49 protein-coding genes and 3 pseudogenes (1 of these 52 cut by a window edge) are annotated in these 54,973 nt (G+C 70.1%); 25 read left to right on the top strand and 27 right to left on the bottom strand.

Annotated features, from left to right (window positions below):
* A protein-coding gene (locus tag ACH4EW_RS25220; RefSeq protein WP_398260511.1) for a heavy metal translocating P-type ATPase crosses the window boundary here: on the bottom strand, window positions 1-1,953 show its 5' portion. It extends 27 nt beyond the left edge of the window; the window shows 1,953 of its 1,980 coding nt (coding positions 1-1,953); its start codon is at window positions 1,951-1,953; its stop codon lies off the left edge, out of view.
* A gap of 125 nt (window positions 1,954-2,078) precedes the next feature.
* Here ACH4EW_RS25220 and ACH4EW_RS25215 point away from each other — a divergent pair, with 125 nt between their 5' ends.
* The gene (locus ACH4EW_RS25215; RefSeq protein ID WP_398260509.1) at window positions 2,079-2,450 is read left to right on the top strand and encodes an ArsR/SmtB family transcription factor; all 372 of its coding nucleotides are present in this window, start codon (window positions 2,079-2,081) and stop codon (window positions 2,448-2,450) included.
* Between the two features lie 43 nt (window positions 2,451-2,493).
* On the opposite strand, the gene ACH4EW_RS25210 is transcribed toward ACH4EW_RS25215, so the two are convergent.
* A complete protein-coding gene (locus ACH4EW_RS25210; protein WP_398260507.1) occupies window positions 2,494-3,747 on the bottom strand; it encodes an MDR family MFS transporter in 1,254 nt (417 codons plus the stop codon).
* Complete coding sequence (locus ACH4EW_RS25205) at window positions 3,744-4,859, bottom strand: PLP-dependent cysteine synthase family protein (RefSeq protein WP_398260505.1); 1,116 nt, start codon at window positions 4,857-4,859, stop codon at window positions 3,744-3,746. The genes ACH4EW_RS25210 and ACH4EW_RS25205 overlap by 4 nt, the downstream gene beginning before the upstream one ends.
* A gap of 755 nt (window positions 4,860-5,614) precedes the next feature.
* Here ACH4EW_RS25205 and ACH4EW_RS25200 point away from each other — a divergent pair.
* Both ACH4EW_RS25200 and ACH4EW_RS25195 read left to right on the top strand, forming a co-directional pair.
* Window positions 5,615-6,070 carry a hypothetical protein gene (locus tag ACH4EW_RS25200; protein WP_398260503.1) on the top strand — a complete coding sequence of 152 codons (456 nt, stop codon included), beginning with the start codon at window positions 5,615-5,617 and terminating at the stop codon, window positions 6,068-6,070.
* Between the two features lie 96 nt (window positions 6,071-6,166).
* A complete protein-coding gene (locus ACH4EW_RS25195; RefSeq protein WP_398260501.1) occupies window positions 6,167-7,096 on the top strand; it encodes a hypothetical protein in 930 nt (309 codons plus the stop codon).
* A 134-nt stretch (window positions 7,097-7,230) separates the two neighbouring features.
* On the opposite strand, the gene ACH4EW_RS25190 is transcribed toward ACH4EW_RS25195, so the two are convergent.
* Together ACH4EW_RS25190 and asnB are read right to left on the bottom strand one after the other, a co-directional pair.
* Window positions 7,231-7,539, bottom strand: coding sequence for an SHOCT domain-containing protein (locus ACH4EW_RS25190; RefSeq protein ID WP_398260499.1), 309 nt, complete (start codon window positions 7,537-7,539; stop codon window positions 7,231-7,233).
* Window positions 7,540-7,776: 237 nt separating this feature from the next.
* Entirely contained in the window at window positions 7,777-9,624 is a 1,848-nt protein-coding gene (asnB, locus tag ACH4EW_RS25185) for an asparagine synthase (glutamine-hydrolyzing) (RefSeq protein WP_398260497.1), read from the bottom strand.
* 565 nt (window positions 9,625-10,189) lie between these two features.
* Between asnB and ACH4EW_RS25180 the strand changes: the two genes are divergently transcribed.
* Window positions 10,190-10,756, top strand: coding sequence for a hypothetical protein (locus ACH4EW_RS25180; RefSeq protein ID WP_398260495.1), 567 nt, complete (start codon window positions 10,190-10,192; stop codon window positions 10,754-10,756).
* Between the two features lie 407 nt (window positions 10,757-11,163).
* Window positions 11,164-12,471 carry a hypothetical protein gene (locus tag ACH4EW_RS25175; RefSeq protein ID WP_398260493.1) on the top strand — a complete coding sequence of 436 codons (1,308 nt, stop codon included), beginning with the start codon at window positions 11,164-11,166 and terminating at the stop codon, window positions 12,469-12,471.
* A gap of 24 nt (window positions 12,472-12,495) precedes the next feature.
* Here the strand turns inward: ACH4EW_RS25175 and ACH4EW_RS25170 are convergent, their stop codons facing one another.
* The 5 genes from ACH4EW_RS25170 to ACH4EW_RS25150 all read right to left on the bottom strand — a co-directional run bounded on the left by ACH4EW_RS25170 (window position 12,496) and on the right by ACH4EW_RS25150 (window position 18,480).
* A complete protein-coding gene (locus ACH4EW_RS25170) occupies window positions 12,496-13,077 on the bottom strand; it encodes a GNAT family N-acetyltransferase (RefSeq protein WP_398260491.1) in 582 nt (193 codons plus the stop codon).
* Between the two features lie 105 nt (window positions 13,078-13,182).
* Window positions 13,183-14,121, bottom strand: a complete 939-nt coding sequence (locus ACH4EW_RS25165) for an LD-carboxypeptidase (RefSeq protein WP_398260591.1) — start codon at window positions 14,119-14,121, stop codon at window positions 13,183-13,185.
* Window positions 14,122-14,300: 179 nt separating this feature from the next.
* Entirely contained in the window at window positions 14,301-16,289 is a 1,989-nt protein-coding gene (locus ACH4EW_RS25160; RefSeq protein WP_398260489.1) for a prolyl oligopeptidase family serine peptidase, read from the bottom strand.
* Window positions 16,290-16,310: 21 nt separating this feature from the next.
* The gene (locus ACH4EW_RS25155) at window positions 16,311-17,654 is read right to left on the bottom strand and encodes a M20/M25/M40 family metallo-hydrolase (protein WP_398260487.1); all 1,344 of its coding nucleotides are present in this window, start codon (window positions 17,652-17,654) and stop codon (window positions 16,311-16,313) included.
* Entirely contained in the window at window positions 17,647-18,480 is an 834-nt protein-coding gene (locus ACH4EW_RS25150; protein WP_398260485.1) for a M55 family metallopeptidase, read from the bottom strand. Before ACH4EW_RS25150 ends, ACH4EW_RS25155 begins: the two co-directional genes overlap by 8 nt.
* A 55-nt stretch (window positions 18,481-18,535) precedes the next feature.
* Between ACH4EW_RS25150 and ACH4EW_RS25145 the strand changes: the two genes are divergently transcribed.
* On the top strand, window positions 18,536-18,694 hold the full coding sequence (locus ACH4EW_RS25145; RefSeq protein WP_398260483.1) for a hypothetical protein: 159 nt from the start codon (window positions 18,536-18,538) through the stop codon (window positions 18,692-18,694).
* A gap of 44 nt (window positions 18,695-18,738) precedes the next feature.
* Here the strand turns inward: ACH4EW_RS25145 and ACH4EW_RS25140 are convergent.
* The 5 genes and pseudogenes from ACH4EW_RS25140 to ACH4EW_RS25120 all read right to left on the bottom strand — a co-directional run.
* Window positions 18,739-18,831 (bottom strand): annotated as a pseudogene (locus tag ACH4EW_RS25140) (DUF664 domain-containing protein); the annotation flags it as partial.
* 12 nt (window positions 18,832-18,843) lie between these two features.
* On the bottom strand, window positions 18,844-20,037 hold the full coding sequence (locus tag ACH4EW_RS25135; protein WP_398260481.1) for an ABC transporter permease: 1,194 nt from the start codon (window positions 20,035-20,037) through the stop codon (window positions 18,844-18,846).
* Window positions 20,034-20,753: an ABC transporter ATP-binding protein gene (locus ACH4EW_RS25130; RefSeq protein ID WP_398260479.1), complete on the bottom strand. Its 720-nt coding sequence runs from the start codon at window positions 20,751-20,753 to the stop codon at window positions 20,034-20,036. Before ACH4EW_RS25130 ends, ACH4EW_RS25135 begins: the two co-directional genes overlap by 4 nt.
* The gene (locus ACH4EW_RS25125; protein WP_398260477.1) at window positions 20,750-21,826 is read right to left on the bottom strand and encodes a peptidoglycan-binding protein; all 1,077 of its coding nucleotides are present in this window, start codon (window positions 21,824-21,826) and stop codon (window positions 20,750-20,752) included. Before ACH4EW_RS25125 ends, ACH4EW_RS25130 begins: the two co-directional genes overlap by 4 nt.
* Window positions 21,823-22,476, bottom strand: a complete 654-nt coding sequence (locus ACH4EW_RS25120; RefSeq protein WP_398260475.1) for a hypothetical protein — start codon at window positions 22,474-22,476, stop codon at window positions 21,823-21,825. Before ACH4EW_RS25120 ends, ACH4EW_RS25125 begins: the two co-directional genes overlap by 4 nt.
* Window positions 22,477-22,612: 136 nt before the next feature.
* Between ACH4EW_RS25120 and ACH4EW_RS25115 the strand changes: the two genes are divergently transcribed.
* Genes ACH4EW_RS25115 through ACH4EW_RS25105 form a run of 3 tightly spaced genes read left to right on the top strand, consistent with a single transcriptional unit; the run spans window position 22,613 to window position 25,328 of the window.
* Complete coding sequence (locus tag ACH4EW_RS25115) at window positions 22,613-23,323, top strand: response regulator (RefSeq protein ID WP_398260473.1); 711 nt, start codon at window positions 22,613-22,615, stop codon at window positions 23,321-23,323.
* A complete protein-coding gene (locus ACH4EW_RS25110; RefSeq protein ID WP_398260471.1) occupies window positions 23,320-24,831 on the top strand; it encodes an ATP-binding protein in 1,512 nt (503 codons plus the stop codon). The genes ACH4EW_RS25115 and ACH4EW_RS25110 overlap by 4 nt, the downstream gene beginning before the upstream one ends.
* A 44-nt stretch (window positions 24,832-24,875) precedes the next feature.
* Window positions 24,876-25,328, top strand: coding sequence for a hypothetical protein (locus ACH4EW_RS25105; protein WP_398260589.1), 453 nt, complete (start codon window positions 24,876-24,878; stop codon window positions 25,326-25,328).
* A gap of 79 nt (window positions 25,329-25,407) precedes the next feature.
* On the opposite strand, the gene ACH4EW_RS25100 is transcribed toward ACH4EW_RS25105, so the two are convergent.
* On the bottom strand, window positions 25,408-27,870 hold the full coding sequence (locus ACH4EW_RS25100; RefSeq protein WP_398260469.1) for an MFS transporter: 2,463 nt from the start codon (window positions 27,868-27,870) through the stop codon (window positions 25,408-25,410).
* A 187-nt stretch (window positions 27,871-28,057) separates the two neighbouring features.
* Window positions 28,058-28,501, bottom strand: a complete 444-nt coding sequence (locus tag ACH4EW_RS25095; RefSeq protein WP_398260467.1) for an SRPBCC family protein — start codon at window positions 28,499-28,501, stop codon at window positions 28,058-28,060.
* A 304-nt stretch (window positions 28,502-28,805) separates the two neighbouring features.
* Here ACH4EW_RS25095 and ACH4EW_RS25090 point away from each other — a divergent pair, with 304 nt between their 5' ends.
* A complete protein-coding gene (locus tag ACH4EW_RS25090; RefSeq protein ID WP_398260465.1) occupies window positions 28,806-30,410 on the top strand; it encodes an alpha/beta hydrolase in 1,605 nt (534 codons plus the stop codon).
* Window positions 30,411-30,571: 161 nt separating this feature from the next.
* On the opposite strand, the gene ACH4EW_RS25085 is transcribed toward ACH4EW_RS25090, so the two are convergent.
* Window positions 30,572-31,144, bottom strand: a complete 573-nt coding sequence (locus tag ACH4EW_RS25085; RefSeq protein WP_398260463.1) for an adenylosuccinate lyase — start codon at window positions 31,142-31,144, stop codon at window positions 30,572-30,574.
* A 340-nt stretch (window positions 31,145-31,484) separates the two neighbouring features.
* On the opposite strand from ACH4EW_RS25085, the gene ACH4EW_RS25080 reads away from it, so the two are divergent.
* The 10 genes from ACH4EW_RS25080 to pssA all read left to right on the top strand — a co-directional run bounded on the left by ACH4EW_RS25080 (window position 31,485) and on the right by pssA (window position 43,369).
* Window positions 31,485-33,266, top strand: a complete 1,782-nt coding sequence (locus ACH4EW_RS25080) for a 3-hydroxyacyl-CoA dehydrogenase family protein (protein WP_398260461.1) — start codon at window positions 31,485-31,487, stop codon at window positions 33,264-33,266.
* Window positions 33,267-33,357: 91 nt separating this feature from the next.
* Window positions 33,358-34,173 carry a TetR family transcriptional regulator gene (locus tag ACH4EW_RS25075; RefSeq protein ID WP_398260459.1) on the top strand — a complete coding sequence of 272 codons (816 nt, stop codon included), beginning with the start codon at window positions 33,358-33,360 and terminating at the stop codon, window positions 34,171-34,173.
* A gap of 125 nt (window positions 34,174-34,298) precedes the next feature.
* On the top strand, window positions 34,299-35,096 hold the full coding sequence (locus ACH4EW_RS25070) for a GNAT family N-acetyltransferase (protein ID WP_398260457.1): 798 nt from the start codon (window positions 34,299-34,301) through the stop codon (window positions 35,094-35,096).
* Between the two features lie 341 nt (window positions 35,097-35,437).
* Window positions 35,438-36,943, top strand: coding sequence for a crotonyl-CoA carboxylase/reductase (gene ccrA / locus ACH4EW_RS25065; RefSeq protein ID WP_398260455.1), 1,506 nt, complete (start codon window positions 35,438-35,440; stop codon window positions 36,941-36,943).
* Window position 36,944: 1 nt separating this feature from the next.
* A complete protein-coding gene (locus ACH4EW_RS25060; RefSeq protein WP_398260453.1) occupies window positions 36,945-38,957 on the top strand; it encodes a protein meaA in 2,013 nt (670 codons plus the stop codon).
* The gene (locus ACH4EW_RS25055; RefSeq protein WP_398260451.1) at window positions 38,954-39,958 is read left to right on the top strand and encodes an HpcH/HpaI aldolase/citrate lyase family protein; all 1,005 of its coding nucleotides are present in this window, start codon (window positions 38,954-38,956) and stop codon (window positions 39,956-39,958) included. Before ACH4EW_RS25060 ends, ACH4EW_RS25055 begins: the two co-directional genes overlap by 4 nt.
* Before the next feature lie 2 nt (window positions 39,959-39,960).
* A complete protein-coding gene (locus ACH4EW_RS25050) occupies window positions 39,961-40,488 on the top strand; it encodes a MaoC family dehydratase (protein ID WP_398260449.1) in 528 nt (175 codons plus the stop codon).
* Between the two features lie 2 nt (window positions 40,489-40,490).
* Complete coding sequence (locus ACH4EW_RS25045; protein ID WP_398260447.1) at window positions 40,491-41,696, top strand: acyl-CoA dehydrogenase family protein; 1,206 nt, start codon at window positions 40,491-40,493, stop codon at window positions 41,694-41,696.
* Between the two features lie 181 nt (window positions 41,697-41,877).
* On the top strand, window positions 41,878-42,525 hold the full coding sequence (locus ACH4EW_RS25040) for a phosphatidylserine decarboxylase (RefSeq protein ID WP_398260445.1): 648 nt from the start codon (window positions 41,878-41,880) through the stop codon (window positions 42,523-42,525).
* Window positions 42,512-43,369 carry a CDP-diacylglycerol--serine O-phosphatidyltransferase gene (gene pssA / locus ACH4EW_RS25035; RefSeq protein WP_398260443.1) on the top strand — a complete coding sequence of 286 codons (858 nt, stop codon included), beginning with the start codon at window positions 42,512-42,514 and terminating at the stop codon, window positions 43,367-43,369. Before ACH4EW_RS25040 ends, pssA begins: the two co-directional genes overlap by 14 nt.
* Window positions 43,370-43,467: 98 nt before the next feature.
* On the opposite strand, the gene ACH4EW_RS25030 is transcribed toward pssA, so the two are convergent.
* Complete coding sequence (locus ACH4EW_RS25030) at window positions 43,468-44,499, bottom strand: zinc-binding alcohol dehydrogenase family protein (RefSeq protein WP_398260441.1); 1,032 nt, start codon at window positions 44,497-44,499, stop codon at window positions 43,468-43,470.
* 300 nt (window positions 44,500-44,799) lie between these two features.
* Between ACH4EW_RS25030 and ACH4EW_RS25025 the strand changes: the two genes are divergently transcribed.
* Window positions 44,800-45,294 carry an SRPBCC family protein gene (locus tag ACH4EW_RS25025; RefSeq protein WP_398260439.1) on the top strand — a complete coding sequence of 165 codons (495 nt, stop codon included), beginning with the start codon at window positions 44,800-44,802 and terminating at the stop codon, window positions 45,292-45,294.
* Between the two features lie 55 nt (window positions 45,295-45,349).
* Here ACH4EW_RS25025 and ACH4EW_RS25020 read toward each other — a convergent pair whose 3' ends face one another.
* On the bottom strand, window positions 45,350-46,483 hold the full coding sequence (locus ACH4EW_RS25020) for a glycerate kinase (RefSeq protein ID WP_398260437.1): 1,134 nt from the start codon (window positions 46,481-46,483) through the stop codon (window positions 45,350-45,352).
* Between the two features lie 112 nt (window positions 46,484-46,595).
* On the opposite strand from ACH4EW_RS25020, the gene ACH4EW_RS25015 reads away from it, so the two are divergent.
* Both ACH4EW_RS25015 and ACH4EW_RS25010 read left to right on the top strand, forming a co-directional pair.
* Window positions 46,596-47,090 (top strand): NUDIX domain-containing protein, encoded by a 495-nt coding sequence (locus tag ACH4EW_RS25015; protein WP_398260435.1) that lies wholly within the window; start codon window positions 46,596-46,598, stop codon window positions 47,088-47,090.
* A gap of 341 nt (window positions 47,091-47,431) precedes the next feature.
* Complete coding sequence (locus ACH4EW_RS25010; RefSeq protein WP_398260433.1) at window positions 47,432-48,016, top strand: TMEM165/GDT1 family protein; 585 nt, start codon at window positions 47,432-47,434, stop codon at window positions 48,014-48,016.
* A 104-nt stretch (window positions 48,017-48,120) separates the two neighbouring features.
* Here ACH4EW_RS25010 and ACH4EW_RS25005 read toward each other — a convergent pair whose 3' ends face one another.
* The 4 genes from ACH4EW_RS25005 to ACH4EW_RS24990 all read right to left on the bottom strand — a co-directional run bounded on the left by ACH4EW_RS25005 (window position 48,121) and on the right by ACH4EW_RS24990 (window position 52,287).
* Window positions 48,121-48,645 (bottom strand): methylated-DNA--[protein]-cysteine S-methyltransferase, encoded by a 525-nt coding sequence (locus ACH4EW_RS25005; RefSeq protein WP_398260431.1) that lies wholly within the window; start codon window positions 48,643-48,645, stop codon window positions 48,121-48,123.
* 20 nt (window positions 48,646-48,665) lie between these two features.
* Complete coding sequence (locus tag ACH4EW_RS25000) at window positions 48,666-50,138, bottom strand: AlkA N-terminal domain-containing protein (protein WP_398260429.1); 1,473 nt, start codon at window positions 50,136-50,138, stop codon at window positions 48,666-48,668.
* Between the two features lie 94 nt (window positions 50,139-50,232).
* Window positions 50,233-50,769, bottom strand: a complete 537-nt coding sequence (locus ACH4EW_RS24995) for an O-acetyl-ADP-ribose deacetylase (protein WP_398260427.1) — start codon at window positions 50,767-50,769, stop codon at window positions 50,233-50,235.
* 102 nt (window positions 50,770-50,871) lie between these two features.
* Window positions 50,872-52,287, bottom strand: coding sequence for a phytoene desaturase family protein (locus ACH4EW_RS24990; protein ID WP_398260425.1), 1,416 nt, complete (start codon window positions 52,285-52,287; stop codon window positions 50,872-50,874).
* A gap of 172 nt (window positions 52,288-52,459) precedes the next feature.
* Between ACH4EW_RS24990 and ACH4EW_RS24985 the strand changes: the two are divergent.
* Window positions 52,460-52,615, top strand: a pseudogene (locus ACH4EW_RS24985) (DNA polymerase subunit beta); the annotation flags it as partial.
* Between the two features lie 46 nt (window positions 52,616-52,661).
* Here the strand turns inward: ACH4EW_RS24985 and ACH4EW_RS24980 are convergent.
* From ACH4EW_RS24980 to ACH4EW_RS24970, 3 genes are all read right to left on the bottom strand, one after another.
* Entirely contained in the window at window positions 52,662-53,489 is an 828-nt protein-coding gene (locus ACH4EW_RS24980; RefSeq protein WP_398260423.1) for an inositol monophosphatase family protein, read from the bottom strand.
* An 80-nt stretch (window positions 53,490-53,569) separates the two neighbouring features.
* The gene (locus tag ACH4EW_RS24975; protein ID WP_398260421.1) at window positions 53,570-53,929 is read right to left on the bottom strand and encodes a Zn-ribbon domain-containing OB-fold protein; all 360 of its coding nucleotides are present in this window, start codon (window positions 53,927-53,929) and stop codon (window positions 53,570-53,572) included.
* 145 nt (window positions 53,930-54,074) lie between these two features.
* Complete coding sequence (locus ACH4EW_RS24970; protein ID WP_398260587.1) at window positions 54,075-54,746, bottom strand: TetR family transcriptional regulator; 672 nt, start codon at window positions 54,744-54,746, stop codon at window positions 54,075-54,077.
* 146 nt (window positions 54,747-54,892) lie between these two features.
* Here ACH4EW_RS24970 and ACH4EW_RS24965 point away from each other — a divergent pair.
* Window positions 54,893-54,973, top strand: a pseudogene (locus tag ACH4EW_RS24965) (electron transfer flavoprotein subunit beta); the annotation flags it as partial.

The following is a 54,973-nucleotide window of genomic DNA, read 5'->3' as shown; positions in this document are numbered from 1 at the left end:
CTCACGCAGGAGCCGCAGCCCGTTGAGGCCGACGATGACCGTGGAGCCCTCGTGTCCGGCGACGCCGAGCGGCAGCGGCAGGGTGCCGATGAGGTCCCAGGCGACCAGGCCGGCGATGAAGGCGCCCGCGATGACCAGGTTCTGCACGACGAGCTTGCGGGCCCGCCGGGACAACGCGATCACGGCGGGGACCGTGCGGAGTTCGTCGCGGACGATCACCGCGTCTGCGGTCTCCAGGGCGAGGTCGGAGCCTGCCCCGCCCATGGCGATGCCGGTGTGGGCGGCGGCCAGGGCGGGGGCGTCGTTGACCCCGTCGCCGACGACCATCACCTTGCGGCCCGTGTGCTCCAGTTCCCTGACCGCGTCCACCTTGTGCTGCGGCAGCAGCCCGGCCCGGACCTCGTCGATGCCGGCCTCGGCGGCCAGGCGGGCCGCAGCGCGGGGGTTGTCGCCGGTCAGCAGCATGGGCGCGGTCCCGGTGAGGGAGGTGAGCGAGGCCACGGTCGCGGTGGCGTCGGTGCGCAGGCGGTCGGCGATGCCGAGCAGTCCGGCGGGGGCGCCGTCCACGGTGACCAGAACGGCGGTCCGGCCGCCGTCTTCCAGTTCACCCGCGACGGCCGCCGCCCGCGCCGGGCCGGCGTCCGAGGTCCCGTCCAGCAGTCGCGCCGGTGCTCCGACCGCCACCTCGCGCCCGCCGACGGATGCGGTCACCCCGACCCCGGGTGTGGAGTCGAAGTCCTCCGCCACCGGCAGCGACAGACCACGCTCGCGTGCCGCGTCCACGACGGCGCGGGCCAGCGGATGTTCGCTCGGGTGCTCGGCCGCCGCCGCGAGGGTGAGCAGTTCGGCCTCGTCCAGGCCGGATCCGGCGAGCGGCCGGACGTCCGTGACCCGCGGGGTGCCTTCTGTGAGCGTGCCGGTCTTGTCGAGTGCGACCGCGTCGACCTGCCCCAGCCGCTCCATGACCACCGCGGACTTCACCAGCACACCGTGTCGTCCGGCGTTGGCCATCGCGGACAGCAGGGGCGGCATGGTGGCCAGGACGACCGCGCAGGGCGACGCCACGATCATGAAGGTCATGGCGCGCAGCAGCGAGTCGGCGAGCCCCGTACCGAAGGCGAGCGGCACGAGGAAGACGGCGAGGGTCGCCGCCACCATGCCCAGCGAGTAGCGCTGTTCCACCTTCTCGATGAACAGCTGGGTGGGCGCCTTGGTCTCGGACGCTTCCTCCACCATCCGTACGATCCGGGCGATCACCGTGTCGGAGGCGTCCCGCTCGACCCGCACGCGCAGGGCGCCGGTGCCGTTGAGGGTGCCGGCGAAGACCTCGTCGCCTGCTTCCTTGGCCACCGGAAGTGGCTCGCCCGTGATGGTCGCCTGGTCGATGTCGCTGGCCCCGTCCAGGACGCGGCCGTCGGCGCCGACGCGCTCGCCGGGTCGTACGAGGATGGTGTCCCCGACGGCGAGTTCCTCGACGGGGACGATCGTTTCGCTTCCGTCGGCGTCGAGGCGGGTGGCCTTGGCGGGTGCCAGGTCCAGCAGTCCTCGTACGGAGTCGGCCGTACGGGCGGTGGCCAGTGCCTCCAAGGCGCCTGAGGTGGCGAAGATGACGATGAGCAGAGCGCCGTCCATGACCTGGCCGATCGCCGCCGCCCCGAGCGCGGCGACGATCATCAGCAAGTCGACATCGAGCGTCTTCTCTTTCAGCGCCTGCAGGCCGGCCCAGCCCGGTTCCCAGCCGCCGGACACGTAGGCGAGCGCGTACAGCGTCCCCCACGCCCAGGCGGGAGCACCGGTCAGCTGCAGCGGGAGGGCGATGAGGAAGAGGACGGTAGCCGCGGCGGCCCAGCGCACCTCAGGAAGAGCGAAGACCCGGGTACGGCGCCCGGGTGCGACGCCATCGCGCGAGGGCGTGGCCCGGTCCGCGGCGGATGGGGCAAGGGTGGAGGTCATCGGAGACGGGATCCTTCGCGACGGCATGGCGAGGTGGCGGCAACCCGAGCAAGCCGGTGCCCCCCCTCCACCATACCGGAATACATGAAGAGTCATTCATGTCTTCATGTCCGTAGGATGAAGGCATGGGCCACGGAGCTGACACCACGACCACCGCCACCGCGCGCGAGCGCCTGGAGACCGTGGGCGCCGCTGACGTGGCCGCCACGCTTCAGGCGCTGGCCACGCCTTCCCGGCTGCGTATTCTGGCCCGTCTCCAGGAGGGGCCGTGCGCGGCAACCGAGCTGGCAGACGCCGTCGGCATGGAACAGTCCGCCTGCTCCCACCAGCTGCGTCTGCTGCGCAACCTGGGCCTGGTCACCGGTGAGCGCCGGGGCCGCTCGGTCATCTACGCGCTCTACGACAACCACGTCGCCGAACTGATGGAACAGGCTCTCTATCACGTCGAGCACCTGCGACTGGGCCTGCGCGACGCTCCGGCCCCCGCCGTCGGCTGAGCGCCCGGGGCCGAGCGCGGCGACCCGGCCCCGGCACGGCGCCTCACCCCGGCACGGCAACCGGCCTCGGTACCAGGTGTCCGCCGCGGTGCAGTCGCGCCACCAGTCCCGCGCACACCAGCCCCGTAGTGGCCAGCGCCGCCCACGGCAGCCATCGGATCCCTGTGTCGAACAGCGCTCCGACGGCCAGGTTGCCCAGGGAGACGGCGATGCCGGAAGCGGTGTTGTAGGCGCCGTAGTACGTCGCGACGAGCCGGTCGCCGGAGAGCCGGACGACGGTGTCCATCTCGAAGGGATAGAGCAGGGCCCCGCCCCAGGCCAGCAGGGCGGCACACAGGACGATCGCGAGGACGCTCGCCGCAAGGCCGAGGGTTCCCGGGTAGGGGCCGGTCAGCAGCGGCACGAACGCGACCCCCATCACCATGAGGCCGTAGGCGATGGCCTGCGGCCCGGCAAGGGACCGCTTCGCCCAAGTGGTCAGCTTCAACTGGCCCGACAGCGCGGCCAGCGCGGAGATCGCGAAGACCGCGCCGGTGACCACCCCCGTCCGGTCGCCGAAGAGGTCACGGGCTCTCAGTGGCAGGGCGAGGTAGACCTGGAAGGCCAGGACGTACGAGCCGGTCATCGCGGCGGTGAAGAGCAGGAAGGGCCGGTTGGCGACGACGGTGCGCCAGTCGGCGGCCACCGCGCGCCAGGCCGGCTCGGTGCCCCGGTCGGCCGGGGAGCGTGCGGGCAGGGCACGGGCCTGGAGTGCGGCCAGGACGCCGAAGACTGTCGCCGCGACCGTACACACGGCGCCGAAGTCCCAGGCCAGCAGGGCGAGTCCGGCGAGCGGGCCGACGAGGATGCCTGCCTGGTAGAAGACATTGAAGGCGGCGAAGGCTTCCACACGCCGCTCTTCGCCCGCGTCCGCGGCGAGGTAGGCGCGGACGGCGGGGTTGAACAGCGCCCCGGCCAAGCCCGTGAGCGCTGAGGCACCGATCAGGGCGGGCAGGGAATTGGCCACCGCCAGCAGGCCGAAGGCGACCGTACGCAGCACGCAACCGGTCAGGATCATGGTTTTGTAGCCGTAGCGGTCGGCGAGGGTGCCGCCGATCAGGAACATGCCCTGCTGGGAGAAGTTCCGGACGCCGAGCACCAGGCCCACCGCCCAGGCCGCGAGCCCGAGCCCGTGGGCGAGATGGTCGGCCAGGTAGGGCATGAGCATGTAGAAGCCGAGGTTGATGGCGAACTGGTTGACCATCAGCAGCCGTGCCGGCCGGTCGAAGGAGGCCACCTGGGCCCGCAGGCCCCTCATCGCAAGCCCGCCTTCGCCAGGTCACGCCCCAGCGGGTCACGGACCTGGCTGCACCGGGTCCAGCGGGTGACCACGCACGCGTCCGGCTCGGCAATCTCGTCGGGTTCCTTCGGCGGTTGCTGGCCGAGGAGTTGATGCTCGCGGCACCAGGCGTCGTTGTAGACGGTCTCCAGGTAGCGGTGCGGGCCGTCGGGGAAGACGGCGGCGATCCGGGTGCCGGCCGGGAACGTACGCGCGGCCCATCCGGCGACGAGCGCGACCGCGCCGACGCTCCAGCCGCCGGACGCGTAGTGACACCGGGCGAGCCGGCGGCAGGCCCACACCGCCTCGGCCGGGGCCACCCAGTGGACCTCGGCGAAGGCGCCGTAGTCGACGTTCTCGGGGTGGATGCTGGAGCCGAGGCCTCGCATGAGCCGGGGAGCGGCGGGCTGCCCGAAGATCGTCGAGCCGACCGCGTCCACCCCGATCAGCCTCAGTCCGGGAAGGGGCTCGCGCAGTGCGGCCGTGACACCGGCCGAGTGGCCGCCCGTACCCACGGCCGCCACCAGGACGTCGATACGACCGAGTTGAGCGAGAAGCTCGGCGGCCAGCACACGGTAGGCGGCCACGTTGTCGGGGTTGCGGTACTGGTCCGGGCAGTACGCACCCGGGGTACGCGTCAGCCATTCGGCCACGCGCTCACGGCGGGCCTCCTGCCAGCCACCCTCCGGATGCGGGGCGGTGACCTGGTCGACGCGTGCGCCCAGAGCGGTGAGGAGACGAACCACGGAGGGCTCCATACCGGGGTCGGTGACGACGGTGACCGGGTGACCGTAGGTCAGCGCGGCCAGGGCCAGCCCCAGGCCGAGGGTGCCGCTGGAGGACTCGACGATCGGCGCGCCCGGCGCGAGGTCACCGCGCCTGCGCGCTTCAGAGACCATGTGCAGGCCGGGACGGTCCTTGATGCCGCCGGGGTTGGCGCCTTCCAGCTTGGCGTAGAAGCCCCGGCCCGGTGGGGCGAAGGGTTCGTCGATCCACAGGACGGGGGTGTTGCCCACGAGTTGGGCGGGCCGGCGGGCGATCACAGGCAGCGGGGCGTGCGCCCCGAGGGGTTCGAGCAGGGAGAGGTGCATATGCGTACGGCTCCTTCGCACCGCGCCCGGTGCGGGCGGGTGCGGTCGTCGCGGATCATGGGCGCGCGGGCACGCCTCGGCCACGGAGTTCGTGCGAGGTCGGGGCGTGCGGGCGGCGCCTACTGACGCAGGACGCAGTGGAGCGCGAGGGTGGCGCGGCCGTCCGGTGCCGGGAAGACGTCAGGCGGACGGGCCCAGGCAGCGTGTGCCGCCTCGGTCCTTGCCGTGGCCGGTGGTGCTGCGTCCGGCCCGTCATGCCCCGGCCCGATGACCGTGCCGTCGATGGCATCCCGGGGCCGGTCCACCGCGTGGTCGAGGTGACCGTCCGCCTTGTGGTCGTGCCCGGGAGGCGGGTTGATCCCGTGATCGGCATCGTCTGTCTCGAGCTGATCGCAGTCGACGCTCGCGGCGGTCAGGTGGAGCCCGCCGAAGGAGGCGGTGTGGACCGAGCCCGCGAGATGGGCGGTGACCAGCAGGACGAGTCCCAGGAGCAGGCCGATGCGGCCCGCCCGTCCTGGAAGCCATGTCTGCTACCGCACACCGATCACATACATAGAGTATTCGATCGGTCGCAATGCGCTACCTCATGGCCGTTCGGTCGTCAGCGCCCCGCAGGACCGGTGGCGGCGCGGCGGAACAGCACGGCCGCGACGCCGGTGAGGCCGATCAGTCAAAGGGGTACCGGGTGGGGGTATTGTCGGGGATGATTATCGGCCCGGGAGTGCCGTAGCCGGCCAGTGACGGATGAGGCGGACATGGACCACGTGCACGCGCGCGGGCGGGCTCTCGCCCGGCTGATGGCGGTGGGCGCGTTGCTGTTCGGGCTGTTCCTCATGCACGGTGCTCCGGCCACTGCCGCTTCCGGCTGCCACGGTGCCGTGTCGGCTCCTGCCCCCGCGCACGACGAGCAGGCCGGTCACCGCGGTCACTCCGAGCGCGCGATGGGCTCAATGGCCCCGATGGCCATCCCGGGCTCGGCGCATCCCTCCACGCAGGCTGTGACGGGTGGGCACGGAGCCCAGTGCGTGGCGACTCCCGCCCGCGACCGGCTCCCGCTGCTGACCGTGTGGCTCCTGGCCGTCACGGTCTTCGCGGTCTTGTCCGGATGGGCGCTGATCGGGCGGCGCGTTGCTGCCGGGGAAGCGGGGCTGCGCGGGCCGCCGGGCGGCGGGCGTGATCTGCTTCTGCGGGTGTGCGTCGCGCGGACGTGACAGGCACCTCGCCCGGGCCCGTGATGAGGGCTGCGGGCCACGTGTCCTGATCAGCCGCGCGCCGGTGCGGTGCGCACATCCCGAAGGTTTTCCCTCATGTCGTTCACGTCTCGTTTCACCCTGCGTCGTCATGGTCTGGCGGCGGCCGGTACAACCGTCGTTCTCGCGCTGACGCTGGCCGCCTGTGGTTCGTCGAAGGACTCGTCCGACTCGTCGATGCCGGGCATGGACCACGGTTCGATGCCGTCGGCGTCCGCCTCGTCCCACTCGATGGACTCGATGCCCGGCATGGACCACGGCTCCATGGACGCCGACGATGGTCTGTCCGATGCCAAGGACGGCTACGAGCTGATGTCGTCCGCCGGTGAGCTTCCGGCGGGCAGGGCCACCGGCTACACGTTCCAGGTCATGGGCCCGGACGGGAAGCCGGTCACGGGCTTCGCCGTGGATCAGGCGAAGCGGATGCACTTCTACGCCATCCGCTCCGACCTGACCGGCTTCCAGCACCTGCACCCCACCATGGCCGGCGACGGCACCTGGACCGCTGATCTCTCGGCGCTGGAGCCCGGATCCTGGCGGATGTACGCCTCCTTCGCCCCCGACAGCGGTACGGGCAAGGGCAAGGACTTCGTCCTCAGCCGCACCGCCACCGTCCCCGGTGACGCCAAGCCGACCCCGCTCCCGGCTGCCACCACGAACGCCGAGGTCGACGGCTACACGGTCACGGTCAAGGGCGAGTTGACGGCCGGTACGGCCCATCCCATGACGGTGAGCATCAGCAAGGACGGCAAGCCCGTCACGGACCTCCAGCCCTACCTCGACACCTACGCCCACCTGACAGCCTTCCACGAAGGCGACCAGGCGCTCGCCCACCTCCACCCGGAGACCGCGGTGAACGGTGACCACGGCGGGCCGGACCTGTCCTTCCACGCCATGCTGCCCAAGCCCGGCAACTGGCGGATGTTCCTGCAGTTCCGGACGGGCGGAAAGCTGCACACCGCCGCGGTGACCCTGCGCGTCAGCTGACGGACACCCACGGCCGGGGCGGCGGCCCGGCCGTGGGTCATAACCGGCTGCCCAGCCGGCTACCGAACAGGTGGATGGTCAGCGGGACGATGACCAACCAGTGCTGGGCGAAGCCGCGGCCGGCTCGTTCCGGGTCAGGGGTTGGGCGGGCCTGGTGGTGAGCCTCGGAGGGTGGCCAGGCGTCGGCGGTATTCCTCTTCGTCGATCTCGCCGCGTGCGTACCGCTCGGCGAGGATCTGCTCAGGCCCAGGGCCAGGGCCCGGGGCGCCGGGGCCGGGCGGAGTCCCCCAGCCGGGTTGTCCGCCGCCGCGCGAGCCGGGACGCTGCGCGAAGGCTCGGACGAGAAGGACCACGACGACGATGATCAATGCCCAGAAAAAGAGGTGGCCGATCGTCATCCACAGCCACATCCAGCCGTTGCCGTGGCCGTACCAGTACATCATCGCGGTTCACTTCCCCAGGACGGCGCGCCCGGGCAAACACCACGGGCACCACAGCTGACCTCCCTTCCATGCTCCCTCAGCGTCGGCGACCGCACGACAGGGCCTCGGCTGCCCCTGCCGTGGGCCGGTGGGCCCGGCTTCCCGGCTCGGTGCACGCTGGAAGAGGTGAAGAAGATCAACACAAGGGCCGGCGCGGCGACGGGCCGGCCGCCGCGCCCCCCGGCGACGGCAGTCCGCTCAGCTGAGGTCCACCTCCGGCTCGTACATGTCCAGCCACACTGCAAGGTCCAGCGTGCGTTCCAGGCCACGGCGGGACGCCGAGGTGATCCGGGGTGCGTCGTGGTCGGCGACCCGTTGCAGCCGGGCTCGGTCGATGAGGTCGAAAACCCGGTGGTCCGGGCGGGCGAGCAGGTCGCGGGCGTGCTCCTGGAGTGCGAAGGCGTACTTGGGGTCCTGGGTCGAGGGATAGGGGGTCTTGGTCCGCTCGTACACGGACCGGGGAAGCAGATCCGCGGTCGCTTCGCGGAGCAGGCTCTTCTCCCTGCCGTCGAAGGATTTCAGGGCCCACGGGGCGTTGTAGACGTACTCGACGAGCCGGTGGTCGCAGAACGGCACCCGGACCTCCAGGCCGACGGCCATGCTGGCGCGGTCCTTGCGGTCGAGCAGGATGCGGACGAACCGGGTCAGGTGGAGGTGGCAGATCCTGCGCATGCGGTACTCGAAGTCGCTCTCGCCGGTGAGCCGTTCGATGCCGGCGACGGCGCAGTCGTAGCTGTCGCGGATGTACGACTCCAGGCGAAGGGCCTGGTTCAGGTCGTCGCGGAGCATGCCCGCGTCCTCGCCGAAGTGCTCGGCGAACCGCACCAGCCAGGGGAAGGTGTCGGCGCTGCGGGCCTCCTCGTCGAAGAACTGGAGGTAGCCGCCGAAGACCTCGTCGGCCGATTCGCCGGACAGCGCGACAGTCGAGTGTTCGCGGATGGCCCGGAAGAGCAGATAGAGCGAGGCGTCCATGTCACCGAGGCCCATGGGGATGTCCCGGGCCCGGATCATCCGGGCGCGTACCTCGGGGTCGGCAAGGGTGTTGGGGTCGAGCACGATGTCGCGGTGGATGGTGCCCGCCTGCTCGGCCACATCGTGCACGAACGGGGTGTCGGGGGTGGTGCGCAGTTCGTCGGCGACGAAGTGCTCGGTGCGTCCGACGAAGTCGACGGCGAAGGTGCGGACCTTCTCGCCTGTCTCGGCGAGCTGCCGGGCGGCGAGCGTGGTGACCGCGGAGGAGTCGAGGCCGCCGGAGAGCAGGACGCATCGGGGTACGTCGGAGACCAGCTGGCGGCGCACGATGTCGTCGAGCAGTGACCGTACGTTGGCGATCGAGGTGTCCCGGTCGTCGGGGTGCGGACGGGTCTTGAGCTGCCAGTAGACGTGCCGGTGCAGGCCGCCGCGGTCCACGGTGACGACTGTGCCGGGCTCCACCTCGTACATGCCGTCCCACACAGCGTGGCCGGGGGTCTTGACGAGGGTGAAGAGCTCTCTGAGTCCGTCGAGGGTCACCCGGGGCCGGGCCACCGGATTGGCTAGGATGGCCTTGGGTTCCGAGCCGAAGAGCACTCCGTCGGGCGTCGGCCAGTAGTAGAAGGGCTTGACACCCATCCGGTCGCGGATCATCACGAGCTTGTCGTGGCGACTGTCCCAGACGGCGAAGGCGTACATGCCGTTGAGCCGTTCGGCGACGGACTCGCCCCACTCCAGATAGCCGTGCAGCACGACCTCGGTGTCCGAGTCGGTGACGAAACGGTGCCCGCGGGCGGTCAGCTCGGCACGGAGTTCGGTGAAGTTGTACGCCTCACCGGAGTAGACGAGGGCGACATCCCCCTCGGGTGTGCCGACGGTCATGGGCTGGCGCCCGCCGGGCAGGTCGATGATCGCGAGCCGCCGGTGTCCGAGCCCCACGTGACCGGCGATCCAGGTCCCCCGGTCGTCGGGGCCCCGGCAGGACATGGTCTCCGTCATCGCGTCCAGCGTCGCGACCGCCTCGGATGCCCGCAGATCGCGGTCGAAGGAGACCCAGCCGGCGATGCCACACATACGCGTCCTCCCGATTCGGTCCCGGCCGGGAAAGCGGTCGTACGCACGGTGCCGTCCTTGGGCGGCGTGCCGAGGGCGAAGGCCCGGCAGAACCAGTTGTATTGGGCAGCTACATAACGAGCCTCTGTCCGCGATTGCGTGCGGTCAACACGGTCGCCGCATCGCCGGAGGCCGGCCCCTCATACTTTCGGCCGCCGCTTTCCCCTTCCTGTACGGGGCGCCGCGCTGCGCGACCCGTGCGGGAAGGGTCCGCGGGCCGGGGAGGGAGCCCGAATCGGCCACGGGCAAAGACTTGTCCAATCAGGTGGGCCAGTGGGGTGCACCCGGCGGTCAGCAGGTGCTCCGATACCGCACATCGGGGGGATGCGCCTGCCATTCGTCGTGTACAGGGTGGTGACGCGGCAGGTTGGAGCGCAGGCCCGCGGCCCCCGCCGCAGTACCCAGCGCTCTGCGCAAACCCACGGTTGTTCCCCCGCATGAGAAGAGATGCATGCCACGCCGCCCGGCGTGGCTGCGTCAAGGTCAGTCATGATCGTAAGATCACTACTGGCACAGGGAAGTGCATATGATCGACTTAACACGTTCGACCATCCGCTGCGGACTTGCCACAACTGCCTTGCCGTTGATGTTGCTCGGGCAGGCCGGAGCGGCCCACGCCGACCAGCTCCCCTTCCCCAAGCAGGGGTACGGCTCCGTCGGTGGCCCCGCGGCGCCTGGCGAGGTAGTGAACCTCACGGTCAAGGAACGCCCGGGCAACCCGCACCCGACGGCAGTTGAGGTCTCAAGCCCTGCGCTGACCGACGACACCGCCCTCGGTGACACCAAGAGCGCCTGGGTGGGCGCGGGCCGGATCAAGAAGACGGTGAAGCCCGGAACGTATCCGGTGACATTCACGCTGCGACACAAGAGCGCCGACTGCGTGACGGAAAAGGACCGCGACTATGTGTGCGACTACCCCGCGATCGTCCTGCGCTCGACGGTGACGGTGTCGGGTCAGGACGAGGCCGCGGCACCGAACGAAGGGCCGAGCTTCGGTGGCGGACTGGCCATCGGTATCGCGTCGGGCGCCGTGGCGACACTGGCGGTGGGCGGGGTACTGCTGCGCCTTCGCCGCCGCCAGGCTCCGTCCTGACCCTCGAGAACGCCGCCCTCACCGCGTGGGGCATCGCCCGCAGGTCAGTGGTGAAACGCGAGGCGGTGTTGCACGGGCGCAGCCCCCTGGGAGCCGGGATCCGGGATGAGGACAGCCGCCTGCGGGGGTGAAGTCGGAGATTGACTGGCGCTGCCTACGGGGGCTGCCCATCGACACGACGGACGATCGACCGAGCGAGAGAACCCCTTCGGACGGAGCACGTCATCTCTTCCATCCAACACACCGCCCCCGCCGCCGATTCTCGAACGGCACATCTCCCGCAACCGGCCCGGGACGCCCTGCCCCGGGCGGTCCTGTGGATCCCCGGCCTGCTGGCCCTGATCATCGGGGTCTGGGGAATCCGCCGCCAGGGCACCCTGTGGGGAGACGAGGAGGTCACCTACGCGATGTCACATCGGAGCGTGCCGCAGATCTGGCACACCCTGGGCCATATCGACGTCGTGCACGGCCTGTACTACCTGATCATGCGGGGAGTGTTCGGCCTCTGGGACGGCGGCCTGGTGGCGCTGCGGCTGCCGTCGGTACTGGCGGTCGCCGCAGCGGCGGTCGGCGTCGTACGGCTGGGGCAACGGCTCGGAGGAACGTGGACCGGGCTGCTGGCAGGCCTCGTCTTCCCTCTGCTCCCGCCGGTTCAGCGGTACGCGCAGGAGGGCCGGTCCTACGCCCTGGTCTGTGCACTGATCGCGTGGGCGAGTTGCCTCCTCGTCAGCAGCCTCGCCCGGCCGGGAAGACTGGGCTGGGTGGCGTACGGCGCGGTGATGCTGACGGCCTGTCTGCTCCACGAGTTCGCCGTACTCATGCTCCTGGCCCACGGTGTGACCGTCTTCCGGGCGCGATTGGCGCGGCCGGTGACACGGGCATGGAGCATCGCGGCGGGTGGGGTGCTCGCCGGGCTCCTCCCACTCGCCGCCTTCAGCACCACGCAGTCCGCGCAGGTGGACTGGATCGGCGCGCCGGACCCCAGGAGTGTGCTGGGCTTCGTCGTGACGGCCCTGCTGGGTATCGCCTTCGCCCGTGTGCCCAGCCGTGCGCGGGGACCGATCACGCTGCCCTCCTTCGCGCTCCCGCTGCTGATCCTGCCCACCACGCTGCTCATGCTGACGATCCTTCTGCATCCCCTGTACGTGGACCGTTATGTTCTGGCCTCCACCATCGGTTTCGCCCTCCTGACCGGCTCGATGCTCGACCGGCTCCGGCGCTTGGCAGGCGATGCCGGAACCTTGCAGCGTGTGACATGTGGTGTGGCACTGGCGGCGGTGCTCGCCGCCCTCGTACCCGTGAGCACCGCTCTGCGGAAGCCGGGGAGCCGGAAGAACGACGCCGTCGCGATCGCCCGGGCAGTCGAGAGAGCCGGCGAGCCCGGGGACGGGCTGCTGTTCATGCCTTCACGCAGACGCGTATGGACGTTGGCCCTGCCGGACGCGTTCCGGGGTCTGTCCGACCTCGCTCTGGAACGGACCCCGGTCGCGTCCGACACACTGTTCGGCGTGGAGCTGTCACCCGACAGGATCCGGGAGCGCGTCCTGACGAGCGCACGCGTCGTCGCCGTACGCGACCTGGCAGGCCAGCCGCTGGACGCCGACGCGCGCGAGGCGGTCAAACGCTCCACCCTCGACGCGCACTTCGAGGAGTGCACGAGCCGGGACGTCACGCAGGCGCGCATCACCGTGTACGCCAGGCCCGGCCACTGCTGAGACCGGCAAGGTTTGCCGGTCGGTCTAAACGCCGTCCTGGCTCAGCATCTCGGCCGTGATCGCCCACCGCTCGTGGTCGCGCCAGGCTCCCTGGATGAAGAGGAAGTCCGGTGAGAACCCTTCGAGACGGAATCCGGCACGCCGGACGAGGGCGAGCGAACCCTCGTTGCCGGGCTGGATATTGGCTTCGAGCCGGTGCAGGCCGAGCGGCCCGAAGGCGTACCTCAGGACCAGTGCCAGCCCTTCGCTCATCAGACCGCGCCCCACCGCGTGGGCGAAGGCCCCGTAACCGAGCGCTCCGCAGAGGAACCCGCCGCGGACGATGTTGTTGATGTTGATGAACCCCGCGATCCCGCCGCCTGCCCCGCTCTCGCCGGATTCCCGTCCACGATCGCGTTCGCAGATCAGGAAGCCCGCCTTTGTCGGATCGTCGATCAGCCGTCCCGCGTAGGTGGCGTACGCGCGGGGGTCCTCGGGCGGGAAGAGCCAGGGGCTGTGCACATCCCGGCTCTCCCTCGCACGGGTGGTGAACTCTTCGGCATCCGCGAGGGTGTAGGCGCGGATCGCCACACGGCACCCCTCCGCAAAATAGTCGATTTGGGACATCCGGCCAGCTTAGACCGACCGGCACATGGGGGGCACGACGTCAGTTGCGGCGCCTCGCCGCGTTGTCGGAACACCCGCATACGTCCAGTACGCGGGCGCCGCCGTTCAGACCAGAGCGGGCACCTCGATGGTGAGCGTGGCGGGGCCGCCGTCGGCCGGCGCGTCCAGCACGGCGGGCACACCGAGCGGAATCGTGAGCGCCGTCGGTCCGTGCCCGAAGCCCAGCTCCTCGACGACGGGTACGCCCAGTGGGCCGAGCCGGTCGGCGAGGACCGCCCGCACCTCCTCGTACGGGCCGCAGCCCGCCCAGGATCCGCAGGCCACCCCGGCTGTCCCGTCGAGCGCCCCGGACCTCAGCAGTTGGGTGAGGATGCGGTCGATGTTGTACGGGTCCTCGGTGGTGTCCTCGATCGCCAGAAGCCCGCCCCGGGCGGACGGCCGGGCGTGCGGGGTGCCGATGTCGGCGGCGAGCAGGCTCACGCAGCCGCCGTAGGTGATACCGCGGGCCCTGCCGGGGATCAGCGCCCGCGCCGTGGGCAGGCCGAGAGTCAGTACCGACTCGGGCTCGAACAGAGTGGCCCGCAGGGACTCCTGGGTGTCCGGGTCCTTGAGGAAGGTCTCGGTGCCTGCCATCGGGCCGTGCAGGGTGGCGAGCCCCATCCGCTGGGCGAACGCCTCGTGGAGCACGGTGATGTCGCTGTAGCCGATGAACACCTTGGGCCCGGCCGCGCGCATCGCCGTCCAGTCGACCAGGTCGACCATGCGGTGCACGCCGTACCCGCCGCGGGCGCAGATCACCGCGTCGACGGACGGATCGCACCAGGCGTCCTGGAGGTCCCTGGCCCGGGCCTCGTCCGTACCGGCGAGGTAGTCCAACTCCGGGTGCACGTCACGGGCATGGGGCGCTTCGACGGGTTCGAGGCCCCAGCCGCGCAGGATGTCGAGTCCCGCCTCCAGGCGGTCGGCGGGCACCGGCCCGCTCGGTGACACAACGGCGATCCTGGCACCGGGACGCAGTCGGGCGGGTCGGGTCAGGGGTGCCAGGGCCTGTTCCGAGTTTCCCGTCGTCCGCGCGGAGCGCGGGCGCCGCGGCGTCTGGTGCGTGCGATCGCAAGGCGGAGGGTCGCCCTCGTACTGGGCGTACGTGGGCGATCCCGACAACGCAGCGAGCGCGCGTGCCAGGCGTCGCGGCGCAGGCGGGAAACTCGGAACAGGCGCTAGGGTCACTTCTTCAGCTCCAGCCTCGGTACGTCGGGGCAGTCGATGCCGAACGTCTGGCCGTACAGGGAGAGTTCGGCCTCCAGGGCGCGGATCATGGTGTCGGCGCGCCGGAACCCGTGCCCCTCCCCCTCGAAGGTGAGATACGCGTGCGGGATGCCGCGCCCCTCGACCTCGGCAAGGAACCGCTCGCACTGGACGGGCGGGCAGATCGGATCATCCAGCCCCTGGAGCAGGAGGAAGGGGGTGGTCAGATGGTCGGTGCGGCTGATCGGCGAGCGTTCACGGTAGCGGGCCGGGACTTCGGCGAGCGGGCCCACCAGGGACTCCAGGTACTGGGACTCGAAGTCATGGGTCTCGTCCGTGCCCCAGCCGGCCAGATCGAGGACGGGGTAGATGATCACGCCGCAGGCGTAGACATCGGTGCCGGTCAGCGAGGCCGCGGTGGTCCACCCGCCGGCGCTTCCTCCCCGGATGGCGAGCCGCTGCCGGTCGGCCGTCCCCTCGGCGGCCAGCGCTTCGGCGACGGCCGCGCAGTCCTCGACGTCGACGACGCCCCACTGTTCGCGCAACCGGTTGCGGTAGGTCCTGCCGTAGCCGGTGGAGCCGCCGTAGTTGACCTCGGCAACGCCGATGCCGCGCGAGGTGAAGTAGGCGATCTCCAGGTCGAGGACGAGTGCGGCATGACCGGTGGGTCCACCGTGCGCCCAGACCACGTAGGGCGGCAGTTCACCGTCGGGGCCGACCCGGTCGGGGCTCCGCGGCGGGTAGATGTGGGCGTGGATCTCCCTGCCGTCGGGCCCGGTGAAGGTGCGGTCCTCGGGCTGCGGGTAGTAGGCGGGGTCGACGGCGTCCTCGTGCGGTGTGCCGATGATCCTGGTGCGGCCGGTCGCGGTGTCCAGTTCGACGACCTCATGGGCGCTGTACGGGCTCGCGGCGATGCCGATGATCCGGCTGCCGTGCACGGCGAGCGATTCGGCCCATTGCGTCCAGGGTCCGGCGACGTCGGCGAGTTCACCGGTCTCCGGGTCGAGGATGCCGAGCGTGGTGGTGCCCCGGCCGTGGACGGTGGCGATCAGGCCGTTCTCCAGCGGCAGGAACCAGCTGAGGCCGATCTTCCAGAGCGGTCCGGCGAACTCCTGCTCCCGGAGGCAGAGCGCGACCGCGCCCCGGTGCGGGTCGGCGCGATACAGGTTCCACCAGCCGCTGCGGTCACTGGCGAAGAGGAGCTGCCCGTCGGCGCCCCATTCGATCTGCGGCACCGACTCCTCGGGGCCTCCGCCGAAGCTCCGGGTGTGCTGGAACGTACCGTCGTCGGCGATGTCCGCGAGCATCACCTCGGTGCCGTCCCACGGCATCCGCGGATGATCCCAGGCGATCCAGGCGGCCCGTCGCCCGTCGGGCGAGAGTTTCGGACCGGTGACGAAACGATGCCTGTCGTCGGTGAGTTCACGTACCACCGAGCGGTCGTCGGCCGCCGAGCCGTCCAGCGGTACGGCGGCGATCACCCGGCGCAGTTCGGTGGGGGCCTCGCCGGTGAACTCCTCCAGGACGCACCACACTTCGCCCCGCTCGCCCCGGTCGAGGTGGAGCCGCGGGTCGACCCAGCGCAGCCCGCCACCGACCGACGAGACCGGGGTGAGCGGCCAGGGTTCGCCGGGCTCGTCGGGAGCGTAGGCGTACAGTCGCTGGTCGGCGAAGTCGACGAAGACGACGAGCGGTCCGCCCTCGGCGCGTTCGGCCCCGGCCCACGACTGTCCGCCGTACTCGATGACCCGGCTCCGTACGTTCCACGGAGCGGGCAGCACATCGGCGCTGGTCCCGTCCGCGCGGCGGCGGATCAAGGCGCGGCGCCCCGCCTCGGCGGGGCGCGGTTCCGTCCACCACACCTCGTCGCCGACCACACCGACGTACTCCGGACAGCCGTCGTTGGAGGCGGCCAGCCGTGCGTCGATCGGTGACGGCCACGTTCCGTAGGCCCCTGTGGATACCATGATCAATTCCCCCGTACCGGGTCAGGCCGTGCGCAGATAGTGATCGAGAACGCGGACGCCGAAGTGCAGTGCCTCGACGGGAACGCGTTCGTCGACGCCGTGGAACAGCGCCTGGTAGTCGAAGCCGACGGGCAGCTTCAGCGGTGAGAAGCCGTAGCCGGTGATGCCGAGCCGGGAGAACTGCTTGGCGTCCGTGCCACCCGACATGCAGTAGGGCACGACGTGGCCGTGCGGGTCGAAGCGTTCGACGGCGGCGCGCAGCTTCGCGAAGGTCGGCGAGTCGACCGGGGCCTGCAGCGGGACCTCGCGGTGGTGGAACTCCCAGTCGACATCGGGCCCGGTCAACCGGTCCAGGGTGGTGTGGAACTCGTCCTCGCCGCCGGGCACCATCCGGCCGTCGATGAATGCGGTGGCGTGGCCCGGGATCACATTGACCTTGTACCCGGCCTCCAGCATGGTCGGGTTGGAGCTGTTGCGGACGGTCGGCTCGACCAGGGCGGCGGCCGGTCCGAGCTTGCCGAGCAGTTCGTCCACGTCGAAGCCGGGGGCGTCGAGGTCGGGGCGGATGCCGTGCAGTGCGGCGATCTCGGTGAGCGCGGCGCGCACGGTCGGGGTGAGCCGGACCGGCCATGCGTGCTCGCCGATGCGGGCGACGGCCGCGGCGAGCGCACTGACCGCGTTGGCCTTGTTGACCTTGGAACCGTGTCCCGCCTTGCCGTGCGCGGTGAGTTTCAGCCAGGCGGTGCCGCGTTCACCGGCGGCGATCGGGTAGAGCGACATGTCCGGTCCGGCATGGAAGGTGAAGGCACCGGATTCGCTGATGCCCTCCGTACACCCTTCGAAGAGTTCGGCATGCTGGTCGGCGAGGAAGCCGGAACCGTCTTCGGCGCTGGCCTCCTCGTCGGCGGTGTACGCGATCACGATGTCGCGGCGGGGCCGGACACCGGTCCGCGCCCAGGCCCGGACGACGGCCAGGACCATCGCGTCCATGTTCTTCATGTCGATGGCGCCGCGCCCCCAGACGACACCGTCGCAGACCTCCCCGGAGAAGGGGTGCACGGTCCAGTCGTCGGCCTCGGCCGGGACGACGTCGAGATGGCCGTGCACGAGCAGCGCGTCGGCGGACGGATCGGTGCCCGCGATCCGGGCCACCACATTGGTGCGCCCCGGGGTGCGTTCCAGCAGGGTGGGTTCCAGTCCGGCGGCTGCCAGTCGCTCGGCGACGTACTCGGCGGCGGGGCGTTCCCGGCAGTCGCCGCCGCCGCGGTTGGTGGTGTCGATCCGGATCAGCTCGGAGGTGAACGTCACCGACTCGTCGAGCGCCCGCTCGTCGACGCTCTCCTGGGGGGCGGTCGCCTCAGCCATACTGTTCCTCCACGGCGGACGACACGATCGTCGTCACCGCCTTGAACGTGCGGATACCTTCGTACATCGTCGCGCTGGTGTAGGCGACGCGCCGTTCGCCACTGGGCGCCACGCCGGGGACCACGGTGGCCGCCGTGGCGAGGTGCTCGGCATCGAACTCCAGCTCGACGGTGAAGGGGCCACCCTCCACCGGGCTGTGCCGCACGGCGAGCGCGGTCGCCTCCTCGGCCGCCGCACGGATGTCCGCGGCGGTACGGGCCGGGGTGCGGCACACCGCCGCGTACCGCGACACATAGTCCTTCACTGCGACCTTGCGTGCCTCGGGGGCGTACCCCTCCGCGTCCACGCAGGTCAGATCGTCGCCGGTGACGAGGACGACAGGAACGCCGTACTCGGCCACGACATGCGCGTTGAGGAGCCCCTCGCTGGCCCGGGCGCCGTTGAGCCAGACCCCGGTGATGGAGTTCGCCAGATAGGTATGGGCGAGAACCCCCTCCGTGCCGGCGCCCGTGTGGTAGCCGACGAAGGCGATGGCATCGACGTCGCCGTGCTGGATGCCCTCCACCATGGACAGGGACTTGTGCCTGCCGGTGAGCATCTGGACCCGGTCGTCGAGCTGCTCCAGGAGGAGGTTGCGCATGGACCAGTGGGCCTCGTTGATGAGCACCTCGTCGGCGCCGCCGTCGTAGAAGCCGAGCGCCGCCGCGTTCACATCGGAGGTGAACATGGAACGGCACCGCTCCCACTGGGGGGTGCCCGGCAGTACATCGGCCGGCCAGGTCACGCCGGTGGCGCCTTCCATGTCCGCGCTGATCAGGATCTTCATGCGGACTCACGCTACGCGTCGAAGAACCGCCAGGCCAGAGCCATGGATACGTTCAATGGTCCAGTCCTCCGAAGAGAATGCGCCCTACACCCCGAACAGGAGCATTCCGGACGCCGCGCGCCCGGCCGGCGCGCAGGGTCTCAGCGGCCAGGAGGTCACCGCCCTGTTCCGCTCGGCCTATGCCGCGGTGTATCCGTCCGGGACGGACGACTGAGCGGCGGTTGCGTACTCCTCGCACCTTGGAGTACGCAACCGCGCTCAACCCGGCGCCGGACAGTCGCCCGTGGCGCCGTCGGTCCGTTCCCGCAGCGGGTCCGCGTGGCCGTTGTGGCGGGCGTCCTCCTGGATCATCACCCCGCCGCCTCACGTCGCGTTCAGTGCCACCGTCGGGTGGAGACGGGAGGCGCGGATCGCCGGGTAGAGGCCCGCGACCACGCCGATCAGGAGGGTGGCGGCCAGACCTCCCGCCAGGGACCAGAGCGGGACCACCGCCGTCCACCCCTGGACCCGCGCGAAGCCGTACGTCGCCGCCGCGCCCAGCAGCGCGCCCGTCGCCCCGCCCAGCGCCGACAGCAGCAGCGACTCGGTCAGGAACTGGAGCCGGATCGCACTGCGGGTCGCGCCCAGCGAGCGGCGCAGGCCGATCTCCTGGCGGCGTTCCAGGACGGAGATGACCATGGTGTTGGCGACGCCCACACCGCCGACCAGGAGGGCCACCGCGCCCAGGCCGAGCATCAGGTTCGTCAGGCCCTCGTCGGTGGCGGCCTTCGCGGCCAGCGCGTCCGAGGGCCGGGAAACCTTGACACTCGCCTCGTTGCCGGGGCTTACGGTGCGGGCCAGGACGGCCCGTACGTCCTCCACCGAGGCGTCCGTGGAGCGCTCGAAGATGGTGGTGGGGTGGCCGTCGAAGCCGAAGTAGCGCTCGGCGGCGGGGAATCCGACCATGGCCACCCGGTCCAGGTTGGGGACCAGTTCGAGTGGTTTGAGGATGCCCACGACGACCACGCGCGTGTCGTTCATCATGATCGTCTCGCCGGTGCGGGTGATGCCGAGGCGGTCCGCCGCCACCGCACCGAGAACCGTCGTCGGGAGGCGTTCGCCGACCGGATTCAGCCAGACGCCCTTGTCGACCTCGCCGCCGAGCGCGGACAGCAGGTCGATGCGGGCCGCCTGGGTGGTGACGCCGGCGGTGCGCTCCTCGGGGACCACGTCGCTGCGGCGGATGCGGGCGTCGACGTCGGCGGTGGCCGTGGCGTGCTGAACCGGGCCGACGCGCTCGACCATCGCGACCGCGTTCCTGGGGAGCTTGACGTCCTGTCCCATGGCATCCTTGCCCGCCTCGGCGGTGAGGAGGTTGGTGCCGAGGCGGTCGAGCTGGGCCATCAGGTCCGCGCGGCTCGACTCGGACAGGCCGACGACCGCCACCATGGTCGCGATACCGATGGCGATGCCGAGTGCCGAGAGCACCACGCGGGCGCGACGCGCGCGAAGGCCGACCGCACCGACGCGGAGGATGTCGCGGGCGGAGAGGCGGGAGGGCTTGAGGTCGTTCTTCATGAACCGACCTCTTCCGTGCGGGGGGCGGAGCGCGCGCCGGAACGCGAGTCCGAGACGATCTCGCCGTCCTTGAAGCGGACCCGGCGCGGCAGCGAGTCCGCGATCTCGTGATCGTGGGTGATCACGCAGATGGTGGTGCCGGACGCGTTCAGCTCGTGGAGCAGCTCCATGACGATCTCGCCGGACGCGGTGTCCAGCGCCCCGGTCGGTTCGTCCGCCAGCAGCAGCCGGGGGTCTCCCACCAGGGCGCGGGCGATGGCCACGCGCTGCTTCTCTCCGCCGGACAGCTCGTTCGGCGTGTGTGAGCAACGGTGGTCCAGTCGAACCTTGGCGAGCGCTTCCCGCGCACGCGTGCGCCGTTCCTTCAGCGGTACGCCCGCGTACAGCAGCCCGTCGGCGACGTTGTCCACCGCGTCGCGCCCCGCCGCCAGGTGGAAGTGCTGGAACACAAAGCCGATATGGCGGGCGCGCAGTGCGGAGAGCCGGGAGTCGGAGAGCTCGGACACGTCGTACCCGGCGATCCGGACGGTGCCCGTGGTGGGCCTGTCGAGGGTGCCCATGACGTTGAGCATCGTGGACTTGCCGGAGCCGGACGGGCCGACGACGGCGACCAGTTCGCCCTCCTCGACGGTGAGGTTCACTCTGCGCAGGGCGTGGACGCCGCCGGGGTACGACTTGGTGGCGTCCCGCAGTTCGATCACCGGGGCCGACGTCATGACTTCGCCACTCCGACCTTCAGGCCCTCGCGCACGTCCGGGCCGCTGACCTCGATCTGGCCGTCGGCGGTCATGCCCGTCTCCACCCGCACCATCTTCGAGGTGGCGCCCTGGACGACTTGGAGGCCGTAGCCGCCGTTCTCGCCGCGCAGAGCGACGACCGCCTCGACGGGGACCGTGAGGACTCCCTTGCGTGCCTCGCTGACGAACTTCACGCTCGCCGACGCCTTGGCGTCCTCGCCGGACGCGGCGCTCACCCCGCCGTCCAGGACGACCTCGACGGTGATGCCGTTCTGCACGGCGTCGCTCTCCCCGGCGGATGCCTCGGGGCGCACCGTCCGGGCCACCTTGCCGGTCGCCGTCTTCCCGCTCGGCAGGGTGACCTCGACCTTGGTGCCCCGGGAGGTGAGCGCGCCGTCGCCCTGGTCGAGCTCTGCACGGACGACCGGCTTGGTGGAGGCGACCGTCAGCACGGTCGTGTCCGGGCCGACCTGGTCGGCGAGCGCCGCGTCCGCAGTGACGACCTTGACCCGGTCGGGCTGGAAGACGACATCGCCCTTGCCGACCTTGCCGGTGGTCTCACGGTTCAGCGACTTCTGCCACTGCTTGACGGCGGCCTCGGTGTTCTCGTCGTACCGCGCGTCGACGTAGAGATTCGCTCCGTACCCCAGGTCGCGCAGATTGCGCTCCAGCTGGAGCACGTCGCTGCCCCGGTCGCCCGCCTTCATCTCGCGGAACATCGGGACCGGGCCGTAGAGGAGGGTGACGGGCTTGTCGTTCAGCTCGTACAGTGCCTGCCCCATGGTCAGCGTCCTGCCTTCGGATGCGGCCACCGTGACGGTGCCTTCGACGGCGGACTTGACGGCGCGGCGCTGAGCGAAGTCGAGCCTGCCGTCGACCGTCTTGGACTGCACGAGGTCGGTGCGTACGACAGTCGCGGTGGCGGGCGGCAGGTCGCCGCCCCTCCCGAAGGCGCCCGCGTCGCCGCCGTCGCCGAAGTACAGGACTCCCCCGGTGACGGCGGCGGCGACGGTCGCCGCGCCGAGCGCGAGGAAGGCGGTGCGGCGCTTCACTGCATGCCGTCCAGTCCGTCGAGCAGCTTCGACTTGCATGCCTCGCGGGCCTGCTTGTACGACGGCGAATCGGTGTCGATGGACGGGGACGCCGGGTTCGGGTCGCCGCCCGGCTGGGCGTTGCCGCCGTTCATGGTCGGGTTGGTGAACCGGGAGACGCCGTTGTCCCGCATGCACTTGGCGTGCGCGAGCATCGACTCGTAGTCCTTCTGCTGGTCGCGTTTGGGCTCGGCCGCCATTGCGGCCTGCAACTCGTTGACGCAGACACCGTTCTTGCCGCCCTTGATGCCCTCGTTGCGGCCGGGCTGGGAACCGATCTCGTCGACCTTCGCCCAGTCGAGGTGCCCGCTGAGCTTGGGGTCGGGGAAGTCCTTGTAGCCGCCCTTGGCGCGCATGCACTGGACGTACTTCATCTGGGCGTCGTAGAAGGCGCTCTTGCCCGCGGGCCGGGTGCTCGGGGTGTTCTCGTCCTTTGCCGCACTCGCGGTCGGAGCGTCCGGTACGTCGGCGATCGCGTCGTCCTTCTTCGTACCGCCGGCGCTGTCGTCACCGGCGCCGCAGGCGACGGAGAGGGCGAGTACGGGCACGGCCACGAGGGTGGCCATGCGCAGCCGGGCGGTGGCGCGGGGGTTGGTCCTGAGGAAGCTCATGCGCTTCACGTTCGCCGCCGCAGATGATGGCCCGTCCATGGCCACATGATGGGAACGTAACAATGCCCCCGGCCTGCGCTTCCACCCCCCGTGCGGAGTAGGCGGAAGCGGTTCGGGTGTGCCCATAATCGGCCCCATGCCGCATGTACTGCTCATCGAGGACGACGTGTCCGTACGGGACGGAATGGAGCTCGTGCTTCGCCGTCACGGGTACGGCGTGGACACCGCCGCCACCGGCGAGCAGGCCCTTGCCCTGCTCGCCGGGGAGCGGGGCGCGCGGGTCGAACTGGCCGTACTGGACCTGATGCTGCCCGGCATGGACGGCTTCGAGGTGTGCCGCCGCATCCGCGCCCGCTCGGCGACGCTGCCGGTGATCATGCTGACCGCGCGCGGCGACGACTCGGACATCGTGACCGGTCTGGAGGCGGGCGCCGACGACTACGTCGTCAAGCCGGTCACGGCGCCCGTCCTGGAGGCCCGCATCCGGGCCGCCCTGCGCCGTGCGGAGCCGTCGCCGTCCGGGTCCGCTGCCGGGCAGGCGGACGGCACGCCCGGCTTCGGGGGCCTGCGCATCGACCGCGTCGGGCTGACCGTCACCAAGAACGGCACACCGGTCGCGATACCACCCACCGAACTGCGGCTGCTGCTGGAGCTGTCGGCCTCCCCCGGCCGGGTCTTCAGCCGCGAGCAGCTCCTCGAATCCGTCTGGGACCACACCTATCTGGGCGACTCCCGGCTGGTGGACGCGGCGGTCGGCCGGCTGCGGGCGAAGCTCGAGGACATACCGGCGAAGCCGCGGTACGTCCAGACGGTGCGGGGCTTCGGCTACCGCTTCGGGCCACTGTGAACCGTGCGGACGAAGGCAAGCGCGGCGTCGCCCCGAAGAGGCGCTCCTGGCTGCTCGTCGGCGGGCTGCGCATCCGGCTCGTCATCGCCTTCGTCGTCATCGCCCTGATCAGTGCGGTGACCTCCACCGCCCTCGCCTACCGGGACGCCCGTACCGCCGTCCTCCAGCGCGCCCAGAACGCGGCCGTGAACGACTTCCGGGAGCGGGTGAGCGCGGTGGCCGCCGACTTCGACGTACCGCCCGACCAGCGGTCGCTGTCCCGGTTCACGGCGAATGTGTCGGAGGGCATCGGCGCGAAGATCGTGGTCGCCCGCTACCAGGACCTCACCGCGGTCTCCGACTCGCTCGCCGAGACGGAGGGCCGGATCACCGTCGAGCTGCGCAGCGCCGTCATGACCGGCGACGACGCCGTGTTCCAGCGGGTGCAGTGGCGGGGCGAGCCCTACCTGGTCGTCGGCACGCCTGTCACCTTCGCCGACGGGGACCACCGCGCCTCCGGCCTGGAGGTCTTCGCGATCGCCGATCTGCGGGCGGAGCGCGACGACACCGCCGCCCTGCTGAACTCCGTACGGGCGGGCATCGTGCCGGTGGTGCTGCTGGCCGCCGTGCTGGCGCTGCTGGCCGCCGGTACGGTCCTTCGTCCGGTACGGAAGCTGGGCCGGGCCACCCGCGAGCTCGCGGCCGGAGACCTCGGCAGCCGTGTCGCCGTCACCGGTCGCGACGAACTCGCCGACCTGGCAAGGACGTTCAACGAGACCGCCGACGCGCTCCAGGCTTCCGACACGGAACTGCGCCTGCAGGAGGCGAAGGCACGCCGCTTTGTGGCGGATGTGTCACACGAACTGCGCACGCCTCTCGCGGCGATGACGATGGTGGCGACCGTCCTGGAGGAGGACGCCGACCAGCTGCCGCCGGACGCGGCGCGGGCGGCCCGTACCGTCGGCGGGGAGACGGCGCGGCTGTCCCGGCTTGTCGAGGACCTGATGGAGATCTCCCGCTTCGACGCCAAGACGGTACGGCTGAACGCGGCCGAGACGGACCTCGCCGACACCGTACGGGCGTCGCTGGCGCTGCGAGGCTGGACGGACCGGGTGCAGTCGCACCTCCATGAGGACGTACGGGCCGTGGTCGACCGGCGCCGCATCGACGTGATCGTCGCGAACCTGGTGGGCAACGCGCTGCGGCACGGAGCCCCGCCGGTCCACGTGACCCTCAAGGCGGCCCGCGAGGCAGACGGGGAATGGGTGACGCTGGAGGTCGCCGACCACGGTCCCGGCCTGCCTCCGGGGGCTCGGGAGCGGGTCTTCGACCGGTTCTACAAGGCGGACGCGGCCCGCACGCGTGGCTCGGCCGACGACAGCGGTCAGGGCAGCGGCCTCGGCACGGCGATCGCGCTGGAGAACGCACGGCTGCACGGCGGCACGATCGACGTGGCCGACGGACCACGGCGCGGCGCGGTGTTCACGCTGCGGCTGCCCCTGCGACGTACAGGAGAGGGCACGGAGTGAAGGTCCGACAGGCAATCGTGGTCGCCTCGCTGGGGATCGCTCTCATGGGCTGCGGCGTCCAGCCGACCGGAGTGATAGGCGCGGGCGAGCCCGCGTCCGGGCTGACGCGCGGTATGCGGCTGTACTACGCGTCCGCCAGTGGGCTGCGCGGGGTGCCCCTGCTCGACAAGGAGATCAAGGACCTCAACGCGGTGGTGAAGCTGCTCGCCGCGGGGCCGCTGCCCGCCGAGCAGCGCGACGGGCTCACCTCTCTCGTCCAGATCAGCGGCTATTCGGTGACCGGAACGGGCACCCGCGTCACGGTGCGCCTCGACGGCCCCTATCCCTATGCGGAGTCGGGACGCGACCAGGGTACGGGCCAGCTGGTGTGCACGCTGGCGCGCGCCCAGTCCGTACTCGACCCGAAGGTCAGGACCGATGACGTCGAGGTCACCCTGCGGCCGTCCGAAGGCGCCGCGCTGGGCCCCTACCGGTGTGCGGAGTTCCTCAACACGTAAGGCGTACAAGCGAGTTCGCCTCGCGGTGCCGGGCCTGGCCGGTGGCGTCTCCGGCCAGGCCCGTCGTTCCTCGGAACGGTCAGTCCTCGTGGCCGAGTTGGAGGTCGCGTTCGGTCCGTCCGCCACCCGCGACCTGGAGGACGGTGGCCACCGGTGGATACCCGGCCGCGATCACCGTGTACTCACCGCTGGACAGGTCCACGAACCGGAATGCTCCGTCGGGGCCGGTGGTCAGTGTGTCGACCACATTGCCCGCAGCGTCCAGGAGCGTGACCCTGGCATCCTCGACGGGCCGGCCGCCGTTCGCCCGTACGACGCCGCGCAGCACCGCTCCACCGGCGAGTTCGATGTCCTGCCGGGTCTCCCTGGCCGCCTGTACGCTCACCGGCAGCGCGGCGGGCCGGAATGCGGGGGCGCTGGCGGCGAGGGTGTACTCGCCGGCCACCAACTCCGTGATCACATAGCCTCCTTCGCGGCCGCTGCGGGTGGAAGCGACCACTTCGCCGCGTACATCGGTGAGGGTGACGGCGGCGTCGCGCACCGGGATGCCGTCGGCGGTGACGACGGTCCCGGCGAGGCGTCCCGCACCGCCGAGCACCACATCGAGCTCGACGGGCCGTTCGCCCACGGTGACACTGACGGCCTGCGGCTGGTGGCCGCCGGCCGCGGCGATGAGGACGTACGAACCGGCGCCGGGCACGCTCAGCGCGTACCGCCCGTCGTCCCCGCTCGCGCCCCGTCCGACCTGCTGTCCCTGGACGTCGATGAGAGTGAGGGCGGCGCGCGGGACCTTCGTACCGTCCGGGTGCTGGACGCTGCCGCACACCGGCACACCGGACAGGTAAACGGGCGGCGGCGGAGCCGCAGCGGTGGTGCGGGCGGCGGGGATCGGTGCGGACTCGGCGGCGGTTTCGGGGCTGTGGTGGGACACCAGCGGTTTCTCCTTGAGGAAGAAGGCGAAGAACAGGCCGAGCGCGAGCACCGGCACGAGGTAGAGGAAGATCCGTGGCATCGCGTCGGCGTACGCCTGGATGTAGCTGTCGCGCAGCGCGGGCTCCATGGCATGGACCAGCTGCGGGGTGATGGACTCGGGGTCGGGGAGATCGGCGCCGGACGGCAGGCGGACGGCGAGCGCGTCCGCGAGGCGGCCCGCGAAGAGCGTCCCGAAGACGGCGGCGCCGACGCTGCCGCCGATCTGCCGGAAGTAGTTGTTGGCGCTGGTGGCGGCGCCGAGGTCGGCAGGGATTACGGAGTTCTGCACGGCGAGCACCAGTACCGGCATGACCAGGCCGATCCCGATGCCGAGCACAGCCTGCGCGATGCTGTATTCGAGGCGCGGGGTGTCGGTTTCGAGCCGGGAGAGCAGCCACATGCCGGCCACCGAGACGGCGCTGCCGAGAATCGGATGGACGCGGTAACGGCCGGTACGGGAGATCAGCTGACCGGAGACGACGGACGCGACGACGACGCCGCCCATCATCGGGAGCATCAGCAGCCCGGATTCGGTGGCCGTGGCGCCGTCGACCATCTGCAGGAACGTCGGCAGATAGCTGGCGGCGCCGAACAGTGCGACCCCGACCACCGCGCCGACGAGTGCGGTGACATTGAAGATCGAGTCACGGAACAGCCGCAACGGAATGATCGGTTCGGCTGCCCGGTGCTCGACGACGAGGAACAGCAGGGCCGTTCCGGCGGCTCCGGCCGCGAGCCCCAGGATGGTGCGCGATCCCCAGGCGTACTCCGTACCGCCCCAGCTGGTCAGCAGCACCAGGCAGGTGGAGGCGGCCGCGAGCAGCAGCGCGCCGAGGATGTCCAGACGTGGCCGGACGGTGGGCCTGGGGAGTTTCAGTACGACGGTGATGACGGCGAGGGTGATCAGGCCGAACGGGACGTTGATGTAGAAGCACCAGCGCCAGGAGGCATGGTCGGTGAAGAAGCCGCCGAGCAGCGGACCGGCGACGGAGGCGAGGCCGAAGGCGGCTCCGATGAGCCCCATGAACCGGCCGCGTTCCCTGGGCGGTACGACATCCGCGATGATCGCCTGGACACCGATCATGAGCCCGCCGCCGCCGATGCCCTGGACAGCGCGGAAGGCGATCAGTTCGTCCATGGTGCGGGACCAGCCGGCCAGCGCGGAGCCGATGACGAAGACGACGATCGCGAACTGGAAGACGCTCTTGCGGCCGAAGAGGTCGCCGAGCTTTCCGTAGATCGGCAGCCCGATGGTGGAGGCGAGGAGGTACGCGGTGACGGCCCAGGACATCTTCTCCAGACCGTGCAGCTCACCGACGATCTTCGGCAGTGCGGTGGCGACGATCATCTGGTCGAGCGCCGCGAGAAGAAGCGTGAGCATCAGCCCGAGGAAGACCAGCCGGATGTGGCGGGGGGTGGTCTCCGGTACGGCGGAAGGCGCGACAGCTGCGGCTTCTTCCGCTCCTTCCGCCTTTTTCGCACCAGGGAGCGGCGAGGGCGGCGTGCTCGCCGCCTCGGCGGCCCCCGCACCGCTCGGCTCGTCCTCCAACAGAGTGATCCCACCCACCACGTGCCGCTCCCCTCGTCGCATCTGCGCCGCCCTTTTCTCGCATCGCGCGACAAGGGAGGGCAACCGCAACGAGGGGCGCTGGCAGCGCACTTGGGGTGCTTAGCCCCCGGTGAGAGCCGCTACGGCGCACAACCGGCGGGCCGAGAAGACCACCCGAACCGGTGAGGCCGGTCAAGAGAGCGTGCAGCTACTTCTCGACCTCGGCGGCGAGGTTCTGCAGCAGCTCGTCGTAGATCCGCCCAAGTCCCTTGGGCGCAAAGGTCTTCTCGAAGAATCCGCCGATGCCGCCGGCGCCGTTCCAGACGGTCGATACGACCACCTTCGACTTGCCCTCACCGGCCGGAGTGACGGTCCAGGTGGTGACCATCGAAGAGTTGCGGTCCTTCTCCACGAGCCGGCCGTCGGTGGGCTCGGTGACCTCCAGCAGGCAGTCGCGCACCCGCTTACGGGTGGCCTGGAGCTTCCAGTGGACGAGGGTGCCCTCACCGTCACCGCCCTCGCGCACCTCGTACTCGCTGAAGTGTCCGGGCAGCACCTTGCCCCGGACCTCCATGTAATCGGCCAGCGCGTCGAACACCGTCTCCGCGTCCGCCGCGATGACTCGCTCTGTCGTGGCTTCGACCTGCGCCATGGCTGTTCCTCCAGCACTCGGTTGTTCGGGGGTGCACTGAGCCAACCACCTCCGGGACGCCGCTCAAAATCCAGGCCGTGCGGAAGGGGAGAAAAGATCAAGGGAACAAGTGTTCCATTTTTTGGAGCCCTCCCGGCTGCCCCTGCTCCGACCCGCCGGATCCGAGCCGGAAAGGCCCGGCGCATCCGGCGCAGGCAAATGGGTCAACTCTCAACAGAACATGTCCTTCCTGGCGCAAATGTGGGGAGCATGCGGCGGGGGCTGCGCCACGCGCAGCCGTCTTTCCCCCACCACGGGAGGTCATATGACGAATCGTCCAGGAATTCTCTTCGCCGTCGGTGCGACGGTCGCCGGTCTGGTGACCGCCGCACCGTCCCCGGCGACCGCCGACACCGGTGCGCAGCGCACCGCTGCCGAGCTCGGATGGACCGACTGCGGCACCAAGTCGTACCCGACGCTGCAGTGCTCATCGATCAGTACTCCGCTCGATCATGACGATCCGTCGGGTCGGCAGATCACCCTCGCCCTGTCCCGGATCCCGCACACCTCGAAGACCTTCCAGGGTCCTCTGCTCGTCAATCCGGGCGGCCCCGGGGGCAGTGGCCTGTCGATGGCCGGCTTCGTGGCTTCCTCGCTGCCGAAGTCGGTTGCCGCGCAGTACGACGTGATCGGGTTCGACCCACGCGGCGTCGGCGCGAGCGAGCCCGCGCTGGACTGCGTACCGAAGTACTTCGATCCGCTGCGCCCCGACTCGGTGCCGGACTCGCTCGCGGCCGAGAAGGCCAACCGCAACCGAGCCCGCTCGTTCGCACAGGCATGTGGCGAGAAGTACCCGGATCTGCTCCCCTACATGGACACGGTCAGCGCCGCGAAGGACCTCGATGTGATCCGGCAGGCAACCGGTTCCCAGCAGCTCAACTACTTCGGGTACTCGTACGGGACCTACCTCGGCGCGGTGTACGCCAAGCTGTTCCCGGAGCGGGTGCGGCGCCTGGTGCTCGACTCGAACGTCGACCCGGATGGCGTCTGGTACGACGACAACATCGGCCAGAACTACGCCTTCGACGCCCGCCACAAGGCGTTCGCCGCCTGGGTCGCGAAGCATGACACCACGTACCGGCTCGGCAGCGACCCGGCGAAGGTCGAGGATGCCTGGTACGCGATGCGTGCCGCCGTCAAGGCGAACCCCGCGGGTGGGAAGGTCGGGGCGAGCGAACTGGAGGACACCTTCCTGCCCGGCGGCTATTACAACGGCTACTGGCCCTATCTGGCCGATGCGTTCGCGGCGTATGTGAACGACCACGACCAGGAAACGCTCGTGAAGGCGTACAAGAAGCTAGGCGCGGTCGACGCGAAGGCCGACAACGGGTACTCGGTCTACGCGGCCGTGCAGTGCCGCGACACCCAGTGGCCCCGCCAGTGGAGCACCTGGCGCAAAGACAGCTGGAAGGTGCACGGCAAGGCACGCTTCTCCACCTGGAACAACACCTGGTACAACGCTCCGTGCGCCGACTGGCCGGTGGAGCCGCTGAACCCGGTACAGGTCTCCAACGACAGCCTGCCGCCGGTGCTCCTCTTCCAGGCCACCGAGGACGCGGCCACACCGTACGAAGGCGGAGCCACCCTGCACCGCAAGCTGCGCGGCTCCAGCCTGGTCGTCGAGCAGGGCGGCGGCAATCACGGCGTCACACTGAGCGGCAACGACTGCCTGGACACCTATCTGGCGGACTATCTCGACAAGGGCACCGTCCCGCGCGGCGAGGGCGGCCGGGCCGACGCGGACGCCGTCTGCACCAAGTCCCCCGATCCGCAACCGCTGACCGGCAGGGCCGCGGCGAAAGCGGCCCGGGGAGCGGATTCCGTCAACAGGGGCAGCATCCTGCACGGCCTGCTCGGCTTCCGCGGCTGACGGTCCGCGGACCGGTCCGATATCCGGTGCGGGTCATCCTGGCGCATGCGTCAGGATGACCCGTATGACGATACGGACCGGGCCCGATGTGCTCGGGTACGCGCCCTCGGCGCCCCTTGAGCACATCCCCGCCGGACCGGCCCGGCGGGGGATCCGCGCTCTCAGGCCCCCCGCAGCCGGCTGAGCGCATCCCGTGCCGCGCCACCCAGTCTCGGATGCGGCAGCGCCGCCTCCAGGAGCGGGCGGGCCGCTTCGTCCCCGATCTGTCCGAGCCCTTCCACACAGGCGAGCGCCACCCGCCAGTGCGGATCGTCCGGGGCCAGGAGCCGCTCCAGGGTGCCCATCAGCGCCGGTACGGACTCCGGGGCCCGGAGCGCCGCGAGCAGCCGCACCGGGTGCAGGGCGTACGCAGTGCGCAGGGCGTTCGTCGCCAGGGCGGCGGCGGCCCGGGGTGTGCGGGGGTCGCCGAGGCGCACCAGGGCGTGGGCAGCGGAGACGCAGCGCTCCGGGTCGCGGTGGTTGAGCAACAGGACCAGAGTCTCGAAGGCCCGTCGGTCACCGCCGCAGCCGAGCCGGAACGCGGCGATCTCTCGCGCCCAGAGCGGGCGTTCGCGTTCCACGAGGACCCGGGCCAGTTCCTCGTCGTCGTCGGTGGCGAGCAGTCTGCGGTACGCCGCCGACTCCCCCGCCTCGTCCGCCAGCCGGTCCGTGAGCGACCGGAACTCCTCGTCCATGGCCGTCAGCGTATCGGCGATGACGGCGGGTGTGAGCCGAACCACAGCGACCCGGGGCTGGCACGCTCGTTACCCACCGGTTAAGCTCATGTGAGCGGGACACACTCCCCGCCGGCTCCGGTGGCCTGGTGACGCAGCCACCCGGAGTGCTTGTCGGTTCGGCAGCTTTGCGAGACGTGACTCCGGGACAGAGTCCGTCGCCCCTTCTCGGTCCGGGCGCGCCCGTCGTGCCTCGGCCCTGAACTCCACGACACGCAATTCCCGTACGCCCTGCGCCAGTTCGCCCTTTCGGCGCGCGCCGTGCTCCTCACAGTCGTCACTCATTCTCTGGAGTCCCGTGATGGACACCCCACTCAGCACCATTGCCGTCGTCGGTCTCGGCACCATGGGCACCGGCATTGCCGAAGTCCTGGCCCGCGCCGGCCACACGGTCATCGGTATCGACATCAGCGACGCGGCCGCCCGTCAGGCCGTCGCCGCCCTGGAAGCCGCAACCACCCGCGCCGTGCGGCGCGAGCGGATCACGGAGCAGGAGCGGAGCGACGTCCTCGCCCGGTTCCGTACCTTCGGTGACCTTCAGGCCGCCGCGCAGGCGGAGCTGGTCATCGAGGTCGTGCCCGAGTCGTACGAGATCAAGCAGCAGCTCTTCCGGGAGCTCGACGCGATCGTCTCCCCCACCGCGATCCTGGCGACCGGCACCAACGCCCTGTCGGTCACCCGGCTCGCCGCCGAATCGCTGCACCCCGAGCGCGTGCTCGGTCTGCACTTCTTCAACCCGGCGCCCGCGATGAAGCTGGTCGAGGTGGTCTCCTCGGTGCTGACCGCGCCGCCTGCCGTAGAGGCGGTCACCGCGCTCGCCCGCAGCCTGGGCAAGGAGCCGGTCGCGGTCGGTGACCGGCCGGGCTTCGTCGCCGACGGGCTGCTGTTCGGGTATCTCAACCAGGCTGCCGCGATGTACGAGGCGCACTACGCCTCCCGTGAGGACATCGACGCTGCGATGAAGCTGGGCTGCGGCCTGCCGATGGGCCCGCTCGCCCTGCTCGACCTGATCGGGATCGACACCGCCCGCACCGTCCTGGAGGCGATGTACTCCGCGTCGCACGACCGGCTGCACGCCCCGGCCCCCATCCTCGGGCAGCTCAGCGAGGCGGGACTGACCGGCCGCAAGTCGGGCCGCGGTTTCTACACGTACGCGGAGACCGGCAGCCAGACCGTGGTGCCGGACGCGCTGACGCCGCAGGAGAGCGCGTCGGCGGCCGGCGGGCGCACGGTGCGGTCGGTGGGTGTCGCGGGCTCCGGCACGATGGCCTCGGGGATCGCCGAGGTCTTCGCGAAGGCCGGCTACGACGTGGTGCTCGCCGCCCGCAGCCAGGAGAAGGCGGACACGGCGAAGGGCCGGATCGCCAAGTCGCTGGAGCGTTCCGTCACCAAGGGACGGCTGACGGCCGAGGCGCGGGACGAGACCCTGGCCCGGATCACCGCGGCCGGTTCGCTGGACGCCTTCGCCGATGTCGATCTCGCGGTCGAGGCGGTTGCCGAGGACCTGTCGGTCAAGCAGCAGCTGTTCGGGACGATGGACAAGGTCTGCAAGCCGGGTGCGGTGCTCGCCACCACCACCTCGTCGCTGCCGGTCGTGGCCGTCGCGCGGGCCACCTCGCGCCCGCAGGACGTCATCGGGATGCACTTCTTCAACCCGGCGCCCGCAATGAAGCTGGTCGAGGTCGTCCGTACGGTGCTCACCGCGGACGATGTCCATGCCACCGTCCGCGAGGTGTGCGTCGAGATCCGCAAGCACCCGGTGGACTGCGGGGACCGGGCCGGCTTCATCGTGAACGCGCTGCTGTTCCCGTACCTCAACAACGCGATCAAGATGGTCGAGGAGCACTACGCGAGCCTCGACGACATCGACGCCGCGATGAAGCTGGGCGGCGGCTACCCGATGGGCCCGTTCGAGCTTCTCGATGTCGTCGGTCTCGATGTCTCGCTCGCCATCGAGAAGGTGCTGCACAGCGAGTTCCGTGACCCGGGCCTGGCCCCGGCGCCGCTGCTGGAGCATCTGGTGGCCGCGGGCTGCCTCGGTCGCAAGACGGGGCGCGGCTTCCGCGAATATGCCCGGCGCTGATCCGGGAGTCAGGTGGGGCGGGCTGCTCGATCCTCCGGGCGGCCCGCCCCCGCAGGCGCATTCCCCTGCACCGATGCAGTACGTTCACACCATGTCCCAGCCTGTCAGGTCCCCCCGTGTCTCCGCCGCGTCCGACGCCCAGGAGAGTGCCGCAGGCACCCGCGCCGCCGCCCAACGGCTCAGAATGCGCCGCGAACTGGCCGCCGCCGCAATGGAACTCTTCGCCACGAAGGGGTACGAGGCGACGACGGTCGACGAGATCGCGGGCGCCGCAGGAGTCGCCCGGCGGACCTTCTTCCGGCACTTCCGCTCCAAGGAAGAGGCGATCTTCCCGGACCACGACGACACTCTCGTCAGGGCCGAGGCCGTCCTCAACGCCGCCCCCGCGCACGAGCACCCGCTCGACACCGTCTGCCGCGGCATCAAGGAGGTCATGAAGATGTACGCGGCAAAGCCCGCGGTCTCCGTGGCCCGCTACAAGCTGACCCGTGAGGTCCCCACACTGCGCGAGGCCGAAATCGCCTCGGTGGCCCGCTACGAGCGGCTGTTCACGCGCTATCTGCTGGGCCACTTCGACGAGCGCGACCACCATGTCGGCAATGACGACCCGCTGCTCGCGGAGGTCGCGGCATCCGCCGTCGTCACCGCGCACAACCATGTGCTGCGCCGCTGGCTGCGGGCGGGCGGCGAGGGCGATGTGGAGGCCCAGCTCGACCACGCCTTCTCGATCGTCCGCGACACGTTCGGAACCGGCATCGGCGCGGGCCGGACCGCCGGCACCGAGCCGGTGAAGCAGCCGGCGGCTTCGGTGACGTCCCAGGGCGAGGTACTGGTCGCGGTGGCGCGGACGGACGCGCCGCTCGACGAAGTGATGCACACGATCCAGCAGGCGCTCAAGAACCGCTGAACGGGAGCGGTCGGCCGGATGCGTCCGGCCGGTCGTCCCCGTCCCCGCCTGGCTGACGGGCCGGGTTCCCGGCCCGCACCGGAAACCTGGTTGCCGCACCCGTCCCCCGGTGCTGTGGTGTGCGGATGAATCATGATCGCGACACACTTCTGACCCTTTTCGACCGCGAGATGCGCGAGCATGCCCGGCCCGACGGCCCTGGTGTCCGGGTCGAGCGCACCGATGGTGTCGTACGGCAGGTCGGTGCGGCCAACGCCTGGAACGGTGTCGTCTGGTCGGCCCCGGACCTGGATCCCGTACGGGCCGACGCCGCGATCGCGGCACAGGTGGCCCATTACACGGCGCTCGGACACGACGAGTTCGAGTGGAAGCTGTACGCGCACGACCGGCCTGCGGATCTGGCGGAGCGGCTCCTGGCGGCCGGCTTCGAGGCAGAGGAGCCGGAGACCCTGCTGGTCGCGCCGGTGGCCGGCCTCTCGACGACGGTGGAGCTCCCCGAAGGCGTCCGGCTGCGCACCGTGAGTGACGCGGACGATGTGGAGCTGATGGCCCGTGCCCATGAGCAGGCATTCGGCTCGGACCGGTCGCGGCTGCGGCATCAGGTGCTGGCCAGACTGACCGAGGACCCGGACAGCTTCGTCGGCGTCCTCGCCATGGCGGGCGACGAACCGGTGAGCTCGGCCAGGATGGAGCTGTACCCGGGCACAGGCTTCGCGGGGCTCTGGGGCGGCGGAACGGTCGAGGCGTGGCGCGGAAGGGGCATCTACCGGGCCCTGGTCGCCTTCCGGGCCCGGATCGCGGCGGAGCGCGGCTACGGCTACGTACAGGTGGACGCCTCCGACCAGAGCAGCCCGATCCTCCGGCGACTCGGATTCCTGGCCCTGAGCACCACGACTCCGTACGTGTACCGGCCCTCTCCCTGACCGGATGCCCCTTTACCTCTCATGTCGCTCATGCGTGCCCGGCGAGTGACAAGTGAGAGAAATTTTGGCACCGAGTGCCTTGCCAGCTGTCACGGAGTGCCATACCTTGAAGTTGTCCGGGCGGCCGGCGTGCTGAGACCTCACCTACGCCGGCTGTCCCCGCAAGCAATATGCCTGCGCGCCCGGACGCCTGCGTCACAGGCAATCCCTTCCGCTCCACAGAGCACGCCGAAGCCTTACCAGCCGAACCGACGGCAGCACCTCCACACCACACTGCTCCCCCTCAGCTCGCAGGGACTCTCAAGCGTTCCCTCAGCGCCCCCATCCGCCGGAGGCACACCGTGAAGGAAATCCTGGACGCGATCCAATCGCAGACGGAATCGAAAAGCGGCTCCGCCGCGGACACAGCCGCAGACTTCGCGGCCCTGTCCATCCCTGAGTCGTACCGCGCGGTGACCGTGCACAAGGACGAGACGGAGATGTTCGCCGGGCTCACCACCCGCGACAAGGACCCCCGCAAGTCACTGCATGTCGACGAGGTTCCGGTGCCCGAGCTCGGGCCCGGTGAGGCACTGGTCGCCGTCATGGCCAGCTCGGTGAACTACAACTCCGTGTGGACCTCGATCTTCGAGCCGATGCCCACCTTCGGCTTCCTGGAGCGCTACGGCAAGCTCAGCGAGCTCACCAAGCGCCACGACCTGCCGTACCACGTCATCGGCTCCGACCTCGCGGGCGTCGTCCTGCGCACCGGCCCCGGCGTCAACGCCTGGCACCCGGGCGACGAGGTCGTCGCGCACTGCCTCTCGGTCGAACTGGAGTCCTCGGACGGCCACAACGACACGATGCTCGACCCCGAGCAGCGCATCTGGGGCTTCGAGACCAACTTCGGCGGCCTCGCAGAACTCGCGCTCGTCAAGTCCAACCAGCTGATGCCGAAGCCGCAGCACCTCAGCTGGGAGGAGGCCGCGGCTCCCGGCCTGGTCAACTCCACCGCGTACCGCCAGCTCGTCTCACGCAACGGCGCCGGCATGAAGCAGGGCGACAACGTGCTGATCTGGGGCGCCAGCGGCGGACTCGGTTCATACGCCACGCAGTTCGCGCTGGCCGGTGGCGCCAATCCGATCTGTGTCGTCTCCAGCGATCAGAAGGCGGACATCTGCCGGAAGATGGGCGCCGAGGCGATCATCGACCGCAACGCCGAGGGCTACAAGTTCTGGAAGGACGAGCACAACCAGGACCCGCGCGAGTGGAAGCGGTTCGGCAAGCGCATCCGTGAACTCACCGGCGGCGAGGACGTGGACATCGTCTTCGAGCACCCGGGCCGCGAGACGTTCGGCGCCTCCGTGTATGTGACCCGCAAGGGCGGCACGATCGTCACCTGCGCCTCCACGTCCGGCTACACCCACGAGTACGACAACCGCTACCTGTGGATGTCACTGAAGAAGATCGTGGGCTCGCACTTCGCCAACTACCGCGAGGCGTGGGAGGCCAACCGCCTGGTCGCCAAGGGCAAGATCCACCCGACGCTGTCGAAGGTCTACTCCCTGGAGGAGACCGGTCAGGCCGCGTACGACGTCCACCGCAACCTCCACCAGGGCAAGGTCGGCGTCCTGGCGCTGGCGCCGCGCGAGGGTCTGGGCGTGCGCGACCACGAGCTGCGCGAGAAGCACATCGACGCCATCAACCTGTTCCGTGACGCGTCAGCGGAGCGGACCAATAAGCACAGCCGTGACGCGTCAGCGGAGCGGACCAATAAGCACAGCCGTGACGCGTCAGCGGAGCGGACCAGTAAGCACAGCCGTGACGCGTCAGCGGAGCGGACCGACGAGCACAGCAGGAATGTCTGACATGACGGGCCGCCAGAAGGACCGCCCCTGGCTCATGCGGACGTACGCCGGCCACTCGACCGCCGAGGCGTCCAACGAGCTCTACCGGCGCAACCTCGCCAAGGGCCAGACGGGCCTGTCGGTCGCCTTCGACCTGCCGACGCAGACCGGTTACGACCCCGACCACATCCTCGCCCGCGGCGAGGTCGGCCGGGTCGGCGTGCCCGTGTCGCACCTCGGTGACATGCGCCGGCTGTTCCAGGACATCCCCCTGGAGCAGATGAACACCTCGATGACGATCAACGCCACCGCGATGTGGCTGCTGGCGCTCTACCAGGTGGTCGCCGAGGAGCAGGGCGCCGATCCCACGAGGCTCCAGGGCACCACGCAGAACGACATCGTCAAGGAGTACCTCTCGCGCGGGACACACGTCTTCCCGCCCGGCCCCTCACTGCGGCTGACCACCGACATGATCACGTACACGGTCAACCACATCCCGAAGTGGAACCCGATCAACATCTGCAGTTACCACCTGCAGGAGGCGGGAGCCACTCCGGTCCAGGAGATCGCGTACGCCATGTCGACGGCGATCGCCGTCCTCGACGCCGTGCGCGACTCCGGCCAGGTACCCGACGAGAAGTTCGGCGATGTGGTCGCCCGGATCTCGTTCTTTGTGAACGCGGGCGTCCGTTTCATCGAGGAGATGTGCAAGATGCGCGCCTTCGGCCGCATCTGGGACCAGGTCACGCGCGAGCGGTACGGCATCACCGATGCCAAGCAGCGCCGCTTCCGGTACGGCGTCCAGGTCAACTCCCTCGGACTGACCGAGGCGCAGCCGGAGAACAACGTCCAGCGCATCGTCCTGGAGATGCTGGCCGTCACCCTGTCCAAGGACGCCCGCGCCCGGGCCGTCCAGCTGCCGGCCTGGAACGAGGCGCTGGGGCTTCCCCGGCCCTGGGACCAGCAGTGGTCGCTCCGTATCCAGCAGGTGCTCGCGCACGAGAGCGATCTGCTGGAGTACGAGGACATCTTCGCCGGATCGCATGTCATCGAAGCCAAGGTGGACGAGCTGGTCACCGAGTCGCTCGCCGAGGTCGACCGGATCCAGCGGATGGGCGGCGCCACGGCGGCCGTCGAGTCCGGCTATCTGAAGTCCGAGCTGGTCTCCTCGCACGCCGCCCGCCGGGCCCGGATCGAGGGCGGTGAGGAGAAGATCGTCGGCGTCAACATCTACGAGACGACGGAACCGAACCCGCTCACCGCGGACCTCGACGGGGCGATCATGACGGTCGACCCCGCCAATGAGGCCAGGGTCGTCGCAGCCCTCCACGAGTGGCGCGACAACCGCGACGAGGCTCGTGCCACCGACGCGCTGGCCGCGCTGAAGAAGGCGGCCGCGGGCACCGAGAACATGATGGAAGCGACCGTGGAGTGCGCCCGCGCGGGTGTCACCACCGGCGAGTGGTCCTGGGCGCTGCGCGATGTCTTCGGCGAGTTCCGGGCTCCGACCGGAGTCTCGTCCGCCCCGGTCGCGGTGACCGCGGAGGCCGGCACACCGCTCGCCCTGGTCCGCGAGAAGGTCGCCCGCACCGCGGCCGACCTGGGAGCCGGACGGCTGAGGCTGCTGGTCGGCAAGCCGGGCCTGGACGGGCACTCCAACGGCGCCGAGCAGATCGCCGTAAGAGCCCGTGACGCCGGTTTCGAGGTCGTCTACCAGGGGATCAGGCTGACCCCCGAACAGATCGTCTCGGCCGCCCTCTCCGAGGACGTGCACTGCGTCGGTCTGTCGATCCTGTCGGGTTCGCACGCCGAACTCGTACCGGACGTACTCACCCGGCTGCGCGAGGCGGGCGCCGCCGACATCCCGGTGATCGCGGGCGGGATCATTCCGCCCGCCGATGCCGCGGCCCTGACAGGAGCAGGTGTCGCCGCCGTATTCACCCCGAAGGATTTCGGTATCACGGAGATCATCGGCCGTATCGTCGACGAGGTCCGGAAAGCGAACAAGCTCGACCCTCTGGAGGTCCCCGCATGACCCAGCCCGCCACCACCCTTCCAGGGAGCGGCTCCGCCGCGCACCTCCCGAACCGTCTGCGTCCGCGCCGTTCCTGTCTGGCAGTGCCCGGCTCGAACCCGCGGTTCCTGGAGAAGGCCCAGGGACTCCCTGCCGACCAGGTCTTCCTCGACCTGGAGGACGCCTGCGCTCCGCTCGCCAAGGAGGGTGCCCGGCACACCATCGTCGACGCGCTGAACAACGGCGACTGGACGGGCAAGACCCGGGTCGTCCGCGTCAACGACTGGACGACGCACTGGACGTACCGCGATGTCATCACGGTCGTCGAGGGCGCCGGCCAGAACCTCGACTGCATCATGCTGCCGAAGGTGCAGGACGCCCAGCAGGTCGTCGCGCTCGACCTCCTGCTGACCCAGATCGAGAAGACAATGGGCTTCGAGGTCGGCAGGATCGGCATCGAGGCGCAGATCGAGAACGCCAAGGGCCTGGTGAACATCGACGACATCGCCGCCGCCTCGCCGCGCCTGGAGACACTGATCTTCGGCCCGGCCGACTTCATGGCGTCGATCAACATGAAGACCCTGGTCGTCGGTCAGCAGCCGCCCGGGTACGGCGCGGACGCGTACCACTACATCCTGATGCGCATTCTGATGGCGGCCCGTACGCACGACCTCCAGGCGATCGACGGTCCCTTCCTGCAGATCCGTGACGTGGACGCGTACCGCGAGGTCGCGGGCCGTGCGGCGGCGCTGGGCTTCGACGGCAAGTGGGTGCTGCACCCGGGTCAGGTCGACGCGGCCAACGAGGTGTTCTCGCCGTCGCAGGAGGACTACGACCACGCCGAGCTGATCCTCGACGCATACGAGTGGTGCACCTCGGAGGAGGGCGGCAAGAAGGGCTCGGCCATGCTCGGCGACGAGATGATCGACGAGGCGAGCCGCAAGATGGCGCTCGTCATCGCGGGCAAGGGCCGCGCGGCCGGTATGCAGCGCACCTCCAAGTTCGAAGCACCGGAGGCCTGATCATGCAGTTCGGACGCACCTATGAGGAGTTCGAGGTCGGTGCAGTCTACAAGCACTGGCCCGGAAAGACTGTCACCGAGTACGACGACCACCTTTTCTGCCTGTTGACCATGAATCATCACCCGCTCCACATGGACAGCAACTACGCGGAGAAGACGACCGACTTCGGGAAGAACGTTGTTGTAGGCAACTACATCTACTCGCTGCTGCTCGGCATGTCCGTTCCGGATGTCTCCGGAAAGGCGATCGCCAACCTGGAAGTCGAGTCGCTGAAGCATGTCGCGCCGACTTTCCACGGCGACACGATCTATGGCGAGACGACCGTTTTGGACAAGACTCCGTCAAAGTCCAAGAACGACCGCGGAATCGTTTATGTGGAGACCAGGGGGTACAAGCAGGACTCCACCCTGGTCTGCGTGTTCCGTCGCAAGGTGATGGTCCCCACCAAGACGTACATCAAGGAGCGCGGCGGGGAACAGCCCGGCCGCCCCGAGCTGAACCAGCCTTCGCAGAAGAACGTGGAGAAGTAGCCATGACGCGACTTGCCCAGACCGCCGGTCTCAACGATGTCCAGCAGGAAATTCTCTCCACGGTCCGGGATTTTGTCGACAAGGAGATCATTCCGGTTGCGACCCGGCTGGAGCACCGTGACGAGTACCCGACCGAGATCGTCGAGGGACTGAAGGATCTCGGCCTGTTCGGGCTGATGATTCCCGAGGAGTACGGGGGCCTGGGTGAGTCGCTTCTCACATACGCGCTGTGCGTGGAGGAAATCGCCCGCGGCTGGATGAGCGTGTCGGGAATCATCAATACGCACTTCATCGTGGCGTACATGCTCAAGCAGCACGGCACGCAGGAGCAGAAGGACACGTTCCTGCCGCGGATGGCGCTGGGGGAGGTCCGGGGTGCGTTCTCGATGTCCGAGCCGGCACTGGGCTCCGATGTCTCGGCCATCACCTCCAAAGGCGTCAAGGACGGCGATGAGTACGTCCTGAACGGCCAGAAGATGTGGCTGACGAACGGCGGCACGTCCTCGCTCGTCGCCGTACTGTGCCGGAGTGACGAAGGCCACCCCGAGGGAACCGCCCCGCACAAGTCGATGACGACGTTCCTGGTGGAGAAGGAGCCCGGCTTCGGCGAGGTGCGGCCCGGCCTCACCGTTCCCGGCAAAATCGACAAAATGGGTTACAAGGGTGTCGACACAACCGAACTCATCATGGACGGGCTACGCATTCCGGCCAATCGAGTGCTGGGCGGCACCACCGGCCGAGGGTTTTACCACATGATGGACGGCGTCGAGGTCGGCCGGGTAAATGTGGCTGCGCGTGGCTGCGGCGTCGCACAGCGTGCATTCGAGCTGGGCGTTTCGTATGCCCAGCAGCGCCACACCTTCGGAAAGCCGATCGCCCAGCACCAGGCAATCCAGTTCAAGCTGGCCGAAATGGCCACCAAGGTCGAAGCTGCCCATGCGATGATGGTGAATGCAGCGCGCAAAAAGGACTCCGGGGAACGAAATGACCTGGAGGCAGGGATGGCGAAGTACCTCGCCTCCGAGTACTGCAAGGAAGTCGTCGAGGACGCCTTCCGGATCCATGGCGGTTACGGCTTCTCCAAGGAGTACGAGATCGAGCGCCTCTACCGGGAGGCCCCGATGCTGCTGATCGGTGAAGGTACCGCCGAGATCCAGAAAATGATCATTGGGCGCCGACTCCTCGAGGAGTACCGGTTGCAGGGGTGATTGTCCCTTTCTAGGCGATTTGGCCGCGAAGAAGATCACACCCTGTCACCCTCAGGTGGTGCCTTCAAGCCGTCCGACTCGGGCGCTGGCTTGCCCAGTTACGGCTCGCAACCGATAGCATCGCCGGAAAAGCCGCCGTCCCCCGTCGCCAGCGCGGCACCCTCCGCTACGAAGGTCATCCATGCCCGACAGCCAAACCTCTGCATCTCGCGGCGGAGTCCGCCTTGCACGCGGAGCTTCGCCGTGGCTCCTCCCGACCGTCGCCACCGCGGCACTCAGCCTCACCCGGGCCCGCAAGTCCGGACGCTGGGCCGCGGTGGCCGTGCCCACCACCGCGCTCGCGGCAGGCATGCTGTGGTTCTTCCGCGACCCCGAGCGTGAGATCGCTCAGGGCCGGGTCATTTCACCGGCCGACGGCGTGGTGCAGAGCATCATGCCGTGGAAGGACGGGCGCACCCGCGTCGCGATCTTCATGAGCCCGCTGAATGTCCATGTCAACCGTGCGCCCCTTGCCGGCACGGTGACCTCGGTCGAGCACATCCCCGGTGGGTTCGTTCCGGCGTTCAACAAGGAGAGCGAGAACAACGAGCGCGTTGTCTGGCACTTCGACACCGAGCTCGGCGACATCGAGATGGTGCAGATCGCCGGTGCGGTCGCCCGTCGCATCGTCCCTTATGTCCCACAGGGCACGAAGGTGGAGCAGGGCGAGCGCATCGGTCTGATCCGCTTCGGCTCCCGGGTCGACATCTACCTTCCGGAAGGTATCGATGTCGCGGTCGAGGTCGGCCAGGCCACCACCGCGGGGGTGACTCGAATTGACCGTGATTGATCCTGACACACAGGCCGGCTGGGTTCCGGAGGCCGAGTCCGAGGAGGACGCCGGCGAGGACATGCCGCTTTCACTGCGGCTGTCGATAGCGGACACCCTCACTCTCGGCAACGCCACGTGCGGTTTCATGGCGGTGTACTTCACCACCACCGGAATCCTCATCCCGCACCTCACGGGCAGCGACGAGAGCGGTATGGCCCGGCACTCCGCGGCCACTGCCGTGATCCTCATGCTGCTGGCCGCGGTGTTCGACCTCTTCGACGGGCTCGTGGCACGCAAGCTGCGCTCCTCGCCGATGGGCGCCGAGCTGGACAACCTCTCGGACCTGATCAGCTTCGGGCTCGCACCGGCGTACTTCGTCCTCGTGTACGGCATGGTCGCGGACGACGCACACCAGCGGGTTTCGGCACTGGCGGCGATCGTGGTGCTGCTGGCTGTGGTGCTCAGACTTGCCAGATTCTCTTGCGTGACCATGAAGGACGGCATGTTCCAGGGCATGCCGAGCCCCTTCGGAGCGCTCACGGTCGTATCGATCGTGCTCCTGGAGCTGCCCTTCGTACCGACGCTGCTCGCGATCGTCGGTGTGGCGTGGCTGATGGTCAGCCGGGTCGAGTACCCGAAACCGCGGGGCGTCCTCGCGGTGGCGATGCTCAGCTGGATCGTGGCCGCGATGGGGCTCCTCGCCGCATGGGCGTTCGACGCCCCCGGCGGGAAGCTGCTCCTCCAGACCGGCTGTGCGTTGCAGGTGGTCCTGGGAGCGGTCATTCCGCTCTTCGCGACGGCACGGCGGGTGAACACTTTCCGCGGCAACCGGCGTGAGGCACGGGCGGCGCAGCTGCCGTAGCGGCACAGACGATACGTAAGAGGGCCCGGGTGCTCCCCAGCACCCGGGCCCTCTGCGCGTGCCGGGCGGCCTCCGCCCGATCGAAGGTCTGCAGGCTCTCAGCCGGGTACGAGCACGGCGGCCCCGTTCACCCGGTCGGCCGCCAGATCGGCCAGTGCCTGGTCGGCCCTGCTCAGCGGGTAGGTGCTCACCGTGACCCGGATGCCCACACGTCCGGCCAGAGCGAGGAATTCGCGGCCGTCCTCGCGGGTGTTGGAGGTGACGCTGCGCAGATTGCGCTCCTGGAACAGGTGACGCTGGTAGTTCAGCACGGGAATGTCCGACAGATGAATTCCGGCGATGGCAAGCGTGCCGGACCTGTCCAGTGCCTCCATCGCCACCGGCACCAGGTCGCCGACCGGTGCGAACAGAATCGCCGAGTCCAGGGGCTCCGGTGGGCGGTCGTAGGCACCGCCCACCGACGAGGCGCCGAGCTCCAGAGCGAGCGCGCGTGCCTGTGCCGAGCGGGTCAGCACATGAACGGTGGCGCCCTCGGCGAGGGCCACCTGGGCAGCCAGATGGGCCGACGCGCCGAAGCCGTAGATTCCCAGCCGCCCACCCTCCGGCAGCGCACTGCGCCGGAGCGACCGGTATCCGATGATCCCTGCGCAGAGGAGGGGTGCGAGCCGGACGGCGTCCTGGTCTTCCGGAAGCCGGTAGGCGAACGCCTCCGGAACGAGCGCTGTGTCGGCGAAGCCGCCGTCCGCGTCCCACCCCGTATAGGTGGACCGCGGGCAGAGGTTCTCCCGGCCGCCCAGGCAGTACCGGCAGCGCCCGCACGTTCCGCGCAGCCACGCTCCACCCACCCGGTCGCCGATACGGAAGACACCGACCCCCTCGCCGACGGCAGCCACCCGGCCGACGATCTCATGACCGGGGACCGTGCAGGGACGGCGCGGAAGGAGATCGCCCTCGGCCAGATGGAGATCCGTGCGGCAGACGCCGCACGCTTCCACGTTCAGCAGGAACTCCCCGGTACCGGGAGCGGGCATCGTACGGCGCACGCGTGCCAAGGGCCCGGTGCCGATCGGACCGGGTGTCCGGACGGCCCAGCCGCTCTGCTCGGCCTGGACGGACTCGGAGACAGCCACACGTCCAGCGTGCGGCGGCGGAGCGGGAGAGGCAACCGACCCCGTTTCAAAGCCATCTCGCTCACAGCTCTGCTCCTCGCGGCGGTCATCACCGAACGGAACCGCCCATACCAGGAAATGAAGCGACTCCGCGCGCAACTCTCCGAGAAGGTGTCGCAACAGGACATCTGATTCACTCCAACAGCCGTGCGAAGCGTGCGCGGACCTGAGATCCGGATCAGGCTGATGGGCGAACGGCACCGCAACGAGGGCAACCGGACGCCGAGACCCGGGCGGACGGGCGCCGTAAGAGGTGGAGCCATGCCCCATGTGTCTGCGAATGTCCATGTGTCCCGCCCCGCCGACGAGATCTTCTCGTTTCTCCGGGATCCGCGGAATCTGGCCGTGTGGTCATCGAGCATAGATCAGGTGATCGAGGGCCCGATCCGTACGGAACTCGGCGACGAGTACACCTGCAAGTTCCCGGGCAGGCGACGGGTGCACCGCCTCACGTGCACCGCGAGCTCACCTGTCGAGTACCTGGCCTTCCGCGGTGCGCGCATGTGGACCCCGCTGGGTCGCCACTCCCCGGAACTCGAGTTCCGGCTGAGCCCGAGCCGGCGGGGAACGCTGGTCAACGTCTCGGTCAAGCCCCATCTGGACGGCGGCATGATCATCCTTGCCCCGTTCGTGACGATGGCGTGGCGTCGTGATCTGCCGGTGGAGCTGCAGTGTCTGGCGGAACTGCTCGCCGACGGGGGCCGTCCCGATGCGGACACGAGTGACGGGCAGGGGGCGGCACCCTCCGGGGGGTGACGCGGAGGGGTGGGGTGCGTTCCCACTGGGTGGGGATGTCCCCCTCCACACCGGACTACAGGAGGAAGTCGCGCGCGATCGCCTCGGCCGCGCGTTCCAGCAGTGGTCCCGCCTGGGCCATGGAGACCGCCGGATCCGGTTCCAGGTCCGTGAGGGCGTATGCGCGGCTGATTCCCGCCCCGGTCAGAGCCTCCGGCGCCAGGGCGAGGCGGCCGCAGACCGCAACGACCTCGACACCCGCGGCACGGGCCGCCGCGGCCACGCCTGCCGGGGCCTTGCCGTGGAGGGTCTGCTCGTCGAGCGAACCCTCCCCGGTGATCACCAGCGTGGCGCGTGCCAGCGCGGGGGCGAAGCCGAGGACGTCGAGCATGACCTCGATGCCGGGGCGGAACCGGGCGCCGAGAGCGACCAGCGCCCCGTAGCCGGCGCCGCCCGCCGCGCCTGCTCCGGGCAGCCGGGCGTGGTCCGGGCCCAGGATGGACGCGTAGTGGGCGAGCGCGCCGTCGAGGGTCACGATGTCGTCCTCGGTCGCGCCCTTCTGCCGGCCGTAGACCTCAGGCGCACCCTTCGGGCCCGTCAGTGGGTTGTCCACGTCACTGGCGAGGATCAGGTCCACATCGGCCATGCGTGGGTCGAGGCCGGACAGGTCCGCCTCGGCCAGGTCGGCGAGGCCGCCGCCACCGGGGCCGACGGGCTTGCCCTCCGCATCCAGGAAGCGGGCTCCGAGCGCGGCCAGCATCCCCGCACCGCCATCCGTGGTCGCGCTGCCGCCGACACCGAACACGATCGTCCGGGCACCCGCGTCGAGCGCCGCGGCCAGCAGTTCGCCGGAGCCGTACGTCGTGGCCGTGAGCGGGGCGAACACCCCTGCGGGGAGGTGCTGAAGGCCCGACGCCTCGGCCATCTCCACCACCGCCGTGGTGTCGCGCAGCGCGTACGCCGCGGTCACTGGTTCCCCGAGCGGCCCCGTCACCCGCACCTCGCGGCGCTCGAACCCGGCGGCCACCGCCGCCGCCACCGTGCCGTCGCCGCCGTCCGCCACAGGCAGGGTCTCGACCGGCACCCCGGGGACGACGCGCCGCAGCCCGGCCGTCACTCGCTCCGCGACCTGTACGGCCGTGAGCGAGCCCTTGAACTTGTCCGCCGCGACGAGCACGCGTGCGGTCTCCCTCACTGCTCCGTCCGCCACCTTGAATCCCTTGCTCTCGAACAGGCAGTCGCGCCGCCCCCGACCCTATGCGCAGCGGATACCCGCCGCCCAGCGCCTCGTCGCGCCTGCTCCCCCCTACTACGCTGCCCGTGTGACCACCACTGATTACGCCACCTACATCGCGGGACTCCCCCGGGTTCTCGCCGCCGCGGCCACCGTGTTCCGGGACGTCCACGGGCGGGTGCTGCTCGTCGAGCCGAACTACCGGGACGGCTGGGCGCTGCCCGGCGGAACGATCGAGTCGGACGAGGGCGAGAGCCCACGGCAGGCCGCGCGCCGCGAGACGGCCGAGGAGATCGGTCTCGATCTGGAGCCGGGACGGCTGCTCGCGATCGACTGGGCCCGTGGCCCCGAGCGGCCACCGATCGCCGCGTATCTGTACGACGGCGGAGTGCTGGGCGAGGCGGAGTTGAAGGCGATCCGGCTGCAGGCGGAGGAGCTCGTGTCCTGGGAACTGGTCGAGCGCGACGACCTCGGCCGCTATCTGCACGCCGGTCTCGCGCTGCGCCTGAGCGCGGCACTGGATGTGCTCGATTCCAACAGTGGTGCGGTGGAGCTGGAGGACGGCCGCCCGGTGACCGGTTGACACCCGAGCCCGCTCGCTGGCGCCGGCGCGGATGATCACTGTGCGACTCCACCGATCCCCGCCTCCGGATCGAACACCTGCACTCCCCCGTCGGCCGGTGGGGTACAGTTGATGGCTGCGAAGGGGAGTAGCCCCGCAAACCGGTCGTCGACACACTGGAGCCCTCGGGTTCCCGGTGGCCGGGCCCGTAGATCTGTACGGGCGGGCGAGACCTTCGGTCAGGTATGACACGCCCGCGCCCCGTGGGCGCTGACGTCATGCCGGGCCGAGTGGTCCTCCGAAAAGCCCGAGTGGCGCTTCGCGAAGGCCCGGGGCCCGGCTCTCACAGAAAGCCACCCGGAATGCACCTCGACCCCCTGGCGATTCTCACCGCCTTCGGGCTGATCTTCCTCGCGGAACTCCCCGACAAGACGATGTTCGCGTCGCTTGCCATGGGCACCCGTATGCGACCGCTGTATGTCTGGTTCGGTACCTCGTCCGCGTTCATCGTGCACGTCGCCATCGCCGTAGGGGCAGGCAGTCTGATCGGGCTGCTGCCCGACTGGATCGTCAAGCTCGTCTCGGCTTCCCTCTTCGCGTTCGGGGCGTTCATGCTGCTGCGCAACGGCGGCGACGACGGCGAGGAGGAGGGCAGCACCAAGACGGTGACCGGCTTCTGGCCGGTCTACTCGACCGCATTCATGGCGGTCTTCATCAGCGAGTGGGGCGACCTCACCCAGATCACCACGGCCAATCTGGCCGCGAGCAACGGCACCTGGTCCACAGCGATCGGGTCCGCGGCCGCCCTGATGTCCGTCTCGGCGCTGGCGCTGCTCGCGGGGCGGTTCATCGCGAAGCGGGTGCCCCTCAAGACGGTTCAGCGGATCGGCGGGCTCTGCATGCTGGGTCTGGCGATCTGGACCTTCGCGGAGATCTTCACCGGCTGACGCCTCCGCCGTCACGGCGCGGCTTCGGCTTCTCGTGCGTGGATTCCGGACGGGCTTGGACCAGGTCTCCCAAGCCCGTCTTCGCGTTCTTCGCACGGGCGGCGTCAGAAGAGCGCCGGGGTGCTGTCCTGCGTTCCGTTCTCGAAGGCCAGCAGCCGCTGCTTGCGGTCGAGCCCGCCGCCGTAGCCGGTGAGGCTGCCGGAGGCGCCGATGACACGGTGGCAGGGGACGATGATGCCCACCGGATTCTTGCCGTTGGCGAGGCCCACCGCGCGTGAGGCGCCCGGTTTGCCGAGGATCTCGGCCAGTTCGCCGTACGAGCGGGTCTCGCCGTAAGGAATCAGCTGGAGCTGTGCCCAGACGCTGCGCTGGAACGGGGTGCCTTCCAGATGTACCGGCAGGTCGAACTCACGTAGTTCACCGGCGAAGTAGGCGTCGAGCTGGCGGATCGTCTCCGCGAAGGGGCGCGGGTCGGGGTCGCCGAAGGTCTCCTCGGGCGGGCGGTGCCGCTGGTCCGTCATATAGAGGCCTGCGAGAACGCCGTCGGTGGCGACGAGAGTGAGCGGACCGTACGGGCTGTCGACGACCGTGTGTTGCCTGGTCACGTCACGCGTGTGCGTCGCGGTCATGGATGAACTTCCCAACTTGCTTATACGGGCAGGTGGTTGATGGGGTGATCGTCCACGGTCCAAAGATACTGGACCGCGTATGCCCGCCAGGGCCGCCAGGCCGCCGCACGGGCGGTGAGCGCTGCGGGTGTCGACGGGAGGCCGAGCTGTCCGGCCGCGCGCCGGATGCCGAGGTCGGTGGGGAGGAAGGCGTCCGGGTCGCCGAGCGCCCGCATCGCGATCACCTCGACGGTCCAGGGGCCGAAGCCGGGAAGGGCGGTCAGTTCGGCCCGCGCCTTCTCCCAGTCTGTGTCGGTACCAAGCCGCAGTGTGCCGCCGGCGAGTGCGTCGACGAGTGTGGTGAGGGTGGTGCGGCGGCTGCGCGGCAGGGCGAGCTGTTCGGGGTCGAGCGCGGCGAGGGCCTCGGGGGTCGGGAAGAGATGGGTGAGGCCGCCCTGCGGGTCGTCGACGGGGAGGCCGTGGGCGGTGACCAGACGGGCCGCGTGGGTGCGGGCGGCCGCGGTCGAGACCTGCTGGCCGAGCACCGCCCGTACGGCGAATTCCGCACCGTCGACGGTACGCGGCACCCGTCGGCCCGGCGCCTTGTCGACCAGGGGCGCGAGGAGTGGATCGGCGCGCAACTGGCCGTCGGCGGCCACGGGATCGGCGTCCAGGTCGAGCAGCCAGCGGCAGCGGCTGATAGCCAGGGTGAGATCACGCGGATCGGTGAGGGAGAGCCGGCAGGCGATGTGGTCGGGGTGCGGGGCGAGCGCGACGATGCCGTGTCCGTACCGGAGGGTGAGCGTGCGGCGGTAGGCGCCGTCGCGCCACTCCTCGACTCCGGGGACCGCGGTCGCGGCGAGGTGACCGAAGAGGTTGGTGGGGTTGAGCGGGGCCCGGTACGGCAGCCTCAGCGCTATCACGCCCGGGGTGGGCGACGGCGTCGCGGACCGGGTGGCGCGGGTGCGCAGCTCGCCGGGGGCGAGCGCGAAGACCTCACGGACGGTGTCGTTGAAGGTACGGATCGAGGAGAACCCGGCGGCGAACGCGACCTCGGCCATGGGGAGTCCGGTCGTCTCGATGAGCAGCCGCGCGGTCTGGGCGCGCTGCGCACGGGCCAGGGCGAGTGGGCCGGCGCCCAGCTCGGCGAGCAGCTGGCGCTCGATCTGCCGGGCGGAGTAGCCCAGCCTGGCCGCAAGACCGGGGACGCCTTCGCGGTCGACGACACCGTCCCGGATGAGTCGCATCGCACGGGCGACGGAGTCGGCACGGGCGTTCCACTCCGGAGAGCCGGGGCTGGTGTCGGGGCGGCACCGCTTGCAGGCCCGGAATCCGGCCTGCTGGCAGGCGGCGGCGCTGGGGTAGAAGGTCATGTTCTCGACCTTGGGCGGCACGACGGGGCAGCTGGGACGGCAGTAGATCCGGGTGGTCAGGACCGCAGTGAAGAACCAGCCGTCGAAGCGGGCGTCCTTGGACTGGACGGCCCGCACGCAGCGCTCGGTGTCGGTGTGCATGCCTCCAGCATCGGTCACGGGGCACCTGGGGGCTGGCGAGAATCCGACATCTGCCTCGCGCTGCCAGGCTCTTTTCGAATCCCCGGCCGGCCCATCATCCCTGCGCTGCCAGCACCTCTTCGAACTGCGCATACGCATCCGCGTCGAACAGCACGAAACGCACCTCCCCGACGGGTGGGGAGGCCTCCTCCAGAACCGTACGGACGGCGATACGCGCCCCGTCGTCCATGGGCCAGCCGTAGATCCCGGTCGAGATGGCGGGGAAGGCTACGGTGCGTGCCCCCAGCTCCGCAGCCACACGCAGCGATTCGCGGTAACAGGAGGCAAGGAGCGCGGACCGGTCCTCGGCGCCGCTCCAGACCGGCCCTACGGTGTGGACCACCCATCGGGCATCGAGCCTTCCGGCGGTCGTGGCAACGGCTTGGCCGGTGCGCAGCCCCTTGCCGTACCGCGAGGCGCGCAGCTCGCGGCACGCGGCGAGGATCTCCGGCCCGCCGCGCCGGTGGATCGCTCCGTCGACTCCGCCGCCGCCGAGCAGGGAGGAGTTCGCCGCGTTGACGATGACATCGGCGGACTGCTGGGTGATGTCACCGCGTACCAGGGTGACGGTGACGGTCTCGGGTGTGCGCATGCGGCCATGATGCCCCGACCCCGTTGGCCGGACGGCCCTTGGCGCTCCGAAGGAGCCTTGGCGTTCCGGACGGCCCTGGCGCTCCGGAAGGCATTGAGGTGCTCAGGACGCCCGCAGCCGCCGCCAGACGGCCTTCGCCGCGTGGTGACCGGACATGCCGTGCACGCCCGGGCCGGGCGGAGTGGCCGAGGAGCACATGAACACCGCCGGATGCGCCGTCGCATACGGAACCCGTGCGAGCTTGGGCCGTATCACCGTCTGGAGGCCGGAGAACGCGCCGCACGCGATGTCGCCGCCGACGTAATTGGCATTGCGCGCCGCGAGTTGGGGCGGCCCCGCGACCGCTCGGGCGAGCACCAGGTCGCGGAAGCCGGGGGCGAAGCGCTCCAGCTGCCGCTCGATGACATCGGTGGCGTCGCCCTCCCAGCCCGCCGGGACATGTCCGTACGCCCAGAAGACATGCCGGCCCTCGGGCGCGCGGGACGGATCGACCAGGCTGGGCTGTGCGGTGATCAGGAACGGCACGCTCGGATCGCGGCCCGCCACCGCGGCGCTCAGCGCCGAGTCGATCTCGCCGGCCGTGGGGCCGATGTGGACCGTTCCGGCGCGTCGGGCCTCCTTTGCGGTCCAGGGGACGGGGCCCGACAGTGCGTAATCGATCTTGAAGCAGGATGCTCCGTACCGATAGCCGCTGTAGGCGTGGCCCAGCCCCGCGATGCGGGCGAGGGCGGTCGGAGAGGTGTCGAAGATGTAGGCACGGGCGGGCGGGAGCTCGTCCAGGCGCTTGACCTCCGTGCCGGTACGGATCGTGCCGCCCTGTTCGCGCAAGTACGAGGCCAGGGCGTCGGAGATGGCCTGCGATCCACCGCGCGGCACCGGCCAGCCCTTCTCGTGCGCGGCGAGGGCGAAGAGCAGGGCGATCCCGCCGGTGGCCAGGCCGCTGACGGGGGCTATGGCGTGGGCGGCGAGCCCGGCGAACAGACCTCGCGCCTTCGCGCCGCGGAAGCGTCGGGAGAGCAGTGTCGCGGGCTGGAGCGCGTCCAGACCGAATCGCACCCAGCGGTACGGGTCGCGGGGCAGCCCGTCCCACGGGGTGCGCAGAAAGTCCTCGGCGAGGGTGTCCCAGTGGCCGGTGAACGGGGCGACGAGCCTGCGGTACGCCCCCGCGTCCTGGGCACCCAGCGACATGGCGCTCTCCCCCACCGAAGAGGTGAGCACGGCGGCCGATCCGTCCGGGAACGGGTGGGCGAGCGCCAGCTCGGGCTGGAGCCACTCCAGGCCGTGGCGGGCCAGCGGCATCGCGGCGAACGCGGGTGAGCCGATGCCCAGCGGATGGACGGCGGAACAGGGGTCGTGGCGGAAGCCGGGGAGGGTGAGCTCTTCGGTACGGGCACCGCCTCCGACGGTCTCGGCCGCCTCGAAGACCTCCACGGCAAAGCCCCGGCGGGCCAGTTCGACCGCGGCGGTCAGTCCGTTGGGTCCTGCCCCCACGACGACGGCATCAAGCATCGACGGCACCTTCGGACTCCTTCGTCAGCCGACGGCCAGGACACCCAGGATATTCCGAGGTGCCGACGGCGCGATGGCGGGTAGGGTCGCCGCTCGATGAACACACCCGACTCTCCGGGTTGAGGCGGTCTGGTCCGACTGCCTAAGGGCTGTCCCGTAATCCCTGGTGGGCGCACGACGACAGCCGGGGCATCCACTCGGTTTCTGGTCCCCCGCCCATCCCGGCGAGGTCGCGCTCGGGCACGTACTCGCCGATCCCCGGGGCGAATTGACAGTGCTTCAGCAGAAGACCCGGACCTGTCCGGAGCCGCTGCGCAGCGCGCTGGTCGAGGCCGCTGACCGGCCGGCCCGGTGGGGGACCCGGTGCACCCGCAGCGGGTCCATCAGGCTTCGCCGCGGAGCGCCTCGAGGATGCGCTCGACGGTCGCCTCGTCACGGGCCGCCGTGAACGGCAGGGCGTTGCCGCCGGTGATGCGGAACGGGGCGCCGGAGAGCGTGGCCTGGGCGCCGCCCGCCTCGGTGACCAGGAGCAGACCTGCCGCGTGGTCCCAGGCGTACTCCCAGTTGAAGGCGACCGCGTCCTGGTCGCCGCGGGCTACGGCGAGGTATTCGAGGCCCGCGGCACCGCAGGGGCGGGCCTCGATGCCCTCGGCGCGCAGGCCGAGGAGGGCGCGCTTCTGTGCCTCGGTGGTGTAGTCGGGGTGCGACATCGCCACCCGCAGAACGGCGCCGGGTGTGGGCGAGCCGACGTGTATCGGCTTGCCGTTGAGTGTGGCACCGCGGCCGCGGACGGCGATCGCCATCTCGTCCAGGGCCGCGGCATACGTCCAGGAGGCGAGGAGTTCGCCGCGGTGGGCGAGGGCGACCAGAGTACAGAAGCCCGGTTCGCCACGGACGAACTGGCGGGTGCCGTCGACCGGGTCGACGACCCACACCGGCGCGTCGCCGCCCAGGGCGTCGTACACCTTCGGGTCGGCGTGGACCGCCTCCTCGCCGACGACGACCGAGCCCGGCAGGAGCCTGGTCAGAGATGCGGTGAGGTGTTCCTCGGCGAGGCGGTCGGCTGTGGTGACGAGGTCGTGCGGGCCGCTCTTCTCGACGATCTCGTGCGCGGCGAGCTGCCGGTAGCGCGGCATGATCTCGGCAGCGGCCGCTGCGCGGACCGCCGCCTCGACCTCGGTCAGGTCCCCGGCGAGGAATTCATCGATCATGCCCCCAGCTAAGCACGGTCCACCGGGGGGCCGACGACCTGGTCATGACGTGGAGGAGGCCGGTCACGAGCAGGTCGGTCTCAGAACCAGTCGTCGTGCCTGGGCGGGTCGCAGAGTTCGAAGACCACCTCGCCCGCGTCCCGGTCACCGTCGGCAACCGGGCGCACCCGCGCGCCGACCGACACCTGGTGCGGTGCGGCGCCCACGACGCGGCAACGAAACGCAAAGCCCTCGGGGAGCCGGACGAGGGACTCGTTGCGTGCGGCGTCCGTGTAGCGATGCACGACGCCGGACCTCACCACGACGCCCAGACCGGCGCTGTGTTCGGGCTTCAGATCGCTTGACGCGCACACCGGACACAGCAGCCTCCGGAAGGAGGCCGTACCGCACCAGCGGCACCGGTGGTAGTGCAGGCCGGCTTCCTCATGCACCGTCTGCACGGTGCCACTTGATGACTGGGACACGTTTCGACCCCCTGCGCTCGGCTCGGATGCGCCGTACCTGCGCTTCGGCGCGTCCGCACCATAGGGCACTGAGTGCTGAAACGTAAAGGCACTTGGTGCCATATCAAGGCCGGCCCCGGTGTCAGCCCCGGCCGATCGCCGATTCGACCTGCTGCACGACGCGCCACATCGGGACCCCCTTGGCGGCAACCATGACAACCACGTCACCATCGGCGGCGGGCGGGGACGCACCCCCGGCGACCGCACTCCCCCACACCTGGCGCACCAGCCCGAGGGCGGGATCCACCGCGGCCTCCGCGTCCCCTTCACCGCCCGAACGCAGCCAGGTCCGCAACCCGTTGTTGTGCGCGGCCACCACGGATGCGGCGATCACCTCGGCCCGCAGCGCACCGTCCCCCGACTGGCCGTACCGGTCACGCAGATAGCCGGCCATCGTCTGCTCATAACGGCGCACCACGGACAGTTCGTAGGTACGAAGCCCGGGCACCTCCCGGGTGAGCCGGTAGCGCTGGACGGAGAATTCGGGGTTGGCGGAGTACATGCGCAGCACGAGCCGGGCCGCGTCGCACACCGCGTCGACCGGCTCCATGTCACCGACCGCAGCAAGAAACGCGGTCATGTCGGCGAGGCAGCGCTCGTGATCCGGGAAGACCGCGTCCTCCTTGGAGGGGAAGTACCGGAAGAACGACCGGCGCCCGACCCCGGCACGCGCCACGATGTCGTCCACCGTGGTCTGCTCGAAGCCCCGCTCCAGGAAGAGCTGGAAGGCCGCCTCGGCGAGCACCTCCCGCATGGGGGCCTTCTTCGCTGGTCTGCGTGCGTCAGTCATGCGGGGAAGGTAGCACCGGAAGACCCATTATGACACCAAGTTCCTTTACAGAGGGTACTGAGTGTCATATTGTTCGTCGATACGAATCACACCCAGGTAGGAGAGCCGGCGTGAGCTTGAGGATCGTTGTCTGTGTGAAGTATGTGCCCGACGCCACTGGCGACCGGCACTTCGCTGATGATCTGACGCTG

Source organism: Streptomyces sp. NPDC018000 (assembly GCF_044328025.1).
In the GTDB taxonomy this organism is placed as follows: domain Bacteria; phylum Actinomycetota; class Actinomycetes; order Streptomycetales; family Streptomycetaceae; genus Streptomyces.
The sequence above is the reverse complement of the archived record's forward strand: the minus strand, read 5'-3'. Positions and strand labels throughout refer to the sequence as shown.

What these genes read in the sequence shown, in the direction of transcription:
- ACH4EW_RS25215 (WP_398260509.1), top strand. Translation starts at nt 2,079, where the DNA reads ATGGGCCACGGAGCTGACACCACGACCACCGCCACCGCGCGCGAGCGC.
- ACH4EW_RS25210 (WP_398260507.1), bottom strand. Translation starts at nt 3,747, where the DNA reads ATGAGGGGCCTGCGGGCCCAGGTGGCCTCCTTCGACCGGCCGGCACGG.
- ACH4EW_RS25205 (WP_398260505.1), bottom strand. Translation starts at nt 4,859, where the DNA reads ATGCACCTCTCCCTGCTCGAACCCCTCGGGGCGCACGCCCCGCTGCCT.
- ACH4EW_RS25200 (WP_398260503.1), top strand. Translation starts at nt 5,615, where the DNA reads ATGGACCACGTGCACGCGCGCGGGCGGGCTCTCGCCCGGCTGATGGCG.
- ACH4EW_RS25195 (WP_398260501.1), top strand. Translation starts at nt 6,167, where the DNA reads ATGTCGTTCACGTCTCGTTTCACCCTGCGTCGTCATGGTCTGGCGGCG.
- ACH4EW_RS25190 (WP_398260499.1), bottom strand. Translation starts at nt 7,539, where the DNA reads ATGATGTACTGGTACGGCCACGGCAACGGCTGGATGTGGCTGTGGATG.
- asnB (WP_398260497.1), bottom strand. Translation starts at nt 9,624, where the DNA reads ATGTGTGGCATCGCCGGCTGGGTCTCCTTCGACCGCGATCTGCGGGCA.
- ACH4EW_RS25180 (WP_398260495.1), top strand. Translation starts at nt 10,190, where the DNA reads ATGATCGACTTAACACGTTCGACCATCCGCTGCGGACTTGCCACAACT.
- ACH4EW_RS25175 (WP_398260493.1), top strand. Translation starts at nt 11,164, where the DNA reads ATGTCACATCGGAGCGTGCCGCAGATCTGGCACACCCTGGGCCATATC.
- ACH4EW_RS25170 (WP_398260491.1), bottom strand. Translation starts at nt 13,077, where the DNA reads ATGTCCCAAATCGACTATTTTGCGGAGGGGTGCCGTGTGGCGATCCGC.
- ACH4EW_RS25160 (WP_398260489.1), bottom strand. Translation starts at nt 16,289, where the DNA reads ATGGTATCCACAGGGGCCTACGGAACGTGGCCGTCACCGATCGACGCA.
- ACH4EW_RS25155 (WP_398260487.1), bottom strand. Translation starts at nt 17,654, where the DNA reads ATGGCTGAGGCGACCGCCCCCCAGGAGAGCGTCGACGAGCGGGCGCTC.
- ACH4EW_RS25150 (WP_398260485.1), bottom strand. Translation starts at nt 18,480, where the DNA reads ATGAAGATCCTGATCAGCGCGGACATGGAAGGCGCCACCGGCGTGACC.
- ACH4EW_RS25145 (WP_398260483.1), top strand. Translation starts at nt 18,536, where the DNA reads ATGGTCCAGTCCTCCGAAGAGAATGCGCCCTACACCCCGAACAGGAGC.
- ACH4EW_RS25135 (WP_398260481.1), bottom strand. Translation starts at nt 20,037, where the DNA reads ATGAAGAACGACCTCAAGCCCTCCCGCCTCTCCGCCCGCGACATCCTC.
- ACH4EW_RS25130 (WP_398260479.1), bottom strand. Translation starts at nt 20,753, where the DNA reads ATGACGTCGGCCCCGGTGATCGAACTGCGGGACGCCACCAAGTCGTAC.
- ACH4EW_RS25120 (WP_398260475.1), bottom strand. Translation starts at nt 22,476, where the DNA reads ATGAGCTTCCTCAGGACCAACCCCCGCGCCACCGCCCGGCTGCGCATG.
- ACH4EW_RS25115 (WP_398260473.1), top strand. Translation starts at nt 22,613, where the DNA reads ATGCCGCATGTACTGCTCATCGAGGACGACGTGTCCGTACGGGACGGA.
- ACH4EW_RS25105 (WP_398260589.1), top strand. Translation starts at nt 24,876, where the DNA reads ATGGGCTGCGGCGTCCAGCCGACCGGAGTGATAGGCGCGGGCGAGCCC.
- ACH4EW_RS25095 (WP_398260467.1), bottom strand. Translation starts at nt 28,501, where the DNA reads ATGGCGCAGGTCGAAGCCACGACAGAGCGAGTCATCGCGGCGGACGCG.
- ACH4EW_RS25090 (WP_398260465.1), top strand. Translation starts at nt 28,806, where the DNA reads ATGACGAATCGTCCAGGAATTCTCTTCGCCGTCGGTGCGACGGTCGCC.
- ACH4EW_RS25085 (WP_398260463.1), bottom strand. Translation starts at nt 31,144, where the DNA reads ATGGACGAGGAGTTCCGGTCGCTCACGGACCGGCTGGCGGACGAGGCG.
- ACH4EW_RS25080 (WP_398260461.1), top strand. Translation starts at nt 31,485, where the DNA reads ATGGACACCCCACTCAGCACCATTGCCGTCGTCGGTCTCGGCACCATG.
- ACH4EW_RS25075 (WP_398260459.1), top strand. Translation starts at nt 33,358, where the DNA reads ATGTCCCAGCCTGTCAGGTCCCCCCGTGTCTCCGCCGCGTCCGACGCC.
- ACH4EW_RS25070 (WP_398260457.1), top strand. Translation starts at nt 34,299, where the DNA reads ATGAATCATGATCGCGACACACTTCTGACCCTTTTCGACCGCGAGATG.
- ACH4EW_RS25060 (WP_398260453.1), top strand. Translation starts at nt 36,945, where the DNA reads ATGACGGGCCGCCAGAAGGACCGCCCCTGGCTCATGCGGACGTACGCC.
- ACH4EW_RS25055 (WP_398260451.1), top strand. Translation starts at nt 38,954, where the DNA reads ATGACCCAGCCCGCCACCACCCTTCCAGGGAGCGGCTCCGCCGCGCAC.
- ACH4EW_RS25050 (WP_398260449.1), top strand. Translation starts at nt 39,961, where the DNA reads ATGCAGTTCGGACGCACCTATGAGGAGTTCGAGGTCGGTGCAGTCTAC.
- ACH4EW_RS25045 (WP_398260447.1), top strand. Translation starts at nt 40,491, where the DNA reads ATGACGCGACTTGCCCAGACCGCCGGTCTCAACGATGTCCAGCAGGAA.
- ACH4EW_RS25040 (WP_398260445.1), top strand. Translation starts at nt 41,878, where the DNA reads ATGCCCGACAGCCAAACCTCTGCATCTCGCGGCGGAGTCCGCCTTGCA.
- ACH4EW_RS25025 (WP_398260439.1), top strand. Translation starts at nt 44,800, where the DNA reads ATGCCCCATGTGTCTGCGAATGTCCATGTGTCCCGCCCCGCCGACGAG.
- ACH4EW_RS25010 (WP_398260433.1), top strand. Translation starts at nt 47,432, where the DNA reads ATGCACCTCGACCCCCTGGCGATTCTCACCGCCTTCGGGCTGATCTTC.
- ACH4EW_RS25005 (WP_398260431.1), bottom strand. Translation starts at nt 48,645, where the DNA reads ATGACCGCGACGCACACGCGTGACGTGACCAGGCAACACACGGTCGTC.
- ACH4EW_RS25000 (WP_398260429.1), bottom strand. Translation starts at nt 50,138, where the DNA reads ATGCACACCGACACCGAGCGCTGCGTGCGGGCCGTCCAGTCCAAGGAC.
- ACH4EW_RS24995 (WP_398260427.1), bottom strand. Translation starts at nt 50,769, where the DNA reads ATGCGCACACCCGAGACCGTCACCGTCACCCTGGTACGCGGTGACATC.
- ACH4EW_RS24980 (WP_398260423.1), bottom strand. Translation starts at nt 53,489, where the DNA reads ATGATCGATGAATTCCTCGCCGGGGACCTGACCGAGGTCGAGGCGGCG.
- ACH4EW_RS24970 (WP_398260587.1), bottom strand. Translation starts at nt 54,746, where the DNA reads ATGCGGGAGGTGCTCGCCGAGGCGGCCTTCCAGCTCTTCCTGGAGCGG.